The 57,671-nt window shown below is 38.3% G+C and carries 58 protein-coding genes and 1 riboswitch (1 of these 59 running past the window's edge); of the genes, 40 read left to right on the top strand and 18 right to left on the bottom strand.

Features of this window, described 5'->3' with window-relative positions:
- Together HWV02_RS12750 and HWV02_RS12745 are read right to left on the bottom strand one after the other, a co-directional pair.
- On the bottom strand, positions 1-105 hold the 5' portion of the coding sequence (locus HWV02_RS12750; protein ID WP_211688044.1) for a hypothetical protein. It extends 345 nt beyond the left edge of the window; the window shows 105 of its 450 coding nt (coding positions 1-105); it begins with the start codon at positions 103-105; its stop codon lies beyond the left edge, outside the window.
- Positions 102-344, bottom strand: a complete 243-nt coding sequence (locus HWV02_RS12745) for a hypothetical protein (protein WP_255550319.1) — start codon at positions 342-344, stop codon at positions 102-104. Before HWV02_RS12745 ends, HWV02_RS12750 begins: the two co-directional genes overlap by 4 nt.
- Positions 345-430: 86 nt before the next feature.
- On the opposite strand from HWV02_RS12745, the gene HWV02_RS12740 reads away from it, so the two are divergent.
- The 12 genes from HWV02_RS12740 (at position 431) to HWV02_RS12690 (ending at position 9,865) form a co-directional block, all read left to right on the top strand.
- Complete coding sequence (locus HWV02_RS12740) at positions 431-643, top strand: hypothetical protein (RefSeq protein ID WP_255550318.1); 213 nt, start codon at positions 431-433, stop codon at positions 641-643.
- Positions 616-909, top strand: coding sequence for a hypothetical protein (locus HWV02_RS22870; protein WP_255550317.1), 294 nt, complete (start codon positions 616-618; stop codon positions 907-909). Before HWV02_RS12740 ends, HWV02_RS22870 begins: the two co-directional genes overlap by 28 nt.
- 83 nt (positions 910-992) lie before the next feature.
- Positions 993-1,469, top strand: a complete 477-nt coding sequence (locus HWV02_RS22865; protein WP_255550316.1) for a hypothetical protein — start codon at positions 993-995, stop codon at positions 1,467-1,469.
- A 1-nt stretch (position 1,470) separates the two neighbouring features.
- Positions 1,471-1,668 (top strand): hypothetical protein, encoded by a 198-nt coding sequence (locus tag HWV02_RS12730; protein ID WP_211688042.1) that lies wholly within the window; start codon positions 1,471-1,473, stop codon positions 1,666-1,668.
- Between the two features lie 289 nt (positions 1,669-1,957).
- Complete coding sequence (locus HWV02_RS12725) at positions 1,958-2,422, top strand: hypothetical protein (protein ID WP_211688040.1); 465 nt, start codon at positions 1,958-1,960, stop codon at positions 2,420-2,422.
- On the top strand, positions 2,412-3,041 hold the full coding sequence (locus HWV02_RS12720) for a hypothetical protein (protein ID WP_211688038.1): 630 nt from the start codon (positions 2,412-2,414) through the stop codon (positions 3,039-3,041). Before HWV02_RS12725 ends, HWV02_RS12720 begins: the two co-directional genes overlap by 11 nt.
- A gap of 653 nt (positions 3,042-3,694) precedes the next feature.
- Positions 3,695-4,030: an STAS domain-containing protein gene (locus HWV02_RS12715; RefSeq protein WP_211676172.1), complete on the top strand. Its 336-nt coding sequence runs from the start codon at positions 3,695-3,697 to the stop codon at positions 4,028-4,030.
- Between the two features lie 22 nt (positions 4,031-4,052).
- Positions 4,053-5,186, top strand: coding sequence for a hypothetical protein (locus tag HWV02_RS12710; RefSeq protein ID WP_211688036.1), 1,134 nt, complete (start codon positions 4,053-4,055; stop codon positions 5,184-5,186).
- Positions 5,183-7,279 (top strand): SLBB domain-containing protein, encoded by a 2,097-nt coding sequence (locus tag HWV02_RS12705; RefSeq protein WP_211688034.1) that lies wholly within the window; start codon positions 5,183-5,185, stop codon positions 7,277-7,279. The genes HWV02_RS12710 and HWV02_RS12705 overlap by 4 nt, the downstream gene beginning before the upstream one ends.
- Complete coding sequence (locus tag HWV02_RS12700) at positions 7,276-7,995, top strand: cellulose synthase operon protein YhjQ/BcsQ (RefSeq protein ID WP_211676169.1); 720 nt, start codon at positions 7,276-7,278, stop codon at positions 7,993-7,995. The genes HWV02_RS12705 and HWV02_RS12700 overlap by 4 nt, the downstream gene beginning before the upstream one ends.
- Positions 7,995-9,485 (top strand): SpoIIE family protein phosphatase, encoded by a 1,491-nt coding sequence (locus tag HWV02_RS12695; RefSeq protein ID WP_211688032.1) that lies wholly within the window; start codon positions 7,995-7,997, stop codon positions 9,483-9,485. The genes HWV02_RS12700 and HWV02_RS12695 overlap by 1 nt, the downstream gene beginning before the upstream one ends.
- A gap of 35 nt (positions 9,486-9,520) precedes the next feature.
- Positions 9,521-9,865 (top strand): Hpt domain-containing protein, encoded by a 345-nt coding sequence (locus tag HWV02_RS12690; RefSeq protein ID WP_211688031.1) that lies wholly within the window; start codon positions 9,521-9,523, stop codon positions 9,863-9,865.
- Here HWV02_RS12690 and yvcK read toward each other — a convergent pair.
- The 4 genes from yvcK to narQ form a co-directional block, all read right to left on the bottom strand.
- Positions 9,837-10,748, bottom strand: coding sequence for a uridine diphosphate-N-acetylglucosamine-binding protein YvcK (yvcK, locus tag HWV02_RS12685; RefSeq protein ID WP_211688028.1), 912 nt, complete (start codon positions 10,746-10,748; stop codon positions 9,837-9,839). The two genes, HWV02_RS12690 and yvcK, sit on opposite strands and share 29 nt — an antisense overlap.
- Positions 10,749-10,905: 157 nt before the next feature.
- Positions 10,906-11,481, bottom strand: a complete 576-nt coding sequence (locus tag HWV02_RS12680) for an LON peptidase substrate-binding domain-containing protein (protein WP_211688026.1) — start codon at positions 11,479-11,481, stop codon at positions 10,906-10,908.
- Between the two features lie 124 nt (positions 11,482-11,605).
- Positions 11,606-12,253, bottom strand: coding sequence for a two-component system response regulator NarL (narL, locus tag HWV02_RS12675; protein WP_045110267.1), 648 nt, complete (start codon positions 12,251-12,253; stop codon positions 11,606-11,608).
- The gene (gene narQ, locus HWV02_RS12670; protein WP_211676164.1) at positions 12,246-13,964 is read right to left on the bottom strand and encodes a nitrate/nitrite two-component system sensor histidine kinase NarQ; all 1,719 of its coding nucleotides are present in this window, start codon (positions 13,962-13,964) and stop codon (positions 12,246-12,248) included. Before narQ ends, narL begins: the two co-directional genes overlap by 8 nt.
- Positions 13,965-14,120: 156 nt before the next feature.
- Positions 14,121-14,267, top strand: a riboswitch (molybdenum cofactor riboswitch).
- On the opposite strand from narQ, the gene moaA reads away from it, so the two are divergent.
- The 12 genes from moaA to moaE all read left to right on the top strand — a co-directional run bounded on the left by moaA (position 14,255) and on the right by moaE (position 22,756).
- A complete protein-coding gene (gene moaA / locus HWV02_RS12665; protein ID WP_211676163.1) occupies positions 14,255-15,232 on the top strand; it encodes a GTP 3',8-cyclase MoaA in 978 nt (325 codons plus the stop codon). (Overlaps the previous riboswitch by 13 nt.)
- A gap of 349 nt (positions 15,233-15,581) precedes the next feature.
- Complete coding sequence (gene napF / locus HWV02_RS12660) at positions 15,582-16,064, top strand: ferredoxin-type protein NapF (RefSeq protein WP_211676162.1); 483 nt, start codon at positions 15,582-15,584, stop codon at positions 16,062-16,064.
- A 46-nt stretch (positions 16,065-16,110) separates the two neighbouring features.
- The gene (locus HWV02_RS12655) at positions 16,111-16,383 is read left to right on the top strand and encodes a chaperone NapD (RefSeq protein ID WP_211676161.1); all 273 of its coding nucleotides are present in this window, start codon (positions 16,111-16,113) and stop codon (positions 16,381-16,383) included.
- On the top strand, positions 16,380-18,866 hold the full coding sequence (napA, locus tag HWV02_RS12650) for a periplasmic nitrate reductase subunit alpha (RefSeq protein ID WP_211676160.1): 2,487 nt from the start codon (positions 16,380-16,382) through the stop codon (positions 18,864-18,866). The genes HWV02_RS12655 and napA overlap by 4 nt, the downstream gene beginning before the upstream one ends.
- A gap of 89 nt (positions 18,867-18,955) precedes the next feature.
- The gene (locus tag HWV02_RS12645; RefSeq protein ID WP_211688024.1) at positions 18,956-19,423 is read left to right on the top strand and encodes a nitrate reductase cytochrome c-type subunit; all 468 of its coding nucleotides are present in this window, start codon (positions 18,956-18,958) and stop codon (positions 19,421-19,423) included.
- Between the two features lie 43 nt (positions 19,424-19,466).
- Positions 19,467-20,039, top strand: a complete 573-nt coding sequence (locus tag HWV02_RS12640) for a NapC/NirT family cytochrome c (RefSeq protein WP_211671821.1) — start codon at positions 19,467-19,469, stop codon at positions 20,037-20,039.
- 22 nt (positions 20,040-20,061) lie between these two features.
- The gene (locus HWV02_RS12635; RefSeq protein WP_211676158.1) at positions 20,062-20,196 is read left to right on the top strand and encodes a TIGR02808 family protein; all 135 of its coding nucleotides are present in this window, start codon (positions 20,062-20,064) and stop codon (positions 20,194-20,196) included.
- Between the two features lie 149 nt (positions 20,197-20,345).
- Entirely contained in the window at positions 20,346-20,864 is a 519-nt protein-coding gene (locus tag HWV02_RS12630; RefSeq protein ID WP_211676157.1) for an RNA methyltransferase, read from the top strand.
- A 159-nt stretch (positions 20,865-21,023) separates the two neighbouring features.
- Positions 21,024-21,530, top strand: coding sequence for a molybdenum cofactor biosynthesis protein B (gene moaB, locus HWV02_RS12625; RefSeq protein ID WP_211676156.1), 507 nt, complete (start codon positions 21,024-21,026; stop codon positions 21,528-21,530).
- Positions 21,531-21,560: 30 nt separating this feature from the next.
- On the top strand, positions 21,561-22,037 hold the full coding sequence (moaC, locus tag HWV02_RS12620) for a cyclic pyranopterin monophosphate synthase MoaC (RefSeq protein WP_211676155.1): 477 nt from the start codon (positions 21,561-21,563) through the stop codon (positions 22,035-22,037).
- Positions 22,038-22,054: 17 nt separating this feature from the next.
- A complete protein-coding gene (moaD, locus tag HWV02_RS12615) occupies positions 22,055-22,300 on the top strand; it encodes a molybdopterin synthase sulfur carrier subunit (RefSeq protein ID WP_043994418.1) in 246 nt (81 codons plus the stop codon).
- Positions 22,301-22,756, top strand: a complete 456-nt coding sequence (moaE, locus tag HWV02_RS12610) for a molybdopterin synthase catalytic subunit MoaE (protein WP_211671816.1) — start codon at positions 22,301-22,303, stop codon at positions 22,754-22,756.
- Positions 22,757-22,865: 109 nt separating this feature from the next.
- Here the strand turns inward: moaE and HWV02_RS12605 are convergent, their stop codons facing one another.
- On the bottom strand, positions 22,866-24,206 hold the full coding sequence (locus HWV02_RS12605; protein WP_211671815.1) for a DEAD/DEAH box helicase: 1,341 nt from the start codon (positions 24,204-24,206) through the stop codon (positions 22,866-22,868).
- Between the two features lie 208 nt (positions 24,207-24,414).
- Here HWV02_RS12605 and HWV02_RS12600 point away from each other — a divergent pair, with 208 nt between their 5' ends.
- From HWV02_RS12600 to HWV02_RS12590, 3 genes are all read left to right on the top strand, one after another.
- Positions 24,415-25,053 (top strand): deoxynucleoside kinase, encoded by a 639-nt coding sequence (locus HWV02_RS12600; RefSeq protein ID WP_211676154.1) that lies wholly within the window; start codon positions 24,415-24,417, stop codon positions 25,051-25,053.
- 186 nt (positions 25,054-25,239) lie between these two features.
- A complete protein-coding gene (locus tag HWV02_RS12595; protein WP_211676153.1) occupies positions 25,240-26,973 on the top strand; it encodes an autotransporter assembly complex family protein in 1,734 nt (577 codons plus the stop codon).
- A complete protein-coding gene (locus HWV02_RS12590; RefSeq protein WP_211688022.1) occupies positions 26,973-30,770 on the top strand; it encodes a translocation/assembly module TamB domain-containing protein in 3,798 nt (1,265 codons plus the stop codon). Before HWV02_RS12595 ends, HWV02_RS12590 begins: the two co-directional genes overlap by 1 nt.
- A 68-nt stretch (positions 30,771-30,838) precedes the next feature.
- On the opposite strand, the gene cspD is transcribed toward HWV02_RS12590, so the two are convergent.
- Positions 30,839-31,060 (bottom strand): cold shock domain-containing protein CspD, encoded by a 222-nt coding sequence (gene cspD / locus HWV02_RS12585; RefSeq protein WP_045110286.1) that lies wholly within the window; start codon positions 31,058-31,060, stop codon positions 30,839-30,841.
- Positions 31,061-31,323: 263 nt separating this feature from the next.
- On the opposite strand from cspD, the gene clpS reads away from it, so the two are divergent.
- The 3 genes from clpS (at position 31,324) to HWV02_RS12570 (ending at position 34,416) form a co-directional block, all read left to right on the top strand.
- Complete coding sequence (gene clpS / locus HWV02_RS12580; protein WP_019440075.1) at positions 31,324-31,638, top strand: ATP-dependent Clp protease adapter ClpS; 315 nt, start codon at positions 31,324-31,326, stop codon at positions 31,636-31,638.
- A 48-nt stretch (positions 31,639-31,686) separates the two neighbouring features.
- A complete protein-coding gene (gene clpA, locus HWV02_RS12575) occupies positions 31,687-33,963 on the top strand; it encodes an ATP-dependent Clp protease ATP-binding subunit ClpA (protein WP_211676151.1) in 2,277 nt (758 codons plus the stop codon).
- Positions 33,964-34,050: 87 nt separating this feature from the next.
- Positions 34,051-34,416 (top strand): hypothetical protein, encoded by a 366-nt coding sequence (locus HWV02_RS12570; RefSeq protein ID WP_211671810.1) that lies wholly within the window; start codon positions 34,051-34,053, stop codon positions 34,414-34,416.
- A 112-nt stretch (positions 34,417-34,528) separates the two neighbouring features.
- Here HWV02_RS12570 and HWV02_RS12565 read toward each other — a convergent pair whose 3' ends face one another.
- Positions 34,529-35,377: a S1 RNA-binding domain-containing protein gene (locus tag HWV02_RS12565; RefSeq protein WP_211671809.1), complete on the bottom strand. Its 849-nt coding sequence runs from the start codon at positions 35,375-35,377 to the stop codon at positions 34,529-34,531.
- Positions 35,378-35,638: 261 nt separating this feature from the next.
- On the opposite strand from HWV02_RS12565, the gene rluF reads away from it, so the two are divergent.
- Positions 35,639-36,835, top strand: a complete 1,197-nt coding sequence (gene rluF / locus HWV02_RS12560) for a 23S rRNA pseudouridine(2604) synthase RluF (RefSeq protein ID WP_211688021.1) — start codon at positions 35,639-35,641, stop codon at positions 36,833-36,835.
- Between the two features lie 8 nt (positions 36,836-36,843).
- Positions 36,844-37,500 carry a hypothetical protein gene (locus tag HWV02_RS12555; RefSeq protein ID WP_211688019.1) on the top strand — a complete coding sequence of 219 codons (657 nt, stop codon included), beginning with the start codon at positions 36,844-36,846 and terminating at the stop codon, positions 37,498-37,500.
- Between the two features lie 98 nt (positions 37,501-37,598).
- On the opposite strand, the gene HWV02_RS12550 is transcribed toward HWV02_RS12555, so the two are convergent.
- Positions 37,599-38,651 (bottom strand): hypothetical protein, encoded by a 1,053-nt coding sequence (locus HWV02_RS12550; protein ID WP_211688018.1) that lies wholly within the window; start codon positions 38,649-38,651, stop codon positions 37,599-37,601.
- A gap of 3 nt (positions 38,652-38,654) precedes the next feature.
- Positions 38,655-39,134 (bottom strand): hypothetical protein, encoded by a 480-nt coding sequence (locus tag HWV02_RS12545; protein ID WP_211676147.1) that lies wholly within the window; start codon positions 39,132-39,134, stop codon positions 38,655-38,657.
- 95 nt (positions 39,135-39,229) lie between these two features.
- On the opposite strand from HWV02_RS12545, the gene HWV02_RS12540 reads away from it, so the two are divergent.
- Entirely contained in the window at positions 39,230-41,899 is a 2,670-nt protein-coding gene (locus HWV02_RS12540) for an ATP-binding protein (RefSeq protein WP_211688016.1), read from the top strand.
- Between the two features lie 7 nt (positions 41,900-41,906).
- On the opposite strand, the gene HWV02_RS12535 is transcribed toward HWV02_RS12540, so the two are convergent.
- Positions 41,907-42,695 (bottom strand): potassium channel family protein, encoded by a 789-nt coding sequence (locus HWV02_RS12535; RefSeq protein WP_211688014.1) that lies wholly within the window; start codon positions 42,693-42,695, stop codon positions 41,907-41,909.
- A 119-nt stretch (positions 42,696-42,814) separates the two neighbouring features.
- On the opposite strand from HWV02_RS12535, the gene HWV02_RS12530 reads away from it, so the two are divergent.
- Positions 42,815-43,138, top strand: coding sequence for an NGG1p interacting factor NIF3 (locus tag HWV02_RS12530; protein ID WP_211676144.1), 324 nt, complete (start codon positions 42,815-42,817; stop codon positions 43,136-43,138).
- 19 nt (positions 43,139-43,157) lie between these two features.
- Here the strand turns inward: HWV02_RS12530 and HWV02_RS12525 are convergent, their stop codons facing one another.
- The 3 genes from HWV02_RS12525 to HWV02_RS12515 all read right to left on the bottom strand — a co-directional run bounded on the left by HWV02_RS12525 (position 43,158) and on the right by HWV02_RS12515 (position 46,051).
- On the bottom strand, positions 43,158-43,895 hold the full coding sequence (locus HWV02_RS12525) for a copper homeostasis protein CutC (RefSeq protein WP_211676143.1): 738 nt from the start codon (positions 43,893-43,895) through the stop codon (positions 43,158-43,160).
- 119 nt (positions 43,896-44,014) lie between these two features.
- Positions 44,015-45,826 carry a long-chain-acyl-CoA synthetase gene (locus HWV02_RS12520; protein ID WP_211676142.1) on the bottom strand — a complete coding sequence of 604 codons (1,812 nt, stop codon included), beginning with the start codon at positions 45,824-45,826 and terminating at the stop codon, positions 44,015-44,017.
- A 63-nt stretch (positions 45,827-45,889) separates the two neighbouring features.
- Positions 45,890-46,051 (bottom strand): hypothetical protein, encoded by a 162-nt coding sequence (locus HWV02_RS12515; RefSeq protein ID WP_211690643.1) that lies wholly within the window; start codon positions 46,049-46,051, stop codon positions 45,890-45,892.
- Between the two features lie 189 nt (positions 46,052-46,240).
- Here HWV02_RS12515 and HWV02_RS12510 point away from each other — a divergent pair, with 189 nt between their 5' ends.
- Positions 46,241-47,245 (top strand): AraC family transcriptional regulator, encoded by a 1,005-nt coding sequence (locus tag HWV02_RS12510; RefSeq protein WP_211676141.1) that lies wholly within the window; start codon positions 46,241-46,243, stop codon positions 47,243-47,245.
- Between the two features lie 77 nt (positions 47,246-47,322).
- On the opposite strand, the gene HWV02_RS12505 is transcribed toward HWV02_RS12510, so the two are convergent.
- A complete protein-coding gene (locus tag HWV02_RS12505; protein ID WP_211676140.1) occupies positions 47,323-48,738 on the bottom strand; it encodes a 3-oxoacyl-ACP reductase in 1,416 nt (471 codons plus the stop codon).
- Between the two features lie 275 nt (positions 48,739-49,013).
- On the opposite strand from HWV02_RS12505, the gene HWV02_RS12500 reads away from it, so the two are divergent.
- A complete protein-coding gene (locus tag HWV02_RS12500; RefSeq protein ID WP_211676139.1) occupies positions 49,014-50,009 on the top strand; it encodes a zinc-dependent alcohol dehydrogenase family protein in 996 nt (331 codons plus the stop codon).
- A 113-nt stretch (positions 50,010-50,122) separates the two neighbouring features.
- Here HWV02_RS12500 and HWV02_RS12495 read toward each other — a convergent pair whose 3' ends face one another.
- Positions 50,123-50,902, bottom strand: a complete 780-nt coding sequence (locus HWV02_RS12495) for a thioredoxin domain-containing protein (protein ID WP_211688012.1) — start codon at positions 50,900-50,902, stop codon at positions 50,123-50,125.
- 698 nt (positions 50,903-51,600) lie between these two features.
- Between HWV02_RS12495 and HWV02_RS12490 the strand changes: the two genes are divergently transcribed.
- The 4 genes from HWV02_RS12490 (at position 51,601) to HWV02_RS12475 (ending at position 55,936) form a co-directional block, all read left to right on the top strand.
- Complete coding sequence (locus tag HWV02_RS12490) at positions 51,601-52,962, top strand: adhesion domain-containing protein (RefSeq protein WP_211688010.1); 1,362 nt, start codon at positions 51,601-51,603, stop codon at positions 52,960-52,962.
- 251 nt (positions 52,963-53,213) lie between these two features.
- A complete protein-coding gene (locus HWV02_RS12485; protein WP_211676136.1) occupies positions 53,214-53,732 on the top strand; it encodes a GNAT family N-acetyltransferase in 519 nt (172 codons plus the stop codon).
- A gap of 139 nt (positions 53,733-53,871) precedes the next feature.
- Complete coding sequence (locus HWV02_RS12480) at positions 53,872-54,258, top strand: DUF1090 domain-containing protein (protein ID WP_211688008.1); 387 nt, start codon at positions 53,872-53,874, stop codon at positions 54,256-54,258.
- Between the two features lie 397 nt (positions 54,259-54,655).
- Complete coding sequence (locus HWV02_RS12475) at positions 54,656-55,936, top strand: acetyl-CoA C-acetyltransferase (RefSeq protein ID WP_211671782.1); 1,281 nt, start codon at positions 54,656-54,658, stop codon at positions 55,934-55,936.
- 107 nt (positions 55,937-56,043) lie between these two features.
- Here HWV02_RS12475 and HWV02_RS12470 read toward each other — a convergent pair whose 3' ends face one another.
- Positions 56,044-57,345: an anaerobic C4-dicarboxylate transporter gene (locus HWV02_RS12470; RefSeq protein ID WP_211688007.1), complete on the bottom strand. Its 1,302-nt coding sequence runs from the start codon at positions 57,343-57,345 to the stop codon at positions 56,044-56,046.
- Between the last annotated feature and the right edge of the window lie 326 nt (positions 57,346-57,671).

Below are 57,671 nucleotides of genomic sequence, written 5' to 3'. Positions count from 1 at the left end.
CGATGCCGCCATTTCTGCCGTAATACGTTTACGTTCTCGATAACTACCAGATAAATCCGCAATCGGTGCTGAAATAAAACTAAACAGTGAAGTAAGCCAACTCATGATTTGTTCCTCATAATAATATCCAAAAAGTGTTTCGGGTCTTTTGATACCGCTTTCGCCAGGGCATTAACCCCCGTTAAAAGATGCGGCGCTACATACGCGGCAATACCAATAATGCCAGTCTTCAATCCTTCATCTAATCCAAGCCAACGACAAAAGCTGTCCGCAATGTACGCAGACAAAATAGCCATCAACACCGACATGAAATAATGAAAAAAGGTAATTCGTGTACCAGACATATACATTTGCGTAGCGGCGGCCAATAACGACAACAAACACAGTTGCCCCCATTGCTTTATAAAAACAATCAGATGGCAAGATCTACGTGGGAAGTTGGCATGATTCAGGTTGGGCAAAATCGGTCATCACTGATTTTTCAGAACACCCAATTAAACCAATCAGCTCGAGTAAAGGTGAGCTAATTGCGATCCCTAAGTTACGTCCAGGACTAAAACTTAATGGCCGTTACCTTACCGAAGTGACATTAACAGGAAATAAGCAGGTTATCAGATGGTCAAAAACGCTATACGCCGCTTAGTATTACGTTACTTTCCTGAATTAGGACAACGTAAACACTTACCGCAATTGGCTCGAATAGAGAAAATTTATGATATGCCGGTTAATGGCGCCAGTGTCAGCAGCACATTTCGCGCCTATAAAGCGGCAGATATTCAATTATTAGATGCTGTGACAGGTAAGCCCTTAGCTGTTCCTGTCTTTGAGCAAGTAAGTATTGCGTCAGGGCAGGGGCATGAACATGGTTTGTTCGTTGAACCAACACCTGGCATGCAGTGCTTGATTTAATATATTGATGGCCTTGATTCATTGCCGGTGATCACGTCGCTTTACCCTGGCATACTTTGGTACCCGATCATCGTTCAACCGATGTGAGTCTGCAGCAATCGCATCGCAGTAAATTAGTTGGTAGTAATGGCGATTGGCAGCTGCAGACAGATGGTGAAATAAAACAGGCCAGTCAGAAATCAATTGTTGAAGCCCAAACTAGCGAACAAAGTTACTTTGAGCGCAGTACCAAAGTCGCTACGCACGACATGAATAAAATAGACGGTAACCAGGTAAATGAAATTATGGGGGCGTTAAAAATACTCGTCCGTGAAAAGGCGATTATTACTTCATTGGATAACCTGCTTTTAGGCAGTAACAAAGAAGTTAAAATACAAAGTGCAGAAGACATGCATCTCGACTGTGCCAAATCACTGATCATTAAAGCCAAGAATATTACCGAAGATGCAGACACCATTAAATTAAATGGCGGTTCTGGGATTTGCACTGGTGCAACAATGTGTCCATTTATGGGAAAACCACATGTAGACGTATCAACAAGAGTATTTGCGGGGAAATAATATGGCACTAAGTAAGAGATCATTAAAAGCAAAGTTGGAAACAGAGCTTAAAGCCCAAGGTTTTGTGCTTGATGGTGAGTTTGCAATGGCAGGTAAGTTTGCTGAAGCAATTGCTAATGCGGTTGTTGATGAGATCACTGCTAATGCGGAAGTTGGTGTGACTGGTGGTAGATCAGCTGGACAGTACAAGGTTGTATAAATACGAAGGTTTCTCGATATTACAGCCGGGGGGAGTTGAAGCATGATTGAAATAAGTCATACAGGCGTGTCTAAAATGCAAATTAGCTCTTTCTTATCCAATTAACCACCTATTCGATCTAACCCCTGCAGCCTTTTTGTCGCCATTATGTTTTAACAAAAAACTTCTGTTTGCTAATTATTATAACTATGTATAAATATAACGTACTCATTTAGTGCTGTTCGTGTGTAAGTTGTTGTTCAAAATGTTATTATTTGGAGGTGTGCAGTATAAATTGAGATGAATATAAATGATGAAAGTTGAAGATATTATAAAAATAATCAAGTCTATGAAGACTAGCCAGTGCAATTTAATTGGTGGGTCATTGATAGCTATTGGCGCCACGGGAGGAGCATCACCTTTTTGGTTTCCACTTGTTGACGAGATTGCTCGATCAAAATTAAATCTAACAAGTAATACAGAAGAGTATGTCGCAAACAATGCGATGATTTTATTCTCGATGTTCTTGGTCATTCTTGGCGTTGGTCTCATCATTTTAAATAGGATGTTGGAACATAAAGAAAATGTATTAACTAAGCCAAGTAATATAGTTGATTTCCCATCTCATGACGAACCTTGTGCTTTTGAAGCAATAACGGGGGGGAGCGTCGTTATAAATGGTGGCAAAGTAAAAGGTTATGAAAAGGTTGCAAAGGCCTCAACTGGTGGTGTTGTATCTATAAATGAGGCGATGGTGGTAAAAAATGATGAATAAGTACCATGTAAGCTGTTCAAACTGTGGTTTAAAGATAAGTATGATTTTAGCTACGAAGCCACATAAATGTCCGGAATGTAAAGAGCATTTTGGTTTCGATGTTATTGGTGGTAGTTCAGACCATCAGGGGGTTATGCTACAAGGTGCATTTGCATCAGGTTGTAATAAATATATACATGCGGAAGGTGATTGCCATATCAAAACCGACAATGACGTTGTCATGAATGTTAATACAGTAGTAACGGCACTTAATGGTGCTTCTGTGGAGATGAATAACCCAACGATTGATAAATCACCATTATTACCTTCGTCTGTTGAATTTGAAGGTATAAAGATTAGCTCTCCTAAAGTATTTATTTTACGTACTATCGTTCGAGATGTTATAGGTGTTGAAACTACGATATCGAGTAATGAAGATGAAATTATAAATTTCTTTCAAGTAGTGCATAATCGTATTCATAATGGACTTGTGGACGGGTTGAATGGTGGGGCTTTAACTGGAATCAGAACTCTATTTTCTGATGAGTGCAATGGTCTTGAAGTTATTGATATAAATAACAATATCACAATTGATGGAGTTAGGTTGTTGAAATTTGTGGCGAAAAAATTAATTGTGTAGTTGGTTAATACCTAATGACTTGAAGTACTGTAAGAACCTTGGGGGGAATTAAATTGTGTATCTTAACTAGGGTGTTATTTTAATTGAGATGACAAGTATTATTATGTCGCCATTCTGCCGACACTGTTTTTCTTTTGATACAGGCTAGAGTACTGATTATCCGCCCTATTTCCCGTTTGAGGCCGAGGGTACAGCGACCCCACAATAATAAAGCGGGGGGTTAATCGACCTCATGAATAAGAATATTTAACTCAAGCCCTATCAAACATAATTATAAATTGAAGCGATTAAAATAGCGCCAACTAGTAACTATAACACAACTGCATGGGGCTATATCCAAATAAGGGATAATTCAATAAATTATCCCAAATTATCTACAAAATAGGTAAGTACTTGTAAATAAAAAGACCTCAATGAGGTCTTTTTATTAGCTTATTAACGTACATGTGGTCGACATGTGGTCGCTTACAAATAATAAGTCATTATATTCAAGTACTTGAATGTAGTATAAAAACACCTTCGGGTGGTTTTTTTATTTGTGCATTTTCTACTTTCTGAGTCTATATTTTTAATATGAGGTAGAAAAATTAATGTTTTATTTACGTTAATATTATTCCTCAGGGTTAACTTTGTATTCTCTAGGAGTATTAATAATGGAAATGTCACGGCCTCATGATGGAATAATTGTTTTGCAGATAGTTCACGATCTCGACACCGAGCACGTTGTTAGTATTCAGCAGAAATTAGAAGCCTTAGTTGATGAATATACTGAAAATATTATTTTAGATTTTTCAAGTGTCCACTTTATCGATTCAACTGGCATAGGCGCAATTGTTTTTTTATTCAAAAGATTGACCTCACAACGACGAACTCTCTCTCTTCTTAAAGTTTCAGGCCAACCTTACAAGTTGATGACAATGTTACGTGTAGAAAATGCTATTCCCTTTATTGAAAATATAACTGAATGTGACGCAAGTCGCTCGGCATAAGTACAAGGCCGTAAGGTATTAAATGAATAAATTAATGCTATGGATATCTATATGCGTTTCTTTTTCTGCTTGTACAAATTGGCCACGAGAAGGCTATTTTGAAAATACCACTATACATACAGAGGAACGTGTCCAATTCAAAAAACATTATTCGTATTTAAATTTGCATTTTTCAGTAGCTAACCTACGGGGAGCCAAAAAGTGTACACCAGCCTATGTTAAATCGGTCGAAAATATTAACAGCCGTGTTGAAAAAGCAATTGCCGTGGAAGACCTGCAAGATATAAAAATTGAAATGGCTATCTTAGAGCGGCATATAACGGATTTAATTGTTAATCTTAATCGAGTTAGTGCTAATACTAATTGCGCACAACCGCCACGTTCATTGACTTCAAACTTTGTTCACCCTTTAACTTACCAACTTGATCTCTTATTGTATTGTGCCCCACAATTTGAAGTTGATAGCGCTGTTTTAACGGCGCTATATAAAGTGTGCCTTCGTCAGGTTAGCTTTTTACTGCTAGATAACCCCGATGTTGAGATTGAATATACTAAATACAAGTTGTTTGAAAGTAGGGGGAAGCCAATAGATGATGGTTCAAATGTCAATTACAATCAAGGTCTCGTTTTTCATGATGTTAGTACAATCGTCGATGTAAATAATGAGTTTAAATACACGTCAAATGATCGTGACGATGAAGATTATAATGACTTAATGCGTAAATATTTAATCTTTGATCAAGTACCAAGTGTGAGTGTTCAACAATTATCTAAATTAGAATTCAACATAGATCAAGAACATAGTCCTGTACTTGTCCATGAAATTCAATCCTCCAATGATGTTAATCATGATTCAAAATCTAATCCTGAAGTTGAATATGCAACAAATTTAGATGATGTTGCATTATTTAATTTACGTACAGATACAATTCTAAGCTATGTCACAGGTCTTACAGCGAATGAACAAAAAAACAATGTCATTTATGAAGAGCTCAGGATAGGTGTAACACCACCAACAGCCCCTGTGATCACAACACTTATGTGGCTATCCGAGAGCAATAAAAAGGTTAACCATAAGGTAAAAGATTGGCGTTTCTTGCTGACAGAAGGTGAACTTTTTAGTGATGCGAAATTGCCGAAAGGACTCGCTTTATGAAAATGGTATTATTTTGTTTTGCTTTATTATTCACATCCCCTATCGCTTTAGGTGAAAATGAATTCATTGATTCGGGTGATCAATTGTTTATTTTTATGCCAGGTGAGAAGGACTTTGAAAAACCATTTCAAGTTGACGCAAGTGGTTTTATTCAATTGCCTGAAATTGGGAAGTTACATGTAAAAGGCAAAACCTTGACTGTCGTGTTAGAAGAGATGAAGGTATTGCTTAGTGTCGTATTTCGCGATATATCAAAGTTATATATTGAGTTTAGAGCACGAGAAAAACTAGTCACGGTGTTAGGTTATGTGAATGATCCTCGTGAAGTCGTATTACCAGAACTTGGTAATGTACAGATGGCATTGAATAAAGCCGGGGGGATGCTGGCTGGCGCACAGCTCGATAATATGCAACTTCAACGAGGCGCTGAAGTTATCATATTTAACTTCAAGCGTTATTTAGAAACGGGTGATGAAAATGAACTTCCTGCATTGAAATCTGGCGATATTATATTTGTCCCATCATCACCATTGACCGGTAATGTGCAGATGACCTTTGATGCGAGGTCATTAAAACAAGGCGGAGACGCAAGCGACACTCAAAAAGCCGTGACGGTTTTCGGTGAGGTTAATGCGCCTGGTACATTTTCCTATGTACCGGGGATGACAATTATTGAAAGTTTAATGAAAGCGAATGGCGTTACGCGCTATGCCAATGTGGGTAAAATTAGAGTCATGGGGAGTAAGGCTCCACAAACGTTTGATTTAAAGTTATATCTTGATACAGGCGATATGGGTAAGTTACCTAAGATAAACCCCGGTACGACTATTTTTGTGCCTATTCAGGTTGAAGACATCAAAGTTGGCTTACAGGTCGTGTACGTGATGGGGCAAGTGAATAAACCGGGCGCTTTTGAAGGTCGTAAGGGGATAACCTTCATGGACATGTTAGCAAATGCTGGCGGGCCAAATAGATATGCTGATACTCAGCAAATTAGAGTACTTAAAGAAAATGGTGAAACATTCCGCTTTGATTTAAAAAAATATTCAGATGATCCTGAAAATAACCCATTTCCTGTTATTGAGGGGGGGGATGTGATTTTCTTACCTGAAAAAGCCGATATGGTTGAAAAATCATGGCTCGTTGAATCACACGATGAGGCAATAAAAATTATTGGTGCGGTCAAAAACCCAGGTCGTTATCAATGGGATGATGACATGACATTCCTTGATCTACTTGGCCATGCTGAGGGACCAACCGAGAAGGCTGATTTATCAAAAGTAATGATTGTTGGCAATGATGGTTTAGGCGAACGTCTGTTTTTCGATTTAGATAAATTTATGAAAGTTGGTGGTGATTATTTAATTCTACCGCAGTTATCTGCGGGTGATACAGTCATGTTTACGGAGCTACCGGATGATCCAACAGATAATAAATCAAAGTGGATAAAACAAGAATCTGAATCTTCTATATATATTCTTGGTGAAGTCGGTGCGCCAGGCCGGTATGCATTTAACAGTCAATTAGATTTCTTAGATTTATTATCTGCAGCTGATGGTCCGACTAATGATGCAGACATAAAGCACATTAAAGTAACACATCGTAATAAACGCTATGCAAAATCATCAACGCTGGATCTCGACATGTATTTTGAGACTGGAGACGAAAGTCTTTTACCACAAGTACTACCAGGAGATACCATTTATATTCCAGCTAAGAGTGAACAAGGGGAATTAAATAATACCGTTAATATTGTGCAGGTATTAGGTGCTGTGCATAACCCTGGCCGTTATAAATATGATTCTTCACTGGATGTTGTTGGTATCTTAACAATGGCTGGAGGACCTACCACAGAAGCTTATATTGATCGTATTATCATTTTGACTAAACGTGGAGAAATGAAGCATAGTGCACGTGTTTTTAATATGAAGCATTATCTTACTCAACCTGACTATAGAGATATCCCGATTATTCATGCTGGTGACACTATATATATCCCTAATGAAAAAGAGTCTAACTGGAGCCAATTATTGGATATATTAGGGAGTGCGTTAAGTGTCGTTACGCTCTTTATTGTTGGTTCTTCATTATGAATATCTTACCGGAAACGTTTGTCGAAATTGAGCAGATTTATCAGTTAATTGCGAACGAAAATATTAAGTCATTGGCAATAAATTGTTCTCAAGGAAAAGAAGGTGGAACTGAGTTAGTTCTAGCATTAGCTCGGCGTCATAAAGTGGCGGGGAGTAAGGTGCTGATTGTGGATCTTAATACATTTAAACCTGCAATTACCAATGAGTATATTAATGAAACAAAATCATGGTCTCTCGACGATATGGATTCACAAACGGCTTGTATAGCAAAGTTTACTGACATGATTGATATCTTACCTGCGCCAAAAAGTGAACAAGATCAAAACATTAGCTTTCGAGATGAAAAAAAGATAAAAAATTCTATCGAATATTGGTTGCAGCACTATAATTTTATTATATTTGATACATGTGCAATCACGCGAACTAATTTTTCCAATATACCAGGTGAAGTTATTGCTAGAGGATGTGATGCCAGTTTACTTGTTGTTGCTCCTGGTATCTCGCTTGAGAGTTCGGTTGTAAAAACAATAAAAATTTTTAAATATAATAATGTTAAATTGCTTGGCACTGTGATTAATGATGTCAAATGTCCACCATTGGATATGCAATTAAGAAATTCAGTGCGCAGACGATTACATGGTTTTCCGATATTCAAACAATGGTTACTCAACCGGATTTCAAACGTGGAATTATTAAAAGGTAAATTTGGCCGCTGATGAAAACACAACTGTTTGCAAAGCAATATCCATTAAAACTGGATTCAATTAGTGAGGTTCGGCGTCTCTTAACGACATTATGCCAACAGCTCGCTCTTGAGCAAGCTGAAATTGACCGTGTAACGTTAGTGTTAGCAGAATACCTTTCTAATCTCTATTTTCATAACCAAGGTACAGTTAACTGGTTCTGTATTGAGCTCGCTGGAATTAAAAATAATTGGTACTTTGAAATATCAGATAGTGGTGACAGTTTTGATCCCTACAAAGTTAATGTTCGCGATATTTTTAATGGTGAGCTATTAACGGGTGGTATGGGATTAGCTTTAATTCAGAAAAATAACCACAATGGTCATTACGAGAGTGAGAATGGAATTAATAAATTCACTTGCCCCTTAAAGGAGCAGAAAAAAAAGCTAAGCGTCGTTATTGTCGATGATGATCAAACCCTATTGTGGGCATATAAAGGCTATTTGCAACATGATTTTGTCGTGCATATTTTTTCAGCCGCGGTATTAGCACTTAAATATATTCAGCATGAAGGCTGCGATCTTATTATCGCCGATATTCACATGCCGGAAATGTCAGGATTTGAGTTTAGGCTGAAGGTGGAGTCTTTTGAGAAGGGAGCGTTGACACCGTTTGTATTCTTAACTGGCGATGATAATCTATCAGTGCAAGAACAAGCCGCGGAAGTTTCTATTGATGATTATTTAATTAAGCCGATAACTAAAACACCGTTACTTGCAGTTTGTAACCGTGTTATACGTCGTACAAATCAACTGGCATTGCATTATCAGCAACGTATTGTGGAGTCACTCTGTCGACCATTTAAACCGTCACTGCCACCAAAGTCTGGTGACTGGAATTTCTCACTTGCTCATACGCCAGCAAGTGAAGGGGGCGGTGATTTTGTTTTTTTTCATGATTATGGTGAAAGTAAATTACTCATTTTAGGCGATATTATGGGGCATGGGCCTGTCGCTAAATTTCATAGCTTTGCGATAATGGGCTATTTAGAGGGGTTAATCACATCTATACCTACCTGTCCAGGTGTACTATTAGCTGGCTTGTCTAGCAGGTTATACTTAAATCAGTTACTAGAGTCCAGTATGTTAACGTGTATTGTTATAAAGTTGACAGGAAGCAAATGTGAAATAGCCACAGCGGGGCATCCACAGCCTTATCTATTGAGTGACGTTGGATACAAAGCAATTGATTGTAAAGGCACTGTATTGGGACTCTTACCCGATGAAGGCTATGCAGCCGTCACAGTAGAGCTAAAAGAAGGAGAAAAACTTTTTTTCTATTCAGATGGCATTTTTGAGAATATAGATAGGAATTGTGATTGTATTGACAATATACTAGATGGAATTAAAGGAACGACAGCTCAATATGTATTAGATCAACTATGGTTACGCTTTGAATCACTTTTACCTGGAAAGTTACAGGATGATGCCACTGCAATTATCATTGATCTAAACAATAAATGAGTAATAAGTTCAAATTGAAGATATGAGGTAATGAAATGGAAAACACAGTTATTAATGAAACGGTATTCTCTCAGTTGTTGGTTGATGTAGGTGAAGATATGTTACCTGCGTTGGTCGCTGTTTTTAATGAAGAAACTACGGAACGTATTAATGACTTACAAGCATTAATGCTGGATATTGATAATAATAAAGTGGCACAAAGTTGTCATAGTATAAAAAGTAGTGCTGGCACATATGGGGCGTTATTAGTGCAGCAGCATGCTGAAGAGTTAGAGATTATGGCAAAATCGAATAATACCGAAGAAGTACAAGCGAAATTACCTTTACTAATACATAGTCTCGAAGATGCAATCAATGCGTTGGCGTTAAGATGTGATTAACAACCGATTCAATTGCTTCTTTTAATTTAACACGATCGTGATAGTGTTTATTAACGTCTTCACGTAAGTCATGGGTATAGGTAGGATAAGTCAGTTCTGACTGTTTATCTATATCCTCTATAACGGCACTAATGATTGGAAAACCAAGCTTTTTTTCACACCACTCTAAGCGTTCTTGCAGGGGGATTTTTGATGCTGGACCTATCTCTTGTTGTAAATTACCTAAGTAAATCACTTTTGCATTGCTTCTACGTAACGCTTTTTGTATATCTTTAAGCAACAGCGGAGGCATGATGCTGGTTAGAAACGACCCTGGGCCTAATAATATTAAATCAGCTTTCTCAATTGCCTGTACGGCTTCAAATGTTGCTGCAACATTTGGGTGTACAGTTAACTGATTTGGAAACTCATGCATTTTATCGACAGACACTTCACCATGTACATCGTTACCACAAGGTGTGACTGCGATTAAATCACTTGGTTGTTCTGACATTGGGACCAGTTGACATTCAATATGTAGCATATTACGAATAAGATTTACAGCGTCTAGTGGACGCACACAGAGGTTATCTAAAGCAACCAGCATTAGGTTGCCTAAGTTATGATTCTTTAGTTCACCTTCGTTCTTAAAGCGATATTCAAATAGCAAAGAACCTATATCAGGTTGGGTTACTAGCTGATTAATACAGTTACGAACATCTCCCCAAGCGATACAGTTTTCAGAACTTCTAAGTCGTCCTGTTGAGCCACCATTATCTGTTGTTGTTACTATGCCCGTTAATCTTGACCCTAAAAAAGAAAGGGAAGATAGCACTCGGCCTAGCCCATGACCGCCGCCGATTGCGACAACTTTATCGAGATCTGAAAGTGATTTTTGAAACATATTACAATACTAAACTAGAATGAATTACAGAATTTCATCATATCTTGAAATAAAATGTTTTAATAATTAACTTTACCCATTTGTTGCATTAATAAACAGTAATAAATAAGAATATAGTGATTTATAGATATGGCTCACAATAGGGTGTGAGCCATATCTATATTGGCATAAGTTCTTTTAAGACTTGTAATGTATGGGTGCAGTTAGCTTGTTGTAATAAAAATTGTTTTCGCTCAACTGGTATTGGTAATAGTTCTAACCAGCGTTGTGATATCCAACTTGCATTATCCATGTCTTTTGAGCAGTACAACTCATCCAGATCTGGATGTTGATTGAATATATCCGTTAGTTTGTCGGTTAAGTAGCGATCTTGTTCAGTGATGTTTTGATCTGGCCAATTAGATATGTAATGGATTTCGGCTATTTTTAATCCATCATCTTCGACGGCTATATCATCGATGATGAAACGATCGACACCTTCCACAATAATGCCAAGGTAACCATCATCGAGAGGGTAAAAATCAACAATTTTAACGTGTGTGCCGATAGGTGATATACGCCCAAATGGACCAGTCTGTTTAGAGTCAATCATAACGATACCAAACCCTATCATTGTCCTAGCGCTGTCTTTGATCATGCGTATATAGCGTTCTTCAATGATACGTAAAGGAAGTCGACCATTAGGGAGTATATGAGAGGGTAACGGGAATAATGCGAGTTGAGTTGATTGCAAAAGTGGACTCATTAGTCAGTGGATATATAACTAATAATAGTGCTGATTAAAAAGTTTGCATTTTTGATTGAAAATATAGAAGTAAAAATATAATAAGGCTTATATCTTTACTTCTATTATTTGATTACGCGCTAGTTTTATTAAATTCAAGATACATAACAGCAGCTTCAACACGTGAACTTGCTTCTAGTTTCTTCAATAAACTTTTAACGTGAACTTTTACAGTCCCTTCTGAAATATGCAGGTTACTTGCAACATGTTTGTTGCTGTAGCCTTTTGAGATTTCAAGTAAGATTTGGTTTTCGCGTTTAGTTAGCTTAGCTAGCTTTTCTTCAAAGTTATTATCTTCATGTAGGCAGTCTAAGTAGCCTAGTAAGCTTTCAGAAAGAGCCTGTTGACCAGATAATACGTCTTGTAATTGCTCTAGTAACAGATCCGGTTCCGAATCTTTTAATAAGTAGCCATCTGCACCCGCATTGATTAGTTTAATCACGTCTTGTTTGTTATCAGAAACTGTTAAAATAACAACGCGAGAGCTCAACTCTTCAGAGCGAAGCGCTTTTAACGTATCTAAGCCTGACATGCCTTTCATGTTCAGATCAAGTAGAACAAGATCCGGTTCATGCTGTTTAGCAAGCGTGATTGCTTCCACACCATCACTGGCTTCACCAATAACATTAAACTTTTCTTCTAATGTAAGAAGTTGAACTATCCCTTTACGCATTAGTGGATGATCATCAACAACTAAAATTGTGTAACTATTGTCAAGCATGTTTGTTTTCCCTGTCGAAGGTAAGTAATACCAAGGTGCCTTTTGTTATATTATTTTTAATTTCTAGTTTAGCACCTAGTTTTGAAGCGCGTTCACCCATTATGTTTAGCCCATAATGGTTGGATTTCGTTGGGTTAGCTGTAATGCCATCACCATTATCCGAAATAGATACTTTAATAGTACCATTTTTATTCGTGCCACAGTCAATCATTATTTCGTTTGAGTTCGCATGTTTGATTGAATTTAATACAGCTTCTCTAATTATTTGTAATATATGTATGTGTTGGTTGGGTTTGAATAAATGTTCTTCTAATTCGTAGCTTAGATGAATTTTGGATTTTGTGCGTTGACGCAGTTGTGTGAGCATGATCGAAATGGCTACAGAAAGGTTCGCGTCATCAAGCGTCAAACGAAAAGTATTTAATAATTCTCTTAGCTGTGTATAAGATAATTTTAGGTTAGTGTCGATTTCATCTACAATATCGTTGGTAGCCGATGTGATTTCTTGATTTTTTAAATGACGTTTCAATAACGCAACTTGTATTTTTAAATAAGAAAGCGCTTGTGCAAGTGAATCATGTAACTCACGCGCAATAACGGCGCGTTCTTCCATTAATAAGGAGCGTTGTGCTTCTAAGTTACTTTGAGAACGGTGCTGAGCACGAGAAATAATTCGACAGTAACTGCGTAAGTGCTCTTGATCATTTGCTTCACGTTTGAGAACAGTCAAGGTACCAAATGATTGCTCTTCGAGTTCTAATTTTAGATCAATAGTTTGCTCGCCATTATCAAAGCCTGAATTAAGGTAAATAGTTTCAACTTCAGATCCCGTTAATACAAGTTTGTAGAAATTAAGGCCATTGAGTTCGGATACACTTTGTAGTGTTTGTTCAAGCATATCGGCGTTAAGGTGTGTGACGTGTAATTTTTGTGATGTGGTATAAAGAAAGTTAATTTTATCTTTTGCTTCCTTCAACTGCTTGGTTTTGGCATCTACCTGTTGTTCTAACGTACTGTATAGTTTATTTAAATCTTGCGCCATGTGTGAAATATTACTCGCTAACGAGCCAATTTCATTTTCATAGAAAAAATCAAAGGAGACATCGAATTCACCTTTTCTAATTTGATTTGATGCGGCGAATATTTGCTGCAGTGGTTTTAATACCTGTACTTGCATTAAACGGATAGTGATAATACATACCGCAAAAATGAGGCCGATCCCGAGTCCTTTGATTAGCGTGATAATTTTAACTTTGTACTCAGAATGATCTTGTAAATGTTGTACAAAACTATCAATCTTTAATACAAAGCTGTCCACATTATCTAAGAATTGTTTGGGATTATTACTGTGTAATATATCTAATTGCGTTTGCCATCGATCATTAACATCCATAAATTCGGTTTTTAACTTTGATGTGATATCCCAGTTATCGACAATATTATTTTTAATGTGCGCAAGTGATTGATTGAAAGTATTAATATGCTGTTGACGTAATATTTCAGATTCGTCCCGGGATAAATTGTAAGCGATCTGGTAGCTTTGCATTCGCAGAGCCCCCGCTTTGTTAATCGATGATGCATCGGAAAGACTTAGCGATAATGCAACTAAGGAGATAAACGTTAGCATTGAGGCTAGTGCTAATATACTGAACATACCACGGCCGATTAAAATGATAATAGACTGGTGGGAGGGGATTATATTTTTTATCATGTTAACTTTACTGTTGATGAATTGAGCTGTTAATAGCCAATAATTTACATGGCAATTTAATTTCGATCAATGATTTATCATATTCCACTATAATAACGACTATATATCCTTTAAATTAATTTGAAAATCGTTTAAGTTTAAGAACTCTAAAATTTAATATAAATCAAACTCCGATCCTTAATGATCTAAATTTATCGTTATAAATATGATCTTAAGGACTCATAGCATTCATAATTGCTATAAGGGTTTAATCAGAAATGGTTAAGCCTCCCGTATTTGGAAAGGTGTTTATGCAACTTCAAGATCAATTTTCACGTAAATTTTATTATTTACGCTTATCAATTACAGATGTCTGTAATTTCAAATGTAACTATTGTCTACCAGATGGTTATAAAGCCGAAGGCAAGCCTGAGTTTTTAGCGCGAGATGAGCTAAGGCGCATAGTGACAGGTTTTGCTGAAATGGGCACTGAAAAAGTCCGTATCACAGGTGGTGAACCTTCATTAAGAAAAGATTTTACTGATATTATTTCAGATATATCGGCTATCCCCAAAATTAATAAAGTTGCGACGACAACAAATGGCTTCAACCTCGAAAAATATGCTCAAGAATGGCGTGATGCGGGGTTGGATGCATTAAATGTGAGTATTGATAGTTTAGATGCTCGCATGTTCCGTCAAATTACCGGTAAAAATATGCTCCATAAAGTAATGGGCGGACTTGATGCCGCTTTTACTGCTGGGTTTGAAACCGTAAAGGTGAATACGGTGTTAATGCGTAATTTAAATGATATTGAACTTGGTGATTTTTTAAATTGGATAAAAACTCGGCCTATTCAGTTACGGTTTATTGAATTAATGCAGACCGGGGATAATCAAGTATTGTTTGATAAACACCATGTTTCAGGTGTGAGTATTCGTGATAAATTAAAAATGCAAGGGTGGGTCAGTAAAGTGAGGGGCAAAGCTGACGGCCCTGCACAAGTTTTCGTGCACCCTGATTATGTCGGTGAAATTGGCTTGATTATGCCGTATGAAAAGAATTTTTGTTCAACGTGTAACCGTTTACGTGTTTCCACTAAAGGGCGTTTACATTTATGCTTGTTTGGTGAAGAAGGTGTTGAATTACGCGATTTACTACAAGAAGATAACCAACAATCGGAATTGATTGCGCGTGTTTTCGACCACATGTCTGATAAAAAATCGACTCATTTTCTTCAGCAAGGCATCACTGCAAATACACCCCACTTAGCTTCTATTGGCGGCTAATTCAGACTCATACAAGCTTAAATATTCAATCCCTTCTCTAAAAAATATAACGTAGTGAGTTGCTGCGTTATATTTAATCTCGCTTTAAATATGCGCATATTATTGCTGTTGTCTATAATATTAGAAATATTTGTCTATTGATTCAATAGGTAGGTTTAATCTAGTACAAACACAAAATGTGACATTCCTCACCTCTATTTATTGATCTAAAATAAGTTTTATCTACCTTACCCATTAGTGAGTATTTATAGCGGGTATTATATAGACCATTATAAATTAATGGTTTTTATAGAGTGATGTACACCTTAATTCTTTACATTAAAAATGTTACTTCAGTAAGGTAGTTTTGATGAGTATTAATCTAGGGCGACGTTCGTTATTTCGTCGTAAAGAACAAGACAACGTTGTACGTTTACCTTGGTTAAAAGCAGATTTAGAATTTACAGATAAATGCACACGATGTGGCGATTGCAGTGCCGCTTGCCCAGAGAAAATAATAATAGTCGGCGATGGTGGATTTCCTGAAATTGATTTTAGCGTATCAGAATGCAATTTTTGTAAAGAATGTGTAAATCACTGTAAAGAAGATTTATTCGATTTGAATCAAGCACAAGCATGGGCTAATAAAGCTGTTGTGTCAGATAGATGCTTGAATATTCAGTCTGTATATTGCCGAAGTTGTGCTGAATCGTGTGAGTCTGAAGCTTTAGTATTTAACTTTATTGATACAACGTTCGTGAGCCCGGATGTTGTATTTGATGATTGTAACGGCTGCGGTGCGTGTGTATCGATTTGCCCTGTAAGTGCTATCACGGTAAGCCCTGACTGTTAGGTTTAGCTATTAAGAATTCGTTTTATAATAATTATAAGGTCATAAAATGGCAGAACAAGAAGTTCATATATCGAGTCTAATTATTCACGTGAAACCAGAAGGTTTGGTAGACGTGAAGCATAAAATTTCAGCACTTCCTGATGCTGAAATTTACGGTGATAGTGAAGAGGGTAAAATTATCGTCGTATTAGAAACCAGTAATCAAAAATTTGTTACCGATATTATTGATAAAATTAATAATTTCGAACATGTCTTAAGTACTTCTCTTGTTTTTCACCAAATTGAAACTATCGATCCATCATGTGAGGATGATCTATGAAATTAACCAGACGTGCGTTTGTTAAAGCAAATGCTGCAGTCTCTGCAGCTGCAATTGCTGGCGTTACTCTTCCTGCGAGTGCAACAAACCTGATTGCAAGTCGTGATGAGACTAAAATTAAGTGGGATAAAGCCCCATGCCGATTCTGTGGTACAGGTTGCTCTGTATTAGTCGGTACACAGGGTGGCCGAGTTGTTGCTACTCAAGGCGATCCTGAAGCTCCTGTAAATAAAGGTCTTAACTGTGTTAAAGGCTATTTCTTATCTAAAATCATGTACGGGAAAGATCGTTTAACAACGCCTTTACTGCGTATGCGAGATGGTAAGTTTGCGAAAGACGGTGAATTTGCACCAATTTCATGGGATCAAGCGTTTGATATCATGGCTGAGAAATGGAAAGCATCACTAAAAGCAAACGGTCCAACATCAGTGGGTATGTTTGGTTCTGGTCAGTGGACCGTAATGGAAGGGTATGCAGCAGTTAAATTGATGAAAGCAGGCTTCCGTTCAAATAACATTGATCCGAATGCACGTCACTGTATGGCTTCTGCTGTTGGTGGTTTCATGCGTACCTTTGGTATTGATGAGCCAATGGGTTGTTATGATGATTTCGAAAATGCAGATTCGTTTGTACTTTGGGGTTCAAACATGGCGGAAATGCATCCTATTTTATGGACGCGTATTACTGATCACCGCTTAAGTAATCAGCATGTTAAAGTTAATGTATTATCCACTTATAAACATCGTTCTTTTGAATTAGCTGATATGGGGATTGTTTTCAACCCTCAATCCGATTTAGCAATGGCTAACTTTATTGCTAATTACATCATTCAAAACGATGCTGTAAACTGGGATTTCGTTAATAAGCATACACACTTTAAACGTACAGCAACGGATATCGGTTACGGCTTACGTGACGAACATCCAATGCAAGCTAAAGCCAAAAACCCTAACTCGGGCAAAATGACAGCAATGACATTTGAAGAGTATAAGGCGTCTGTTGCTGAGTATACGGTTGAGAAAGCATCTGAAATCTCAGGTGTATCAGAAGAAAAACTAATTACACTTGCTAAGCAATATGCAGATCCAAACATCAAAGTAATGTCGCTATGGACAATGGGTATGAATCAACATACTCGCGGTGTATGGATGAACAGCCTTGTTTACAACATCCATTTACTTGTTGGTAAAATATCACAACCGGGTAATGGTCCATTCTCGCTAACGGGCCAACCATCAGCATGTGGTACTGCACGTGAAGTGGGGGTATTCTCACACCGATTACCAGCAGATATGGTTGTTGCGAACCCGAAACATCGCGCAACTGCTGAAAAGATTTGGAAATTACCAGAAGGTACGATTCCACCGAAACCAGGTCTACATGCTGTTGCACAAAACCGTGCATTAAAAGACGGTACCTTAAATGCGTATTGGACTATGTGTAATAACAATATGCAAGCAGCACCAAACATGATGGAAGAGGGCTTACCAGGTTACCGCAACCCAGCTAACTTCATCGTTTGTTCTGACCCATACCCAACAGTAACGGCACAAGCATCTGATCTTATTTTACCAACTGCAATGTGGGTAGAGAAAGAGGGCGCATACGGTAACGCTGAGCGTCGTACACAAGCTTGGTATCAACAAGTTAAATCTGTTGAAGGTGCCAAATCAGATTTATGGCAGTTAATGGAATTCTCTAAGCGCTTTAAAATTGAAGAAGTGTGGGGCGAAGACCTGTTAGCTAAAATGCCAGAGCATCGTGGTAAGACGATGTACGATGTACTTTATCGTAACGGTCACGTTGATGCATTCCCATTAAGCGAAGCGCAAGAGCTAAATGATGATGCAAATGATCAAGGTTTCTATGTGCAAAAAGGTCTATTTGAAGAATATGCAAGTTTTGGTCGTGGTCATGGCCATGATCTAGCCCCTTATGATGTTTACCATACAGTGCGTGGTTTACGTTGGCCTGTTGTGAACGGTGTTGAAACAAAATGGCGTTTTGCAGAAGGCAGTGATCCATACGTAGGTAAAGGTAAAGGCTTTGAGTTCTATGGTAAGTCAGATGGTAAAGCAAACATTATCTTTGCACCGTACGAAGCGCCACCTGAAATGCCAAATGAAGAATATGATATGTGGTTATGTACTGGTCGTGTTCTTGAACATTGGCACTCAGGTACGATGACAGCACGTGTTCCTGAATTATATCGTGCAATGCCGGATGCACTTTGTTATATCCATCCCGATGATGCTAAAAAACGTAATGTACGTCGCGGTGATGAAGTTCTTATTGAATCTCTTCGTGGTGAAGTGCGCTGTCGTGTAGAAACACGTGGTCGTAACCGCCCTCCAGTAGGCTTAGTATTTGTACCTTGGTTTGATGCGCGAGTATTAATTAACAAAGTATGTCTAGATGCTACGGATCCGTTATCAAAACAAACGGATTATAAAAAATGTGCAATTAAAATTACTAAAGTGTAATTAAAAACTGCACATCTTACTGAACGAGTTTGCCAGTAAACGATACTGGTAAATAACGGATTTATTTGCCAATAGGCGGAGAACATTATATGAGAAAATTATTGGCTGTGCTGCTAGCTGCAGGGACGTTATTCTCTGTATCAGCACAAAGTACAGAAACTGCTGTAATTGAAAATGTAAATATCGGTGGCGTTGCATCATTACGTGGTATCACTGAGTTAGACACCACTCGTAAAGCGGATGAGTTGAAACGTGTGATAAAAGATCGTAGTCCAATTGATCGTGATTACGTATACCAACCACCACTGGTTCCGCATCAAACACGTCATTATGAAGTGTCTTTAAATGCGAACAAATGTCTGTCATGTCACAGCTGGAAATACGCAGGTGAAATGGGCGCGACTAAAATCAGTGTAACGCATTATCAATCACGTGAAGGCGAAGTATTATCTGATGTGTCGCCACGTCGTTACTTCTGCTTGCAGTGTCATGTTACACAAGCAGATGCATCACCGTTAATCGAAAATGATTTTAAACGTGTAGATTCATTGCGTTGATTTATCTAAATGGAAGTAGCCTAAACGAAAAAGAGGCGATAAAATGAAACTAATTTTAAATTTTTGGCGTAAATTAACGACACCAAGTAAAGCGGCCGTTGGTACTGTCTTGGCAATGGGTTTTCTTGGCGGTATTATTTTTTGGGGTGCCTTTAACATGGGGATGGAAGCGACAAACACAGAAGAATTTTGTTCTGCTTGTCATGCGCCGATTCTTAAAGAACTAAAAGAAACAATTCACTACTCTAATCGTTCTGGTGTACGCGCTATCTGTTCTGATTGCCACGTACCGCATAAATGGACTGATAAAATTGTACGTAAAGTGCAAGCGAGTAATGAAATTGTTGCATTCTTGATGGGTAAAATCTCTACTCAAGAAAAGTTTGAAGCACGTCGTAAGCATTTAGCTGTACGCGAATGGCAACGTATGAAAGAAAATGATTCACAGGAATGCCGTAATTGTCATAACTTTGAATTCATGGACTTTTCAGAACAAGGCCCGCGTAGTAGAAAGCAGCATTCTACGGCATTAGCGAGTGGTGAAAAAACATGTGTTGATTGCCATAAGGGTATTGCCCATCAGCTACCAGATATGTCAGACGTACCTGGTTGGTAGATAGATAAAAGGAAACACTATTATGAGTACGTTAGAATACGTTATTTGGCATATCCTAGGTTACACTGCGATACCGTTTATTTTCCTCGTTGGTTTTATTGGCGTGGCAGGGGTTTCAGTATGGGCATTGTCTTTTACTTCAGACAAAAAGAAATAATTACAACGTAAACTAGATTAATAATGTTAAGGCCGCATTACTGTAATGCGGCCTTTTTTATTCTCTCACTTACTACCTTGAGGTGGCTTTAATATCCCTGTATTATACCGCCACAATATCCGTTTATTATTGATAAAATAAAGCACTGAATGAAAAACAAAAATGTATCTATTGGTTTAACCAATCCTAAAAGTCCGACTAATGTTGGTGCTGTAATGCGCGCTGCTGGTTGTTATCAAGCGGATGCGGTTTATTACACTGGTCTAAGATATGACCGGGCCTCAGCCTTTCAAACCGACACCCAGAATATCGCGGCTAAAACACCATTAACGGGTGTTGATAATTGGCTTGATAGTATTCCAGAATCAACCAATATAGTGTGTGTTGAATTAGCTGAAGGCGCAATCCCACTACCCGCGTTTGAGCATCCTGATAATGTTATTTATATCTTTGGACCTGAAGACGGGACCATAGATCAAAAAGTAATTGATCGGGCATCTGCGGTTGTTTATGTGCCTACCGTTGGTTGTATGAATCTTGCAGCTACGGTGAATGTCCTACTGTATGATCGTCTGGCAAAGTCAACCGAAACTATTGCTAATGATGCGTTGATTCGTGAAAGTCGTGATAATAACAACAAAGTAAAAGTGGCTGTAAGTAGTAAATAATAATTAATAACGACGTGTAAATATCTTCTTAGCGTTGAGCTTGTTTAATTATGGTGCAGCTAGCACTTACGTTATTTACTAGCTGATCAAGATCAACGAACGATGAGCTCAATGTCTTATAATTGCTTAATTAACATGACTGAATTGAAAGGAAAGATAATGAGCCATGCTGAATCAGGGTTTAAAGCCGCAAAACTTGCCGTATTAACCGTATCCGATACCCGTAATGAAGAAACAGATACTTCAGGGCGCTTTCTTGCAGAAGCTCTTGTTGCTGACGGTCATATTTTAATGGATAAAAAGATCGTCATTGATGATAAATACAAGATCCGAGCTATTGTATCTCAATGGATTGCTGATGAAGATATTCAAGGTGTGCTAATTACCGGTGGCACTGGTTTTACTGCTCGCGATACAACGCCTGAAGCGGTTCAACCATTATTTGATAAAGCGATCGAAGGCTTTGGTGAATTATTCCGTGCTGTTTCATACGATGAGATCGGAACATCGACAATTCAGAGCCGTGCAGTGGGTGGTTTTGCAAATAAAACCGTTATTTTCTGTATGCCAGGCTCGACAGGCGCATGTAAAACTGGTTGGAATAAGATTTTACGTGAGCAGTTAAATAGTTCACATCGTCCATGCAATTTTATGCCACATATTTAAGTAATAGTATTTAAGCTATAGGAATTATTAATGTCTCAACAATTTACTCATGTAAATGCTTCTGGTGAAGCAAATATGGTTGATGTTACAGAAAAAACAGTAACACAACGTGAAGCAAGAGCTGAAGCTATTGTACGTATGTCAGCAGACACGCTTGCGCTAATTATGTCGGGCGATCATCATAAAGGTGATGTATTTGCGACAGCGCGTATTGCGGGAATTCAAGCTGCAAAGAAAACATCCGATATCATTCCGCTTTGTCATCCACTAATGTTGACCAAAGTAACGGTTGAATTAACGCCTGAGCCAGAAAACAACCTTGTACGTATCGAAACGTGTTGTAAGCTTTCGGGTAAAACCGGCGTTGAAATGGAAGCGTTAACAGCCGCATCCGTTGCGGCATTAACGATTTATGACATGTGTAAAGCCGTTCAAAAAGACATTATCATTGATGGTGTTAAGCTACTTGAGAAAACAGGTGGCAAGTCAGGTCATTTTAAAGTTTAGATTGCGCAGGTATGATGATGATTAAAGTATTATTTTTTGCACAAATTAGAGAATTGGTTGAATGCGCTGAATTAGAAGTGACTGGTCAGTTCGAGTCTGTGAATGCATTACGTGCTGAATTAGCAGGTAAAGGCGGGAAGTGGGCACTGGCGCTTGATTCTGATAAATTGCTGGTGGCTATTGACCAAGAAATTTGTAGTTTGGACTCGCCACTGAACGACGGCGTTGAGGTTGCATTTTTCCCACCCGTTACTGGAGGCTAAATGAATACAGATATGATTCAGATCCAAACTGAAGATTTTGACCTAGCAGCAGAATATGCGGCATTAGGTAAAAGTCACAGTACTGGTGCTGTTGTTACTTTTATCGGGAAGGTACGCGATTTTAACCAAGGTGATAATGTATCGGGTTTAACACTTGAGCATTATCCTGGCATGACTGAAAAGTCACTGGCTAAGATATTGGTTGAAGCTGAAACTCGCTGGTCTATCCAAGGTGTTAAAGTGATTCACCGTGTTGGCGAATTAGCATTAGGTGATCAGATTGTTTTTGTTGGTGTGGCAAGTATGCACCGTGGTGATGCGTTTCAAGCATGTGAGTTCATTATGGACTATTTAAAAACCCAAGCGCCATTCTGGAAAAAAGAAGCAACGGAAGCGGGTTCTCATTGGGTAGATGCTAGGGAAACTGATACTACAGCAGCAGACCGTTGGAAGTGATTGCAGATCATCAACAATGATTCTGTAAATACAACAAAGGCCCTATTAAACAAACCAAGTTGGTTATTTAATAGGGCCTTACTATTTTAACGAATAGCTAAGCTAATTGTTATTTTTGTTTTGGCGCTGCTACATTACCTTTACGGTGTAACTTAGCACTTGTTTTACGGTGCTTACCTTTACTTGCTTTTTTCGATGGCGCAGTTGTTTTTGGTTTATGCTCAACTTTTTCTTCACCAACCGCTTTGTTACGACGAGGCTGACGACGCTCATGCGAAGCACGACCACTAATGTCTGCAATTAGACGATCGCGGTTACTTACTTCATAGCCTTTAACAACTTGGCGTTCAATCTTATACCCGATCATAGCTTCAATATCAGCCAGACCGTGTTCTTCTTCACGCGATACAAATGATACAGCATTACCTGTTTCGCCTGCACGGCCTGTACGACCGATACGGTGAACATAATCTTCAGCTAGGAATGGTAAATCAAAGTTAACTACATACTTAAGACCTTGAACATCAAGACCACGAGCAGCAACATCTGTTGCAACTAGCGCGCGGATTTTACCTTCTTTAAACTCACCTAATGCACGACGACGTGCGCCTTGGCCTTTATCACCGTGACAAACGTCAGCTTTAATACCATCAAGTTTTAATTCCTTAACGATGTTATTAGCCGCTTCTTTAGTGTTAACAAAAACTAATACTTGTTTCCAGTTTTTAGTACCGATTAACTCAGATAAAAGCTCTTGTTTACGGCGTTGCTCAACAGGGTGAATAACGTGTTTAATTGTTGACGCTGTCGAGTTTTCTTTTGAAGCAGAAACAACCACTGGGCTAGACAGTAATTCATTTGCTAGGTGCTTCATTTGTTGAGATAACGTTGCAGAGAAAAGCATTGTTTGGAAATCATTCGATATAGACTCTAAGATCTTACGGATATCGGTGATGAAACCCATATCAAGCATACGATCTGCTTCGTCTAGTACTAAGTGTTCAACGTTAGCAAGGTTGGTGTTGTTGAGTTGTAGGTGTTCTAATAAACGACCTGGCGTTGCAACTAAAACATCAACACCTTGTTTAAGCTGTTTAGTTTGCGTTTCCATTTTAACGCCGCCGTATACACTCACAACGTTAAGTTCCATGAATTGGCTGTATGCTTGAATGTTGTCTGTTACTTGTGCTGCTAGCTCACGTGTCGGTACTAAGATTAGTGCGCGTACGCTGCCTGAGTGGATGTCTTTTGGCGTATCTGCGATTTGCTGCAAGATAGGTAAAGCAAACGCGGCTGTTTTACCAGTACCTGTTTGTGCGTTAGCTAGAATATCTTTACCGCGACCAGCTGCTGGAATAGCTTGCTGTTGTACAGGCGTCATTTGGTCATAATTACAAGCATCTAGCGCGCGTAAAATTTCGGGAGTAAAACTATATGATGAAAATTTCATTGGATATCCTAGCAATTGGGCAATATGCCTCATTAAGGCGGCATATTATACAGTAATAAATAACTTAGGTGAATGTATGATTTACGTTAACAGGTAAAAAAATCAGACTTAATTTATTAAACTGCTTATATTTTAAACGTGCTTGAGCTTGGATAGAATGGTCAATATGCTATAATATTCCGCTTGTATTGGCATGATAGGTTTTAAAATGAGTAATGAGCAAACGTTTAAGCTAGTCGCGATCGAAGGCAATATTGGTGTTGGCAAGTCAACATTATTACCCTTACTGGCTGAAAAATTAACTGAACATGATAATTCTGAGTGGCGATTAATTTTAGAAGACGTGGATTCAGATCCTGAATTTAAACGATTGTTACAAGCGTTTACGGTAGACTCGACACGCCGCATTGAATTTCAACGCTACATTACCAATAAAAGAGCGGATATCTGTAAAGATTTAGATCCTAAATTTAATTATATTATTGAACGTTCGTTGTTCTCTGATCTTGTTTTCTGTCAAGCCAACTTAGCAGAAGCGTGCCGTCCAGATGGTAAAGATCTTGATTATTATTATGATATTCAAACCAAATTAAAAGATTACCCGCGTGTGTCTGCCGTTGTTTATTTACGCTCTGACGCGGAAACTGCGTATACGCGTATGCTTTCACGTGCTCGTGATGCAGAGCAAGGTACATCTCGTGATTATCTACAATTAATATCTGATTGCCATGATACATTTTTACCACATATCTGCCGTAAATATGACACCGTTCTGTTAACGGAAAACTGGACACACTTTGGTTGTTCTAGCACATTAGCTAAACGTATCATTAGTGAAGGTATTTAGTTAATTTACCCAAACCATTTCAAGGTGTTGATTACGCAGCTTGAAGTAGTTTGGGTGTATACAATGGTGTGGTAAATATTGCGCCATTGAATTTATATTGTAATTAGACTAATCTGTTATTCATCATTTTCTTTTACATGGAAAGTACGATTCTATATTGAACTGTGCTAAGTAAGGTCTCAGTTAGTGAAACTATCAGTTTTATACGCATTTATTCTATTTTTATATTCTTCAGTTTTCTCTCCTTCCGCGTTTGCTGTTTCAAGTGTTGCTTTCGATATTAATGGTGTTTCAGGTGATATCAAAGATAACGTTAATTCTTACTTATCGACGATCTCTATTCCTAAAGGTAACAATTACAGTTATTTTGAATCTAAAGTACGTAAAAACCTTATCGAGTCGCTCCAAGTTTTTGGTTTTTATCGCCCCGAAATTACGGTCCACCTGACTGTTGATGATGATGAACTTCTCGTCTTTATTGATATTCAATTAGGGGAAAGGGTGACGTTATCCGTTGTTAATGTGGAAATTAATGGTGGTGCAAAAAATGATACGGCTTTTATTCATTTATTGAATGAAATACCATTGCACAGAGGTGACAATTTATCACATGCGGACTACGACAAATTTAAGGCGGATATCAGTAAACTTGCGCTAGCGCGGGGTTATTTTGATGGTAAATGGCTAAAAAGTGAAGTGCGCGTTAGTGTTAAAAAAAATAGCGCAGAAATCGATCTTATTTTTGATAGTAAGCAGCGTTATGTTTTCGGAGAGAGTGTTTTATCCAATCCAACCAAATCTGAATTTATAGTCACTGAACTAGCAACATTTGAGGAGGGACAAGCGTATGATTCTTATTTAGTCGCTGAATATAGTTTAGCATTATTTAATAGTCGGTATTTCCAGTCTGCATCTGTTGTGCCTAATATTAATGGCAGAGCAGATGGTAAAGTCCCAATGGTAATAACAGTCATAAATCATCCTAGCAACACGTATGAAGTTGGTATTGGCTATCTCAGTGATGTGGGTGTTAGAGGCACGTTAGGCTGGAAAAAACCTTGGATCAATAGTCGTGGTGATAGTGTTTCCGCAAAATTTGAATATTCAAAAGTACAGCAGGAGTTTACTGCTAACTATGATATTCCGATCGAAGATCCCATTACCAACATAGCTAAAATCCAATTAGGTTATCAGCGTAAAGATAGCAAGGATACAAAGAGTGATTTGTACACTTTACAGTTACAACGTCAATTTGAATTAGAATCTAAGTGGTTGCGTACTTGGTTTATAAAATTTGAGCAAGAAAATTTCACCCAGGCTAGCCAAAAAGGTAATACCATCATGGTATTACCTGGTGTTAGTTTTGCGAAAACAAATCAACGCGGCGGTGTTGATCCTTATTGGGGGAATCAGCAGCTTTTTAGTTTTGAGGTCGCGAGTCGTGGTTGGGGGGCTGACATTAATATGGCTAAAATACAGAGCCGGACAAAGTATTTACGCTCTATCGATAGAACTCACTTTTTCACAACGCGTTTTGATTTAGGCGCTATTTATGTCGATAAAATAGAGAGTGTGCCAGCATCAATGCGTTTTTTTGCTGGTGGTAGTCAAAGTATTCGAGGTTATCAATATGAAACGGTTACAGCTGTTGATGATAATAAAAAATATATAGGTGGTCGCTATTTAACGGTTGGCTCGTTTGAGTACGGTTATCAATTTGCTGAAAAATGGCGTGTTGGACTTTTTACCGATGCGGGTACATCAACCAATGATTTTTCTGAACCTATTAGTGTGGGTGTTGGGACTGGTCTCCGTTGGATGACTCCTATTGGCCCTGTCAAAGTTGACTTTGCTGTACCTGTTAATTCAGATACAGATACTAAGTATACTTTTCATTTGTATATTGGGCCTGAATTGTAATGCGGCTTATTCAATTGTTTTTTGTAAGTTTAATTCTGCTTGTTAGCAGCTTAACAGCCTTACTCGGCAGTCATGCCGGAAACCAGTTCATCATTAATCAATTAAATAACACAGAATTACCGCTACATCTGGTTCTGGAAGAAGGCACGGTTTTTAATCAAGCACATTGGAAAACAATTGATTGGCAAGGGGAACTATTTCAACTTTCAATTTCAGACTTAGCATATGACATTGATTTAAGTTGTTTATTTAGTGCAGAAGTCTGCATTAATAAACTGGATTCTAGCGCAGTATCTTTCAATATGCCTCTAACGGAAGAACCTAGTACACTTCTCGGTATTGATTTGAATGACACACTATCACGTATCGCTAAGCTCGATGATAGAATTGAAAATGATACTTGGCAATTAAATATCCCTATTTTAATCAGCGCTTCAAATATAGATATTCGAGATATTAATGTTATTGTTGCTAATACCAGTGTGACAGCTGATCGTCTTGAGGCTGTAGTTAATTTATCAGGGCGAGATATTGTTGTTACCAAATTGATAACACATAACGTAGATGTTCAAGTATCAACTGAATCAGCAGAAAATATGGTAACAAGTGGCGCTATAAGCTCGAAACCTACCACCTTGGTTGAAGAAACAAATAAACAATTAGATATCGTTACTGATCTATTAAATGAGTTCGAACTTTATCAGGTTTCAATTCCACTACGTGTAGATGTGCATGATGCAAAGCTTATTCAGTCTAAGCTGAAAGTAAATGATTTATCCCTATATTTCAACGCGATAGACTTAGCTGGTTATATTAACTCTGGTGAAGTGGGGATCGAAAAACTTATCGTTAGTATGCCGCAGGCTGATACCAGTATTAAAGGACAAATTGTATTACAAAAAGATTACCCCTTGTATGCGACGGTTAACACAACATTAAAGCAACCAGCGTTATTAAAACAACTTGCTGTCAATGTCAACGCGACGGGTAGCCTTGATAGTATGAATTTAGCTATCAATACATCAGGGCCGATTAATACGCATATCGATGCATTACTCGCGCCGTTACGTCCAGCCTTACCCTTTACTATCAATGCTAATTGGCAACAATTAAGCTGGCCATTACTGAAGCCGGCATATATCAAGTTAGCGGATGGGAAGTTGTCAATGCAAGGTAATCTTGATGACTACACTATAGCCGTTTCAGGACTGTTAGATATTGATAATGCACCGTTGTTGGATCTTGATGCAAAAGGTAAAGGGAGTCTACAAGATTTATCATTTTCTCAGATTAACGCTAAAACGCTGAGTGGACATGTTTCAGCATCTGGGCAACTAAAATGGACAGATGGTATTACGGTAAAAAGTAAAGTCGCAGCAGAAGGCATACGATTAGATCAATTTTGGCCAGATATAAAGTTACAGCCGCATGGAAGCGCTACGGTTAACTTTAACCTCAAACCCGAATTAGATAATGATTGGAAACTTGATATTGATGATATCGACGTCGTCGCCGATTTTAAAGGTTATCCACTCACTTTACAGGGAAGGATAGCACTCGATCAAGATCTGTATTGGAGTCTAGATGGTTTTTCACTTTCTCGTGGAGCAGACTCAATCAAACTAGACGGTACTATTAACGAGCAGTTTAAGATTGGAGGGGAAGTTGATATTGAATCTCTAACGGCTTATCTTCCAGAAAGTAAGGGGAGTGCGTTTGGTTATTTCACTATTATGGGTCAGAAGAGTCAGCCTTGGCTTAACTTTGATTTATTCACTGATAATGTTTTATTTGAAAATAATAAATTACAGCGAGCAGACCTTACTGGACGAATTAGCTTAACTGAAAGTCCGCTGGGAAACATATCGTTTACTGGTGAAAAGTTAATAATCGGCGAACAGGTCATTGATAAAATTGCTTTAGAATATATAGCGGGCCAAACTGACAGTAGTATTAGTTTAAGCCTGGATAATGAAAAAAATAATGCGCTATTAAAGCTAAGCGGTTTTTGGAAAGGTGATACCTTACAGGGAAAGGTGACTAAAGGGCGAGTTAATTCAGAATATGGTAATTGGGTCATTGACCCGAATGTTAATTTCACTTTCTCTAAAAAAGATTATTATCTTTCGATTGCGCAACACTGCTGGAATGAAAAGACAGCCACGCTGTGTCTAGGTTTTGACGGGAAAGTTGAAGGCGCAGGCAATTTTGAATTTAAACTGCAAGATTTCGATATAAATAAATTAGGTTTAGCAAGGGAAAAAAATATCAAGATCGAAGGTTTACTTAACATTATGAGTAAAGTAGCTTGGCGTAAGGACGAGTCATTGCAAATGACGTCTAAGATAGAGATCATTGATTCATCATTACTCATCTATAATGATGAAGAAAGTAGTATTGCTAATTTTGATAAGTTAGTAGCGGATGTAAGATTGGACGAATCGAATCTAACTACGAAGATTAATATCAACTCACATGAATTGGGTGGAATGACATCTGATATTCGTGTGGATGATATCTTTGGTAAGCGTGAATTGAGTGGTGATATCAATATCATCGATATGGAACTCGCCTTTATTGAGCCGCTTATTTATCAGGTAGATGTACTTAATGGTGTTGTATCCGGTGCTGGTATTGTAGATGGGACTTTAGACAAGCCTGAGTTCATCGGGCAGTTCAATGTCAACAATGGTTATTTAGCTGGAGATGAATTACCTGTCACGCTAGACAATTTTCAATTTAGTATAGAATCTAGTGGTCAAAAAGCGAGTATTACTGGTAGCGCTAATTCAGGTAAAGGGCTAGCTAAAATCGTCGGTAATATTACTTGGGGTCATGAATTTAACTATCAAATGCTTCTACAGGGTGACAACTTTGAGTTTGACGATAGTAAGGGGGTACATCTACATTTTAGTCCTAACATAAGCATTAAAGGCAACACTCTAGGGACTAAAATTAGCGGTGATATTGTAATACCGTATGCGCGAATTAAAGTAGAGAAATTGCCGCAAACCGCGATCCCAGTTTCTAATGATGTGGTTATTGTTGACGCTGATGACGTCAATGAAAAACAGAACTACCCACTCGATGTTGAAGTGAATATTAAATTATTAGACAATGTGAAAATAGATTCATTTGGTCTTAAATCTAATATTACTGGCGATGTAAATGTTATTCTTGATGGCGATGGTAATTTATTTTCTGATGGGATGCTTCAGTTTGAAAGTGGTCGTTACCGTTCGTTTGGTCAAGATCTCTATATTCGAAAAGGACAAATTGTATTTTCTGGCCCCATCGAAAACCCTTATATAAATGTAGAAGCTATTCGTAATTCAGAGGTGACAGAAGACAACGTTATTGTCGGTGTCCGATTAATAGGACCTGTTAAAAAACCGCTGTTTACGATATTTTCAGAGCCTGAAATGCCGCAAACCCGTATGATTTCCTATTTATTACGTGGACGTGATATAGACTCGGAAGATGAAACGAGTCAAGACGTTGTGATAAAGACAATGCTTGTTGGTTCGAGTCTTGGGCAAGGTAAAGACGTTATCAGTTTCTTGGGTGATACGCTGGGAGTTAAAGATTTTTCCATCGATACTAGTGGACAAGGTAATGATACTAGAGTCGAAGTGAGTGGGTATGTATTACCTGGTATACAAATTCGTTATGGTATTGGTTTATTCTCTGATCTAAGTGAGGTCATCGTACGATATGAGATTATTCCGAAGCTCTATATAGAATTAGTGTCTGGTGTAGATAAGGCGGTTGATTTATATTATAAATTTAGCCGTTAAGATCTTTAAATAATAGCCATAAAAAATAAAAGCAGCCAAGCTGCTTTTTATCAAAATAGGCCTACAAGCTATTTTATCTCGCTTGTTTCATGGGCTGAAATAGAAACAGCATGAGATCCTTTTGGGCCTTCATCTATTTCATAGTCAACGACTTGTCCTGCTTTTAATGTACGATATCCATCCATTTGTATAATAGAAAAATGAGCGAACACATCATCACCACCAGATTCAGGACAAATGAAGCCGAATCCTTTCGCGTTATTGAACCATTTAACCGTACCGGTTGCCATACCTCTGCATCCTTTCTGTAATTGCAAATTGTTTGATTACTGAACATACATCACCCATTTAACTCATGGGTTATAAGATGGTTATAATAATACATATCAAGGTAACTCAAATGTAAACTACTTTAACGCATCTTGTTAATAAATTTAGTTTATTCGCCACTATAGTCAAGTTAATATTCCTAAAAATGATTAAAATGAGGTAAACTTAGACGAAAGGTTGAAACTTATTAGCCCAAATCTGTGATAGGTACTAAGATAGAATTATGAGTAAGTTAGATGAACTGATTGATTTCAAAACAAGTATAGAAAGTGAGCAAGAACTAAAACCGCCTTCGTTTTACAAAGTGTTTTTGAATAATGATGACTATACTCCAATGGATTTCGTTGTAGATGTACTACAAAGGTTTTTTTCTATGGATATAGATAAGGCTAACCAAATCATGTTAACTGTTCATTATCGGGGCAGAGGTGTTTGTGGCGTATTTACGGCTGATATAGCCGAGACAAAAGTATCACAGGTAATGCAATATGCAAAAGACAACGAACAGTCCTTATTATGTACCATGGAACAAGCATAAACGTAATGCTGACAATATTACGCAACACGTAGTTATAGGGAGATGCCTATGTTAAGCAAAGATCTTGAAGTAACGCTAAATGAAGCGTTTAAAACTGCACGTGAAAATCGTCATGAATTTATGACGGTCGAACATTTGTTGGTTTCACTACTGAGCAATAAATCTGCTTGCGAAGCGATTAAAGGCTGTTCTGGTGATATCGATGCTATTCGCGATGAACTATTGCTTTTTTTAGAACAAACGACACCTATTTTACCTGAATCGGATGAAGAGAAAGAAACACAGCCTACGCTCGGCTTTCAACGTGTGTTACAGCGTGCTGTGTTCCATGTGCAATCTTCAGGAAATAATGAAGTGACAGGTTCGAATGTACTTGTTGCTATCTTCAGTGAGCAAGAATCACAAGCTGCTTATATATTGAAAAAAGCAGGTATGAGCCGATTAGATGTGATTAATTTCATTTCGCACGGGATTCGTAAAAATGATGAAGAACCGGGTGCTGAAGATAGTCATGACGCTTCGGAACAAGTCATTAATGATAGTGAAGATCAATCAACTCAACTTGAAAACTTCTCTACTAATCTCAATAAATCTGTTGTCGAAGGGCGAATTGACCCATTAATTGGACGTAATGAAGAACTAAATCGTACTATTCAAATATTATGTCGTCGTCGTAAAAATAACCCATTATTGGTTGGTGAAGCCGGTGTGGGCAAAACGGCGATTGCAGAAGGCCTTGCATACCGAATCGTCAATAAAGAAGTCCCTGATGTGATGAAAAATACGCAGGTATTCTCACTCGATTTAGGCGCTCTGCTTGCTGGTACCAAGTACCGAGGTGATTTTGAAAAACGTTTTAAATCATTATTGAAACAGTTACAAAAACACGATGATGCTATTTTATTTATTGATGAAATTCACACTATTGTTGGGGCCGGTGCCGCGTCAGGTGGTCAACTTGATGCCGCAAATTTAATTAAACCATTATTAAGTAATGGTACGTTACGTTGTATTGGTTCGACTACATATTCTGAGTACAGCCAAATCTTTGAGAAAGACAGTGCGTTAGCACGCCGTTTCCAAAAAGTGGATATTGTTGAACCCTCTATTGATGATACGGTTAAAATTCTGCAAGGTTTGAAGTCTCGCTACGAAGAACATCATGATGTACGCTATACGACTAAAGCGCTACGTGCAGCAACAGAGCTATCTGCGAAGTACATTAATGAACGTCAATTACCTGATAAGGCGATTGATGTGATGGATGAAGCGGGTGCTAAACAGCGCTTGTTACCGATAAATAAACGTAAGAAAACGATCGGTATTGGTGAAATTGAATCTATTATTGCAAAAATGGCTCGCATTCCAGAAAAATCAGTTTCTTCTAATGATCGTGATGTACTTCGAAACTTAGAACGTAACTTGAAAATGGTTGTGTTTGGGCAAGACCCTGCGATTGAAGTGTTAACCGATGCGATTCGTTTATCGCGTTCTGGTTTAGGCGCTGAAACAAAACCAATTGGCTCTTTCTTGTTTGCTGGTCCGACAGGTGTTGGTAAAACAGAAGTGACTCAACGCTTAGCTAAAATTATGGGTGTTGATCTGATCCGTTTTGATATGTCGGAATACATGGAGCGTCATACTGTATCTCGTTTGATTGGTGCGCCTCCTGGTTATGTTGGTTATGATCAAGGTGGTCTATTAACGGATGCGGTTATTAAACAACCACATGCTGTTGTGTTATTGGATGAAATTGAAAAAGCACATCCAGATGTATTTAACTTGTTATTACAAGTGATGGATAACGGTACATTAACGGACAACAATGGCCGTAAAGCTGATTTCCGTAATATTATTTTAGTGATGACAACTAACGCTGGTGCAACGGAAACCGTTCGTCAATCCATTGGTTTTAAAGAACAAGATAATAATAGTGATGCGCTTGGCGAAGTGAATAAACTGTTTGCACCTGAGTTCCGTAATCGTCTTGATAACATTATCTGGTTTAATCATCTTGATATGAATGTTATCCATATGGTTGTTGATAAATTCTTGGTTGAATTAGAAGCACAGTTAGATGACAAACAAGTTACCTTACATGTATCAAACGATGCTCGTAAATGGTTAGCTAATAAAGGTTACGATAAAACGATGGGCGCTAGACCAATGGCGCGTGTTATTCAAGATAAAATTAAACGTAATCTTGCCAATGAGATCTTGTTTGGTAAATTGTCAAATGGTGGCGCTGTTGATATTCAATTGAAGGGTGATGAGCTCGCGTTTACGTTTACGGATGTGAAAGTGACAGCGACAGAAACAGAATAAGTTAATTTTTGAATAGAACTAGAAGGTTGTTTTTTTTCGTATTAGTGTTACTTTGTATCTATGCTTGACTTAAAGAGGGAATGCAAAATGGATATTTCCGCATTAACTAGGGTCGAAATTAGTATCCCAGATGGGATTAGTTTTGACTCCTTAGGACTTGAACTTGATTATGATGGCAGTATTTCCTTTGACATTGAAACATTGGAAGCAGTGGCATTAGAAAGTGGTATTGATGTAGCTTTATTAGATGAAGACTATGTATTACAAGTATTACTTATCAGTTTTTATCAGTGGCACAGAGTACAGAATGGTGACGTCAACGCGGTCATGGAAGATATTATTGAACAAGCTAACGATTTATCTGCTTATTCTGACGATGAGTTAATTATGATGTTGGGCTCTGCTGAGATGGACAAACAAGCTAATGTTGCTATTTCGCAAATTGTTCATTAATTTAAAATGACTAAGCATAAAAAATGGAAGCCAATTGGCTTCCATTTTTATTACTATTAGTTTGATTACTCTTTATATCTTATTGTTCGTAATCAACGACTGATAGTATACATTATTCACTGTCTTTAACTTGTAAGCCAACGTTACCTGTCTTAACGATATCAATGATACCTTTCTTGAATAGTTGGCCTACAGCGCTTTTGAATGTCTTTTTACTCACACCAAATAAGCGAGAGATTGTTTCAGGGTCTGTTTTATCTGTAACCGCCATGAAACCACCATTTTTATTCAGTTCTGATAATAGTACTTGGCTAAAATCAGATACTTTTCCATGACCAGGTTCATTAAGTAAGATATCAATTTTACCGTCTTCACGTACTTTTTGAATGTATGCTTTTTGTTTTTCACCACGGTTTAATTTCTTAAACATTTCATTTTTGTAAACAACGCCCCAATGGCTATTATTTACAATTACTTTATACCCAAGATCAGTTGGATCAACAGGGGTGATCTCGACTTCTTCGTGTATTTTGTAACGCGCAGGCGTGTTGTCAACGTGACGATCTAGTTTTGTTGTTGCTGTAATACGTCCGTGAATGCGATCTAAGTAAATAGCGACAAGGTATTCACGACCCACTTGTAATGGAATGCGCTGTTCACTGTATGGAACTAAAAGATCTTTGTCTAAGCCCCAATCAAGGAATGCACCTACATTGTTTACTTGCTTTACTTTTAGCATGACGAATTCGCCGACAGCACCAAGTACTTTTTGTGTTGTTGCAATGATACGGTCTTCTGAATCAAGGTAGATAAATACCTCAAGCTCATCACCGATATCGATATCTAATGGTGAGTTTGTAAAAGGTAACAGTATTTCACCTAATACACCGCCGTCCAGGTAGAAACCCGATCCAGTTTCTTTGATAATTTCTAGGGTATTTAACTTACCTAATTCTGCCATAGTTCTTTGCTCTGTCTTGAAATAATGAGGGTTATTATAGATCACCCAATAATGCGGGCAATGTACCACGAAGCGTGAAAAAAACCCAATATTTGCGGATGAATTAGTATTAATTACTTGAAAGGTTAAATATATACACTAATATTGCTTGATAATAATGCCTTCTGTTATACTCCACACACATAATTGCGGTCTTTCTGAAGTATAAGTTCTCAAAACCTTTCGCAATTCCTAATTCCCTTAATATTAGTATAAATTATCATGACGCAACAAGACATCAAACTAACACGACTTAATAAATATATCAGTGACACGGGTTATTGCTCTCGCCGAGAGGCAGACCGCTTAATTGAACAAGGTCGCGTAACCATTAATGGTAAAATTCCAGAGATGGGAACGAAAGTGTCAGATGGCGATATGGTTTCTGTAAATGGAAAACCCGTTAAAGAAAAACAAAAACGTATCTATATTGCCCTAAACAAGCCGGAAGGTATTACCTGTACGACAGAACGTCACATTCAAGGTAACGTGATTGATTTGATTGATTACAGTACGCGAATATTCCCAATCGGTCGTCTTGATAAACCATCAGAAGGTCTTATCTTTCTAACCAATGATGGTGATATTGTTAATAAAATTCTACGTGCTGGTAACGCGCACGAAAAAGAATACATAGTTAAAGTTGATAGTACCGTTACTGACCGATTTTTAAAGGATATGGCGCGCGGTGTGCCAATTTTAGACACGATCACTAAACCCTGTAAAGTGACGCGCGAAGGTCGTTTTGAATTCAAAATAATTTTAACGCAGGGTCTAAATCAGCAGATTCGACGCATGTGTGAGCATTTTGGTTTCCAAGTGAAATCACTAACGCGTACACGTATTATGAATATTGATATGAAAGGTTTAGCAACGGGTCAATGGCGTTTACTGACTGATAAAGAAATGGCTGAAATCAATAGCATGGTTGAAGGTTCAAGCAGTACAGAAGAAGCGTCTGACTATGGTCAAGAAAAGCCAAAAACCAAAGGTGTACATTCAAAACGTGGTGTTAACAGTGCTGCACGTCAGAAGCGTTTCGGCTACGGTGACTACGCCGCAACACCTGGTCAAGTTTTGAATGAAGAAGCAAGTTCAAATGTTTGGAATAAAGATGAAACAACCGCTGATCTAGATAAGAACGATGAGCCGACATCTAATTTCTGGACGCAAAATGCAGCATCGTCTGATGCTGATATGTCTTCAGGGATAGCCCAGCAAGATAAACCAGTGTCTTATTCTGATGAACAAATTGCATCAAGAGCGCGTTTTGACTCTGCTGAAAAGAGAAAAGAACGAAAAAAACCTGTTACTCGTTTCAGTATTATTGCGGAACGTGAAAAAGCGAAACTGGCTAATGTAAAGGCTACGTCCGCTACACCTCGTGTTAAAGGCACCTTATCGTTGAAAAAGAAGTAATTAGATAAATGTCTGTCGATAAGTATCCTCAAATTGACATACCATTTGACGTTCGCTACACATGCTTGTTTTGTGGCGAACCATCAGATGCCACGATCAATATACCGTTCTCTGTGGATGATATAAATAAAGCGCCCCATGAGCCTTTATCTGTCCCAGCATGCGCAGAATGCCTGTCTTTTGTGAAAAAAGCCCGCAGCCAGTCTATCTATCAATATCGTAATGCCGTAAAAGCAGCACTAACACGGAAATATCAAAAAGCATTAAGTATTGGTTCAAATTGGACCGAGCAAGAGTTGCAAGAGTCTGAATTTGAAGGTGCTGCGTTTGAAGGTTTTAAGCGTAGTGCATGGATGATGTATACCATTGCAAAGGAAAGAATTAACTATTCTGGTTGGCCGTTATGTCTTGAGGGCGTCCCACTTGCTGCAGATGATGAGGCGGGTGGATTTACGTTTGATGGTACAGAGTTTGTCAGTGTTGAACACGCAATGGAACATTATATCAAAACCTTTCATCTTGACGATACGCTATTACCTGAACTTGTTAAACGATTAGGTACAGATAAGTTTGGTTATGCCATTCGCATTAGTCGTCTTTATTTAAATATATCGCCAGCAGAGCGAACGCAGATAATCGCTGATATAGTAGATAACCAGTCCTAATTTCTGATGTTAATAATTATAATAACTCAAAGCCGTGCTTGATTCCTTTTCATAACGACTTTGAGTTATTCAATTTTCTATTCAAATCACACCGTTTATCAGAAGATAAAATTAAGCATTATAGTATATAGTTGAGCATCAGTATCGCCATCGGCAGGACTTCTGATCAACTCACCATGACTCCCACCTTTTGCATTCGTGTATTTCCACTCTGTATTAAGTGATACAGTTGTCGTTAAATCATAACGTAGTCCGATTAACAGAGAGTTATTTTTTTGGCTGTGGTGTGATTCAGCATAGGTTACGTAAGGGGTAAATTTATCAATATTATAAGCTAAGCTTGAATACCAATTGAAATGCATCGTATCGATAAGTACTTCAGCCGTCAGTAGCCATTGGTCAAGTGAATATTCTGTGCCTAATGTGTAAATACTAATGTTGTCTGCAGGATGTTGCATAGTTCCTTGCGGTGTCGTTACATCGACTACATATTCGAAATACGCATAATTAAACATAATGCGATAATCAAATCCGCTTAATTCACTGTGCATACCTACAGTTTTCTCTATATTAAAAGCATATTGATTGTCACCTATGTCAACCACACCATTACTTTCTATACCAATATAGGGTGTTACCGCTAAATAACTCTCATCATTTATTTCGATATCCCAAGTCCCAGAAAGTCCATCATAAGACGTGAGCCCTAAGGTCGAGTTATATACCTCTTGTGGAGGTCTCGCTGACGTATATGCTTGTCCAACATAGTAGTATTCAGAGCTTAGAAACAAGGGTAACCGTAACCGCCCAACTTTTAAGTTAAAATCTGATACGCTATAACCTACGTAGGCCCATTCTAACCTCGGTGATGACCAGCTATCTTGAGGGCGTTTTACAATCTGAACCGAAGTATTGAAGTTATCATTAAAGCGGATATCACCTTGCAACCCTAAAGTTGTATCACAATCGTAACAAGTGTTATCTGTGATCTCTCGGTTGACATAGAGTGGTGTTGCATTGCTAGACTGGACTATGGAAGTCGAGCCAAAACCACTTAACGAAATGTTATCGGTAAGATTTAGTTTTGCATTTACTGCGAATGTACTGATTGATAGTGTTGTTGCTATAAAGCAAATCTTTGATATATGCATGCTTTATTCCTCCGGGTCTAAAACGAATAAAACATTAACATCTTTTGGTAATGACTTTATGGTGGCGTAAGCAATGCCGTTTGGGTTTTCTTCCAACCAATCGAGTATGGATGTAATATCATTATTTGATATGGTGACGGGTAGGTTCCCTTTTCCCGAAAATGCTAAACTGGCTCTATAACCATTCATCTGGGAGAGCGATTTACCAAGTAGCTTTTGATAAAAATAGGCCTTGTCATCGCTATCTTCTGTTAAATCAACAAGTTCAACATTTTCATTGTTAATACGTTTTACCTTTCCTTTATATATCATTCTTACCTTGCTTTTACTCAACTTAGGAAAAGAATTATTCAATGAAAATACGGCAAAACTTCGTCCTTCATCTTTTCCGATTTCTTCTTCAGCTGAGATATTAAATGGGGGCGAGAGTGAAAAAATGAGTAGTCCAACGCAAAAATTACGTAAGTTTAATCCTTTAAACATGTTTACCTGCTAATTTTAGTTCTGTTACCTATCATTCAAGTTAGTAAGAAAAAGAGTAAATAACAAATTAATTTTTACATGGAAGTCAAAAACTTATGCTTAATACGTTATCGATCAAAAAACGGCTAATAATTTTATTGTTATGTCCATTATTGTTACTTACGTTGTTGATTGGCGATCGAGTCAGTGAGTCTGTGTTTACATTAAACCAACTAAATAAGCTTCAATATAGAATTGAACTACTCACTGAGTCGTTACACTTAAATACACTACTGCATAGTATAAGAGTCAACAAACTTTCGAATGATACGGTAGCCAATGAAGATGAACTTACTTCATTCACGAACGCTGTCAATAAATTAAAAAAATTAGCACCTTTAGCCTTGCAAAAGAGTAACAACGCGATTGATTTATTATCCGATTTAGACGGTGCTGCTGAAGAGCTCACGAGCCTTAGCGCCGAAGATGTTAATGATTGGTCTAGCTGGATCTCGGATTCTACGAGTCAACTACTCCTTATATTAGAAAAAAACAACCTCGATTTTAACGATAAAGAAATAGAAAGTAATATTGAGGTCTTGTATCAATTACAGTGGCTTTATTTTTGGGCTAATGAAGAAAACTGGTACATAAACCTTATTTTTTCAGGTGCTAGTGTTGATGTTAAATCCTTATTGCCCGCCATCGTTGAAAGGCAACAGCTGTTTATTGAACGGTTTATTGCGATTAGTGCCGATAACAGTCAAATCTCTCTTTTGCAAAGTACATTTTCTGATAAGGCATTTTTAGACAGTTATGCATTACGTAATTTGATTCAAAATGAGCACTTCAAAACAAACGCAAGTAATTACGACATATCAGTGTTAGACAAACGTTTAACATTAATTAGACAAGTTGTGTCAAATGTAGGTGCGAACTTATCAATCAAGATTAAAACAAAAGTCGCTGAAGCTAAAATGCATGTGATGGCATCGAGCATTTTCATTACGGCATTATTACTCTGTGCGTCTTACTTAGGTTGGATGCTGATTCAACGTATTCTTGGCAACTTGAAAGAAATTATTGCTACGTTAACGCGTATTGAAGATACTCATGACTATTCACTAAAAGTGAAAATCGATGGTAATGATGAATTTAGTGCGTTCGCTAAAATGTTAAATAAGCTAATTGAAGAGCGCTACACAAACGAAAGTCAGATAATTCAGGCTAAGGAGTTAGCCGAACAGGCAAACGTTGCGAAAAGTTCATTTTTAGCGAATATGTCACATGAAATTAGAACCCCGTTGAATGGTGTCATTGGTATGTCCGATATCTTAGCTAGCACTAAGTTAACACCGTCACAGCAGGAGCATCTTGCGATTATTGAAAACTCCTCGCAAACATTACTTATATTAATTAATGATATTCTGGATTTTTCTAAAATTGAATCTGGTCACCTTACCATTTCTAATCATAGTTGTAATCTACGAGAAGTTATTTACGATACTGTGGCAATTGTTATCCCCGCTGCAGCATCCAAGAATTTAGATATTATCGTCAATATAACTCCAGAGCTACCGACAGAGTTATTATTAGATGAGCATAGATTACGCCAGGTCTTGATGAACTTATTATCTAATGCTGTTAAATTCACTAATCGTGGTCAAGTTAGTTTATCACTCAGTTGTAAATTACTCTCAAATAAGCGATGTGAGTTGTCGTTCTCTGTTGCTGATACTGGTACTGGTATTGAAGGCAATAAGCAACAGAAAATTTTTGAACCTTTCACTCAAGAAGATGGTTCAATTACACGAGAGTTCGGAGGGACTGGGTTAGGGCTAGCGATTAGTAGCCAATTAGTTGAATTAATGGGTGGGGAAGTCGATATTGATTCCGTAAAAGGTGAGGGGAGTAATTTCTATTTTACGATTTACGTAGATTCAGTTACCGGTATTCGTGCTCAGCAGATGGTACCAACAAATACGAAGGTAACGATTATTACTAATGAAATGGATTTTAGTCATGGTATTTGTGCGGAACTATCACGTAATAATTTTTCTGATATAACGACTGTGGCTTATACGCAAGATTTACCAAACAACGCGATGGATAAAGATATTAATCCGTTGCTCATTTATTGCCAAAATAGTGTTCCGCTAACGCTAAAAGACATAGATTTTTTAAGTAAACTAGCACTCAACTATACTTTTATTTTAGTACAGTCACATACAGATGAGAAATATGATTTTGATAATAGAATTGATGGTTTAGCTACCATACCATTACTTGGTAACCGATTACTTAAAACCATGAAATCAGCGCTGATGAACAAGGCTGAATCAGAGAAAAGCATAGCGCCGAGTTTGGATAATGAGGTAATGACTGAAGATATTGCAGTAGATAATATGCTTATCCTTATTGTGGAAGACAATTTGATTAATCAAAAAGTAGCCACCTTGCTATTAAAGCAGTGTGGTTATGATAGCCATATTGCTAATAACGGTGAAGAAGCAGTCGCAATAGTATCTTCTGGTAAACATAAGTATAAGGCTATATTAATGGATTGTATGATGCCTGTTATGGATGGGTTTACAGCGACAGAGCATATCCGGAAATGGGAAACGTCATTTTCGGTACCACAAACTCCCATTATTGCATTAACTGCAAGTGTGCTGGATGCTGATATCCAACGTTGTTTTGATGTGGGTATGAATGATTATGTACCGAAACCATTTAAAAAAGATCTACTTGTCGAGAAGATTGAGCGGCTAGCAAGCGCTGCTTAAGCAGATATTATCGCTCTTGTTTAGCCTCTGAAGTAGGACGTTGCTGACGTAATAACATTTTCAGCTCAGCAATATCCTGCTTTAACGCAATGACTTCTATATATAAGTTCTCTACATTGGGGGTTTGTTCTATTTTAGATTTTTTTCCACCATCAACAAACCACGAAGAAATAAATCCAGTAAATGTACCGAATAAACCAACACCGGCTGTCATGAGTAGTGCAGCGATAATACGCCCACCTGTTGTTACAGGATAATAATCACCATAACCAACCGTTGTTATGGTCACAAATGACCACCAAAGCGCATCCACACCATTGTTGATATTACTGCCTATTTGCGCTTGTTCTAGCAGTAAAATACCGACAGCACCAAAGGTTACAAGCACAAATGATATTGCAGACACTAAGGAAAACGTGGCTTTAAAGCGATGTTCAAAGATCATTTTAAGGACGAGCTTAGATGATCGAATATGCTGAATAGCCCGGAGGATCCGTGCAATACGAATGATACGTATAAATTGAAGTTGATCTACCATAGGAATACTAGATAATAAATCAATCCAGCCCCATTTCATAAATTGTAGCTTACTTTCTGCTTGATAAAAGCGAATGACAAAGTCGGTAAAAAAGAATAAACAAATGATATTATCCACACTGGTCAATATTTCGCTAACGTTACTAGACAGCGGGAATATAAGCTGAATAAGTGAGGAAGCAACAACATGCAGTGATAAGATGAGCATGAAAATTTGAAATGGATTCACATCATCATTAGTTTTAAGTTTTGTTTGCACAGGTTAGCAGCCTTGATTCATTGATTTTATTAATATAAACGTTACTGAGTAGTAAAACAAAATATTTTTATAATGCTTAGTAATCGGTGTGGTGACAGTGTAGCGTAGAGGTGTAAGTTATGTTTGTTATTATTTTTTATGTGCCACAAGAAAATGTGGAAGATGTTAAGCAAGCGCTGTTTAAAGCTGGCGCGGGTACTATAGGTGATTACGCACGTTGTGCCTGGCAATGTTTAGGTACAGGTCAATTTAAACCCTTACTTGGTAGCGAGCCACATATAGGCACGCTCAATGAGATAGAATTTGTCGATGAGTTTAGAGTCGAAATGGTTTGTAGTACGAGCAATGTAAGGGCTGCAATTAATGCATTGATTTCTGCCCACCCTTACGAAGAGCCTGCTTATCATATTTTACAAACACTCAATATTAATGATTTACCTTAGCGTAAATATAGAACCTATCTTAGTGATTGGCTGCACTGACAATATCGGAAATTATTTTTGCACAAGTTACAGTTATTAAACTGTCTGCATCTTGCTCTGTTCCCATTCTAACTGTTGAATGGGGCTTCATTGCACTTTTTCTTGTTGTCTTTCCCGATAAGTGTAATTCTTTTGCTTGCGTGATAGCGATGATATTTTCAGCATTTTGGGGGGTAACTCCTGCACCAGGCATGATACTAATTCTGCCATCAGCTTGAATGATTAATTCTTTGATCAGCTCGCAACCTTGTTCGGCGTCTGCTTGTTGGCCAGATGTTAAAACGCGTTCACAGCCTGCATTAATTAAGATTTCTAACGCTTGTTTAGGATCATTACATAAATCAAAAGCTCGATGGAAGGTTACGCTAATATCGCGAGAGGCCGCCATTAAACGTTTTAATGCGACCTCATCAATATCCCCCTCTGGTGTTAATGCACCGATGACTACACCTTCGATTCCCAGTAATTTCATGAATTTAATATCAGAAACCATGATATCAACTTCTTGTTCGCTATATATAAAATCACCTGCGCGAGGGCGGATTATTGTATAAAGGGGAATTGTTGCTAGATCGAGAGACTTTTGGACAAACCCTGCATTGGCGGTTAGTCCACCTAATGCCAAAGCTGAACACAATTCGATACGATCTGCACCAGCCTGCTGAGCCGTTTGAAGTGACTCTATATTATCGACACATACCTCTATTGTAATAGTCATAAACTTCCCTTTATTAAAAAAATAAAGTGATCATAGGCCGTTCTGCATTATATGAAAGTAAAAAAGACGACTAAGGTCGTCTAGATCAATCATTATGGTAAAAAACCACAATATTAGTGCTAGAAAGACAATTGTTTTTCATTAATCGCAGTTATCGTATTTTCGTCTAACGCCGTATAGCTATTTTGTTTAGGTTGCTTGATAAGAATTAGGTCTTCCGAAATGTTGGGGTAATATGATTCTTTTTTCAAATCTGTTTTCTTATATTTGAACGTACCTGTAATTTCCTGTTTTTCACGTAGACGTACAAATATAGGTTGTGCATAGCTTGGTAGTACAGATGTGACGTGTTGAAAGAAGTCAGCTGTTGAGAATTCATGTATTGGGCAATTCAAAGTAAGCGCAACCATGCCTGCTCGACCATCATGATGTGGCAGTTCGACACCGTAAGCAACAGTTTGGTCAACTTGATTAAACTCATTGAGTTGACCTTCGACTTGCGTAGTCGCCACATTTTCACCTTTCCAACGGAATGTATCACCTAATCTATCGACGAAAGAAATATGCCTGAATCCTTGATATTTAACGAGATCACCCGTATTGAAATAACAGTCGCCATCTTTTAGTACCGATTTGAATAGTTTTTTATTACTTTCTTTATCATCGGTATAACCATCAAAAGGGGATCGCTTGGTTATTCTTGTTAGCAGTAAACCCACAGCCCCCGTTTTTACTTTGATCATTTTCCCTTTTTCATTGTACAGGGGTTCGTCATTATCAATATCATATTCTACAACGGTAAAGGCAAGTGGCGTAATGCCTGCAGTGTGAGGTAAGTTCAATGCATTGGTAAAGACAAGGTTACATTCACTCGCCCCATAGAATTCGTTAATATGTTCGATACCAAAACGCTGTTGGAACTCGTCCCAAATCTCTGGGCGTAAACCATTGCCAATAATTTTTTTAATACCGTGTTGTTTATCCTTATCTTTTGTGGGTACATTCAGAAGGTATCGACATAGCTCGCCAATATAGGTAAATGCGGTTGCATTGTGGTCCCGTATTTCATCCCAAAATCGACTAGAGCTGAACTTTTCAGAAAGAGCAAGTGTGGCTGCATTACCAAACACTGCACTTAATGAAACAGTTAAGGCGTTGTTATGGTACAGAGGGAGTGATAGGTATAACACATCATCAGAAGTAAGGCGTAACGATGCCATCCCCATACCTGACATAGATTTAAACCAGCGATGGTGACTCATTTTTGCTGCTTTAGGTAATCCTGTTGTCCCTGATGTGAAGATATAAAATGCAGAATTTTTAAGTTGAATTTTAGGCGTTGTATCCGGATTTAACACCGAATAATTTGCGACCAATTTTGAGATGTCTTTAAACTTAATAGGGTGTTCTGCTGATTTCAATGCCGGGATATAAAAGATGTTTTTTTGTAACGCCGGCGATAAGTGTTCTTTAATGTCATTAATGGTCGAATGATAGATTTCATCTGCGATAATTAATTTTGTATCGACAACTGTTAGACTGTGTTCGAGGACCGCATTTTTCTGTGTTGTATTTATCATACAAGCAATTGCACCGAGCTTAACAACTGCAAGCGCGATAATAATTGTTTCAGGCCTATTATCGAGCATGATTGCCACTTTATCACTCTGGCTAATCCCATATTCATGTAAATAATTCGCATATTGATTTGCTTGATTGTTCAGCTCTTCGTAACTATAGCGTTGCTCTTTGAACTGGATTGCGATCAAACTAGAATTCTTAATAGCCTGCTCTTCAAGTAGTAAACCAATAGACATATAGCGTTCTGGTTTTGCTTTTTGTAAGTGCCATAGACCCTTTAAAATAGGCTTAGGTGTTTTTAGTATATTGATCGTGCTTTTGAATAATTGCTTACCGGTTATAACAGTCATAAGTTAATTCATTCTATTGAGTATAGGGAGTATGACGCCTGATAAATGGGTCACGCGTTGTTCTTAATTCATTAAATTAAAGGTAGCTTTTTGCTGTGATAATTTGACGTTCAAACACACTTTAGTAGGTAAATAGATAACATTTTTAAATTGAACATTAATACTAATGCGTTGAATATCAATAAGTGCTTCTAATTGTGCGAGGACACGCGCTTTTGTCGTCATGATAAATAAATCGTGTAATGATATGTTGCAGTTATGTTAATCTCTTTGTTTGGTTGTTGAATTGGCGAGTGTGTAATCGGTTAATGGCAGCTCGGTCAAATATTTGACCTAAATTGTGTAACTCAATCCTTTGATAGTGGTAGAGTTAGTGGTTCAAATAAAGATTTAAAGTTAATAAATGGAATAATTATGCAAGATGCGGGCGTATTATTACGTATTGCTTATACAGCAATGAAAGAGTTAGATATCGATGTACTCGAAGTTCTCTCTCGTTGCAACATTAGTGAAGACGTGCTGAATGATAAAGACTTACGTACACCTAATCAGGCGCAAACACATTTTTGGCAGGTCCTTGAGGACATAAGTAAAGATCCAAATATTGGCATTTCTCTTGGTGAACGTATGCCTGTTTTTACTGGTCAAGTTTTGCAGTATCTTTTTTTGAGTAGTCCTACGTTTGGTACTGGTTGGGAGCGAGCCGCAAAATACTTTAGGTTGATTAGTGACGCGGCAAGAGCTTCTATTCATATTAAAGATGATGTCGCGAGGCTATCCGTTAATTTAGACGGGATGACTGAAGATGCTAATCGGCACTTGAATGATTGTTTAGTGATAGGTGCATTTAAATTTTGCCAGCATGTTACTGACGGTGACTTTAAAGCAAATAGAATTGCCTTTGCTCATCAACAGCCTGAAGACTTAACTGCCTATGCTAATGTTTTTCCTTGTCCACTTGAGTTTTCAGCGGCAGATAATTTTATTTATTTTGATGCTGATTTGCTAGATCGACCTTCAACTCATGCCGAACCGGAGTTGTTTGCATTACATGAGCAGTTAGCAAGCCGAAAAATTGCAAAATTAGAACTTAAAGACATCGTGGATAAGGTACGTGGCGTTATTGCGCAGCAACTTGAGTCGGGTGTTGTGACATTAGAGAGTATTGCAACCGAGCTTGATATGAAACCACGTATGCTACGGGCTAAGTTGGCTGAGATTGATTATAATTTCAATCAAATTCTAGCAGATTTCCGTTGTGAGCTGTCTAAAAAACTGTTGGCGAATACGGATGAATCAATTGATCAGATTGTATATCTAACTGGGTTTTCAGAGCCAAGTACTTTTTATCGTGCATTTAAACGTTGGGTACAAATGACACCCATTGAATATCGCCGAAGTAAGCAGGTTGACGATTAACAAATCTAGAAGCATTTAACCTAAAAAGAAGTAGCTGCGAGCCATCAATGTCGCAGCTATTCTTGTGCTACGTATCTTTAAGCGCCAATTAATGATTGTCCGCAAATTCGAATTGTATTTCCTGTCACACCTGCTGCTTGTGGTTGCGCAAAAAATGCAATAGCCTCGGCTACGTCAATTGGTTTACCTCCCTGTTTTAACGAATTCATTCGGCGACCCGCTTCACGAACGGTAAAGGGGATCGCAGCGGTCATTTTCGTTTCGATAAAACCAGGTGCTACGGCATTAATGGTTATATTCTTTTCAGCAAGCGGTTTTTGCATTGCATCGACATAGCCAATAACGGCAGCCTTAGAGGTCGCGTAATTTGTTTGACCAAAGTTTCCTGCGATACCACTCATCGAAGATACGCAAATAATTCGACCATATTGACTCAATAAGTTTTCACTTAGTAGTCGCTCATTAATTCTTTCCATGGCCGAGAGATTAATATCCATAAGTACGTCCCAGTGATTATTAGTCATACGAGCGAGGGTTTTATCTTTTGTTACCCCTGCATTATGTACTACGATATCAAGTGATTTTTCACGTACAAATTCGGCAATGATAGCTGGCGTATCATCAGCAGTGATATCTGCTACTATGGTACTGCCTTTTAAGCGATGGGCAATTTTTTCAAGATCCTGCTCCAGTGCCGGTATGTCTAAACAAATTACATGAGCGCCATCACGAGCGAGTGTTTCAGCAATAGCTGCACCAATCCCACGAGATGCGCCAGTAACAAGCGCGGTTTTTCCTTGTAAAGGTTTACTCAGGTTAACCGTTCCGTGTATTGTCCCTGGTTTCACATTAATCACTTGTGCTGATATATAGGCCGATTTCGTAGAGGTCAGAAAACGGAGTGGGGCGTTAAGTAATGATTCACTGCCTGCTTGCACATACATAAGTTGGCATGTGCTGCCATTTTTACCGATTTCTTTTGCTAGGCTACGACAAAAGCCTTCTAAAGATCGCTGTACAGTTGCGTAGCTCACATCCTCAAGGTGCTCACTCGGACGACCTAACACGATAACTCTGCTACATTTTGATAGTTTTTTAATTACAGGTTGGAAAAAACGGTGTAATGCACTTAATTGTTGACTGGTTTTAATGCCTGATGCATCGAAGATAATACCGTTGAATTTATCTGATTTGCTTATCGTATTTAAGCTAATTGGTGTTGCACTGAGTGAGGTATTATTGAACAGGTGATTAAGGTCTGCTAACTCCTGCGTGCTATTCGGATAAGAGATCGCGATACTTGCATTGTTAAATGTTTCTATTACAGGCTTAATCAGGTCACTATTCGTCGCAGCCCCGATAAGTAAACGACCAGAAATAAGATCTGGACCGTGAGAAAAGCGCGTTAATGTAACGGGTTGTGGAAGATTAAGTTTTTTGAATAAGGCTGAGGTCCACTTACCATTGGCGATCTTTGCATACGTATCCGTCATTATTTAATCCTTGTTTTTATGAGCTGTATTAATCTAGCAATTGAGCATGTGTTAAAAGTTACTGTATGACTATGAGTTATTTGCCAAAGATTGGTAATAAATAGACCAGTTCATTGCAGTATAAATGGGTATAGTATAACTAAATAATACGCGGAGTTTGATTTTGTAATCATTATTCTGTTCACAACTAGATTTTAGTTCAATTCCTTATCCTGAGTTCAGGTTAATTAGGGGGGGAGCTAATTATTTCATCAATGGATTAAAGTGGTATCTCGATGAGCACAGACACATTAAACACGCGCGTTCAGCAACTTAGCTTTGGCCAGCCTAAAGAGTCCTTATTGTTGGATAGTATTGCCTTAGAGCCACTTCAGGAAAGTAAAGTTCGCGTTCGCATCGAAGCTACAAACATCAATCCTAGCGATCTATTATCGATTCACGGTGTGGGCCAATATCGTCGAACGCATGTTCCACCGCGAGTGCCGGGCTTTGAGGCGGTAGGTAGAGTTGTTGAGTTCAACGCTCCTAATCAGTCAGTACTTCAAATCGGACAGAAAGTTCTGGTGGCAACGAGTGGCACTTGGCAAACCTATGTCGATGTGTTGCCAGATAATTTATTCTATCTTCCTGAAGATCTTGATAATGGCTACGCTTGTCAGCTGTACATCAATGCCTTAACGGCTTGGGTGATCACAACCAAAATTACTCAGCTGGGCGAAGACGATGTGGTGATCATCAATGCGGGCTGCTCCGCTATAGGAAAGATCTTTGCACAGCTTTCTATGACTCTTGGTTTCACCTTAATTGCGGTAACGTCAAAACCACAGCGTTACCCGTATGGCTCTATTGCTGTTTTGGATGCTAAACAAGATTTAAACTCTCAGATTCAGTCACTTAAATTACGAACGCCGAGCGTAGCGTTTGATGCGATTGGTGGAAAGGAAGGCTTTGACCTCATCAATACATTGAGTAAAACTGGCACCTACATCAACTACGGTACACTCTCGCTAGGGCCTTATGAAACCGCATTTTTTGAAAGTATGAGGCGCAATAATATCGACTTCATGACGTTCTTTTTACGTTGTTGGGAAGAGTCGGTAGGTAAAGCGGCGAGAAAGGAAGTGTTCTATGAGATGCTAGCGCATTTTATTGAAAATGAGGTTTCACTTAATGTGGATCGTTATCTGCCTTTAGAAGATTTCCATACTGCGCTAGAGTTGGTTGAAATTGAATCCTCGTCGCTTCAAGGAAAAATAATTCTAACAATGTAAACGGTTTCATTGTAAATAGCGGCTTTCGGTACGATACCCAATCATTGGTTTTCCAACAACTGGGTGGATTTATTAGGCCTTAGCGTTATCTATAATAGAATTATCGTCGACAATTATTGTGTTATAGATGCTTTTACTTTTCTGATCGCATTTTTGATGCCTTCAGGGTCATAACCCGGTAGCATAACTACGTTATCTTGATTTGCTCCTTTGCTTGGCATTATAACCACAGCTGGTGTACCACGTAGCCCGAGTTTAGCAAATAACTGAAAGTTAGCTGTGTAACGCTCATTAGGTTTGAATTCATTAACGTTTACACCTGCTTTTTTAGCCGCTTTTTTAACGTCTTCTTTTGTTAATTTACCTTCGTCATGACCTGTTGCGAAGATTGCGTTATGGTAAGTTAAGTAAGCTTTACTGCCTTTTTCAGAAAAAACCCATTGTCCCATGTCAGCTGCGTAACCAGATACTTCCCAGCGTGTAGAAAAAATAGGTGTTTCTTTAAAAATGAATTTAGCATCAGGGTTTTCTTTTATTATGCTATCAAATTCAGGGCTCAATTTGGCACAGTATGCACATTGATAATCAAAGAATTCGATAATACTTACAGCTGCATCACTCGGGCCGATGAAAGGACTTTTTTTGTCTTTAAGTAGTGCATCTTGATTGTCTACGATTGCTTTAGCGCTTGCGGCTTGTTGTAATTTCATTTGTTTTAATTGCAGGTTTTTTGAAGCTTGTACCAAAATTTCTGGATGGTTTACTATGTATTCAGCTGCAATTTTCCCGATTTCATCTTCTTGTTCTTTATTAAATGTTGAATTCGAAGCCATGCAATTAAGGCTGATAAGTGTGCTCAAAGCAACTGCAATAGAAAGAGATGATTTTTTCATTTTAAAACTCATTTAATGTAAGTAGTGTGGTATGTGTAAGCATAATGAAAGAAAAGTTCATTAAAAGAGCATTAAAAGAGCATTAAAAGTTCATTAAAATTAAATTCGTACCATGAATTTTAAGCTTGTCGTCCTGCTCAAATCTTTCTTGTGGCACATCCTTGCTAAGCCCCCGCTTAAAATATTATGAGCTCTCGCGGATAGAAATGTCGCCTTTGGTGTCAATGTGATATATGAAACAACAAGTACACTTAATTAGATGTACCACTTATGGGAGGTCTGTATGACGTGTGTTATGTAAGATCTGAGTCTAGTAATGGTTCACTACGTATAAATAATATTATGTAATAAATTGATTTTACATTGGTTTATGCTTTTCCTTTCCCCTTTAGGATGATTTCAAAATGCAATACAAACTACGATTCTTGATTCCAGCAGCATTGACCTTGGTACTCAGTGCTTGTGGCGGGAGCGGGGGCACAGAAACACATTCGAAAAACCTGTCATCTTTGACCATATACCCGTCTCATTCGCAAACACCAGCTGAACAACTCGAGGTTCATCAGGGGATGTCTCAGGATCTAAGGACTATCGCACACTACACAGATCCGGAGTATTATCCTGATGAGGATGTAACCCAGCATGTTAAGTGGCTGCAATCCGCCCCCGAAAATTTCGAGCAGTCTCAGGGACACTTTTTGGCTAAAGCTTTTCCCGGAGCCGAAACTGATATTAACGTGGTTATGGATGGCGTATCCAGTCAACATGTACAGCTTTTGGTTATTCCTGGAACCCTGACAAAGCTTGAAGTGATTGCTGAAGACGCTAATGATGATTTGGTGGTTCCGAGAGGCCAATCAATTATACTTAGTGCTTTGGCTACGTTTGAAGGTGATGACGGTCAGAACCATGTTTATGATGTCAGCAGTGATGCACTGTGGACCCTAAGTAACCCTGAGGAGTTTGTTGTTGAGGGTAATACTTTTAGGGCGATAGGAAAAGCGGGTTCGGATATTAGTGCAAGCTTAGTAGGGAGCTACGATACATCAAGTGAAGCGAGGAAGTTGACAATCACGAATGGGGAATTAACAGGAATCCATATCAAACTGGAAGACAATCAGAGTCACACGGTTGCCAAGGGTTACAGTATCAGCTTGCACGTGTACGGTACCTTTAAAGGGTCAACTGCTTTAAGAAACTTCGAACAAGATATTACTGAAGAAAGCTATGTGAAATACTTGGGGGGCAATGGTAGTTTCTCCCATAACAGAAATGTGTACCACGCAAATGGTGAACCTGGCAGTGTCGAAACTATTTCTGTGAGAGCGCTTGATGAATATAGCTATCATGAATTCTCTGACGAGATTACTCTCACTGTGGGTAATCCCGTACTCGACGATTTGATTATTACTGAAAGACTCGAACTCGGAGATAGTATTCCACTTGCTCAATCTCGAGAATTTATAGCGACTGGGCATTTCGGTTCTGACTATGGGGAGGACTTCAATCAGCTGGTAACCGACGATGTATCATGGACTACGAATGAACCATTTGTATTAAGTCAGAAAGAAAACATATTCTTCGCTGAGACGACTGGACGAGCTGTGGTTACTGCTACTGACAATAATGCAAAAGTAAGCGCACATTATAATACGGAGGCGATAAAATTCAGCGACAGTGCAGAGAACAACGGTAATACATTTTTCCATCCAGTGACCAAAGAAGAGGCTGAGGTTGAAGGGATGGATGACGGTGTTTATAAACCAGTTCCGACAGTTGAATGGGCACTGTTGACTTGGTCTGATGCGAACATTTATTGTAGTCTAAAAGGCTTTAAACTAGCGACAGTCGATCAACTCATTAGTTTATCCCATGGTTATGACAAATATGAAAATATAAACTACGCCAATGGTTGGCCAATTTTAAAGCGTTATTGGACACATAATTTGGCTAATGGTAATCAACATTTTGCCTATAATATGGGCGGCAATGCGGATTATGACAAAGAAGACAATGATACTCCTCTGCTCGCGATTTGTATTCAGCACAGCGGGGATTAGTGAACAAAGAATCTTCAAAATACGATTATGGTAAGGCGTTTCAATATTCCTTACCATAAAGATAATCTGGCACTCGCTCACTCAAAATATAATTATTGTTTACGTATTTATTTTATTTAATGAATACTAAATTTTCTTATACCCATTTGTAATACATGACAATTTTGATATTGTTGAAGACACATTAATTAAAGTGTCTTCACATATACGTTTCAAGCTTAGCTTGGCGTTATCAAAATTAAGGGATAAGCGTGCAATTATCAGGTCAAAGAATAAAACTATCACCATTAGATGAAACGGATAAGCGTCTTTTTATTGAAATATCAATGTGTCCCAAAATGATGGAACATGTTTATCAAGCATTTACATATGAAGACGCTGCAGCCGCGTTCGCAGCTAAATCACAGCCTTGGACTATTGAAAGTGACGGATGGCTATCATTAGGCATATCTGAAACCGCAACCGGTGAAAAACTAGGGAATATTGGACTTAAAATTGTTAACCATGAAGCCAAAATTGCTGTGGTTGGCTATATGATTAAGCAGGGCGCTCAAGGAAAAGGGTTTGGAAGTGAAGCATTGAACTTGCTTAAAGACTATGCGCTCAATGGATTGGCACTTAATAAGCTAACAGCTACATGTTCAGTTCATAATATGGGTTCATTTAAACTGCTCGAAAAAATTGGCTTTATTCGTGAGGGCCGTTTACAGCAAAACTCTTTAATTAGTAACAAGTATGTAGATGATTATATCTATGGTTTGTGCAAATAGTTTTATAACAAATCGCTCTAAGCTGTTTTTATCCATTGTGATCCAGCCTTGGTCAGATTAGATGCTTATTCATATTCTATTTATGTAAATTCGTGATACTTAAAAATTCAACATTTTTCAATTTTCAAAAGGATATATAATGATAAATAAAATGATGTCTGTTGCTACTGTTTCATTTTTATTAGCTATATCATCAACTACCTATGCAGGGCAGTTGACAGGCTGCGCTGCAAAAAAGAATGAGTTAGAAACGCAAATAACGTATGCAAAAAAACATGATAATACCTATCGTATTCAGGGCTTAGAAAAAGCACTCAAGGAAATAAATGAAAACTGTACCGATGAATCATTGAAAACTAAACGAATGAAGAAAATAACAGAAAAAGAACAGAAGGTTGCAGAAAGAAAACACGACCTCAAAGAAGCAAAAGAAACTGGTAACCCAGATAAAATAAAAAAGAAAGAGCGGAAGTTAGAGACTGCTGTTAATGAACTATCTGAAGCTAAAAACGAGCTTTCACGTTAATTGTAGTCGCACAGCTTAATCTAACAACAAGTTAAATAACATAACCATTATGGTTAATGGGGAGAGGGTATTAGTTAGGCTCTCTCAATTAATATGTTCATATTAGTTTGCCATGTATTATTAAAATAATGGATAAGTAAAAAGTAAGATCTTCCCTCCGTTGGTTTGAGTTAAACACAGCCCTGGTTTTTCAGCCAATTCTGTCCAATTTCGGGTTAATCAAATCCTCATCGCATAAATATGCAACTACCTCAAATAGAGAGTGTTAAAATAGCGGTGAACAAACAACCACGTTAGAGTTTTTATTTTAAACTTGTTTCAACAATGTTACATTGATGTATCTAAAGCCTAATGTGCTGCGGGCATATATAAGTCATTTTAATTAAAGGAATAAACCATGACAGGTCAAACAATAAGAAGAGTTGCAATTATCGGCGGTAACCGTATCCCGTTTGCACGTTCAAACACAGCATATTCGAAACTAAGTAACCAAGACATGCTTACCGAAACGATCCGTGGTTTAGTGGTTAAATATGGTCTACGTGGAGAACAACTTGGTGAAGTTGTTGCGGGGGCGGTAATTAAACACTCTCGCGATTTTAACTTAACGCGTGAAGCGGTATTAAGTGCAGGCCTAGCACCTGAAACACCTTGTTATGATATTCAACAAGCATGTGGTACTGGTCTAGCTGCTGCCATTCAAGTAGCAAACAAGATTGCACTGGGTCAAATTGAAGCGGGTATTGCTGGTGGTTCTGATACAACATCTGACGCACCGATTGCAGTGAGTGAAGGTATGCGCAGTGTTTTACTTGAGTTGAACCGCGCTAAAACGGGTAAACAACGCTTAAGTGCACTTTCTCGTTTACGTCCTAAACATTTCGTGCCACTTACGCCAGCGAATAAAGAACCTCGTACAAAAATGGCGATGGGTGATCATTGTCAAGTGACAGCGAAAGAGTGGAATATCTCACGCGAAGCACAAGATGAATTAGCATGTGCAAGTCATCAGAAATTAGCGGCTGCATATACAGAAGGTTTCTTCGATACATTAGTATCGCCTATGGCTGGTCTAACTAAAGATAATGTATTACGTGCAGATACGACAGTTGAAAAACTAGCTAAATTAAAGCCTTGTTTTGATAAAGTAAATGGCACTATGACGGCGGGTAACAGTACTAACCTTACGGACGGTGCATCTGCTGTATTACTAGCAAGTGAAGAGTGGGCTGCTGAACACAACTTACCGGTTCAAGCTTATCTAACATTTGGTGAAACAGCGGCTGTTGACTTTGTTGATAAAAAAGAAGGTCTGTTAATGGCTCCCGCATATGCAGTGCCAAAAATGCTTAAGCGTGCAGGTCTAACATTACAAGATTTCGATTTCTATGAAATTCATGAAGCATTTGCAGCACAAGTATTATCAACGCTAGCTGCGTGGGAAGATGAGAAATTTTGTAAAGAGAAACTTGGTCTTGATGCACCGCTTGGTTCAATCGATTTAACTAAATTAAACGTGAAAGGTAGTAGTTTAGCAACGGGTCATCCTTTCGCAGCTACAGGTGGTCGTGTTATCGCAACACTGGCACAACTGCTTGATCAGAAAGGTTCAGGTCGTGGTTTAATCTCGATTTGTGCTGCTGGTGGTCAAGGTATTACCGCTATTTTAGAAAAATAAATACTTCGTTTATTCTTTATTAAATAAACGCCAATACTGCAGAGTATTGGCGTTTTTTTAATAACTAAGTGTACTAATGGATGCCATCATTTCAACCTCTAATTGGATTAGAGCACAGCGCCTCCAATTAGAAACCCAAGTGCTACGGATGTAGTGATTGTGACAACACCTGGAATGAAGAAAGGGTGGTTAAATACTAAATTACCAATGCGAGTTGAACCTGTGTCATCCATTTCTACTGCTGCAAGAAGTGTTGGGTAAGTTGGCAATACAAACAGCGCACTCACTGCAGCAAATGAAGCTATGGCCGTTATAGGGGCAACCCCAATGGCTAATGCGGCTGGCATCAAGGCTGTCGTGGTGGCACCTTGTGAGTAGAGCAGCGTTGAGGCAAAGAATAGAGTTACAGCAAGCATCCATGGGTATTGCTGAAGTATGTCCGCAGAAAAAGTTTTGATCTCTTCAATATGGCTTGATACGAAAGTATCACCGAGCCAGGCCACACCAAGAACGCAGATGCAGGCGCTCATGCCTGATTTGAATGTTGCTGCGTTCGCGATCTCTGATACATCAATCTTAGTGAAAGTTACAATTGCGGTAGCGGCAGAGAGCATAAATACCATAATGGCATCATTACGGCTTAACGCTGGGTTTTCAATGATATTTACCGCGTCTGAAATCAGGGTTGCATAGATGATCACCCCTATGATTGCAGTTACAAAGATACCGGTTGCTAATTTAGCGCTTGGCAATATCTCTCTTTGCGTCTTTCCTTTAAGTATGATCTGGCCTTTGGCTAACTTTTCTTGATAGATAGCATCATCTTTTAGTTCACACCCTAAAAAATTAGAAACGAATGCTCCAACCATACAAGCGGCAAATGTTGAAGGAATACAGATCGCTAGCAGTGTAAGATAGCCCACTCCGAGCGGTTCTAAAATTCCAGAGAAGAAGACTACCGCTGCAGATATTGGAGATGCTGTGATAGCGATTTGTGATGCGACAACCGAGATGCTTAATGGCCTTGACGGGCGTATTCCTTGCTCTTTAGCTACCTCAGCAATAACGGGTAATGTTGAAAATGCAGTGTGCCCAGTTCCTGCAAGTAGGGTCATAAAATAGGTAACCATTGGGGCGTAAAAGGTAATTCTCTTTGGATGTTTACGGAGGAAGTGTTCTGAGAGTTCAACTAGCCAGTCCAACCCTCCCGCTACTTGCATTGCTGCAATTGCAGAAATCACGGACATGATAATCAATATAACATCAATGGGAATATTCCCGGTGTCGACGCCTAGAAACAGGCTAAGAACCAATACACCGGCACCACCCGCAAGACCTATACCAATACCACCGATACGAGCGCCAAGATAGATAAAAGTAAGCACAATAATAAACTCTACAACAATCATAAGTTTTCCTTATTTGAGGTGTTGTGGTGTAAACGTCTGCCTTTTGGTTGAAATGGTAGTGCAAGGGACTGTGTAGATCGCCTTGCGTAGGGTTATATTACACCGGAGTGGTATGGGTAATGGAAGGGGGGGGGCGTTATTTTTTAAAGTTGAGAGGCGGTTCATGTATTGCTGGCTTCTATCCTGTGCCGATTCACAAAATCAGTTGTTTTCCATCAAGACTACATCTATCTTCTTGATTACAGAATGCCGTTTGCTTATCTCTGGGGGAACGTAACTAAATTGGAGAGGTTAAGGGCTTACTATATTGGGTGTAGTCTCGATTT

Source organism: Moritella sp. 28 (genome assembly GCF_018219435.1).
Classification (GTDB): Bacteria; Pseudomonadota; Gammaproteobacteria; order Enterobacterales; family Moritellaceae; genus Moritella.
Note: the sequence above shows the minus strand (reverse complement) of the source record. Positions and strands in the feature narration are given on the sequence as shown.

What these genes read in the sequence shown, in the direction of transcription:
- HWV02_RS12745 (WP_255550319.1), bottom strand. Translation starts at nt 344, where the DNA reads ATGTCTGGTACACGAATTACCTTTTTTCATTATTTCATGTCGGTGTTG.
- HWV02_RS22870 (WP_255550317.1), top strand. Translation starts at nt 616, where the DNA reads ATGGTCAAAAACGCTATACGCCGCTTAGTATTACGTTACTTTCCTGAA.
- HWV02_RS12730 (WP_211688042.1), top strand. Translation starts at nt 1,471, where the DNA reads ATGGCACTAAGTAAGAGATCATTAAAAGCAAAGTTGGAAACAGAGCTT.
- HWV02_RS12725 (WP_211688040.1), top strand. Translation starts at nt 1,958, where the DNA reads ATGATGAAAGTTGAAGATATTATAAAAATAATCAAGTCTATGAAGACT.
- HWV02_RS12720 (WP_211688038.1), top strand. Translation starts at nt 2,412, where the DNA reads ATGATGAATAAGTACCATGTAAGCTGTTCAAACTGTGGTTTAAAGATA.
- HWV02_RS12715 (WP_211676172.1), top strand. Translation starts at nt 3,695, where the DNA reads ATGGAAATGTCACGGCCTCATGATGGAATAATTGTTTTGCAGATAGTT.
- HWV02_RS12710 (WP_211688036.1), top strand. Translation starts at nt 4,053, where the DNA reads ATGAATAAATTAATGCTATGGATATCTATATGCGTTTCTTTTTCTGCT.
- HWV02_RS12705 (WP_211688034.1), top strand. Translation starts at nt 5,183, where the DNA reads ATGAAAATGGTATTATTTTGTTTTGCTTTATTATTCACATCCCCTATC.
- HWV02_RS12700 (WP_211676169.1), top strand. Translation starts at nt 7,276, where the DNA reads ATGAATATCTTACCGGAAACGTTTGTCGAAATTGAGCAGATTTATCAG.
- HWV02_RS12695 (WP_211688032.1), top strand. Translation starts at nt 7,995, where the DNA reads ATGAAAACACAACTGTTTGCAAAGCAATATCCATTAAAACTGGATTCA.
- HWV02_RS12690 (WP_211688031.1), top strand. Translation starts at nt 9,521, where the DNA reads ATGGAAAACACAGTTATTAATGAAACGGTATTCTCTCAGTTGTTGGTT.
- yvcK (WP_211688028.1), bottom strand. Translation starts at nt 10,748, where the DNA reads ATGTTTCAAAAATCACTTTCAGATCTCGATAAAGTTGTCGCAATCGGC.
- narL (WP_045110267.1), bottom strand. Translation starts at nt 12,253, where the DNA reads ATGCTTGACAATAGTTACACAATTTTAGTTGTTGATGATCATCCACTA.
- narQ (WP_211676164.1), bottom strand. Translation starts at nt 13,964, where the DNA reads ATGATAAAAAATATAATCCCCTCCCACCAGTCTATTATCATTTTAATC.
- moaA (WP_211676163.1), top strand. Translation starts at nt 14,255, where the DNA reads ATGCAACTTCAAGATCAATTTTCACGTAAATTTTATTATTTACGCTTA.
- napF (WP_211676162.1), top strand. Translation starts at nt 15,582, where the DNA reads ATGAGTATTAATCTAGGGCGACGTTCGTTATTTCGTCGTAAAGAACAA.
- HWV02_RS12655 (WP_211676161.1), top strand. Translation starts at nt 16,111, where the DNA reads ATGGCAGAACAAGAAGTTCATATATCGAGTCTAATTATTCACGTGAAA.
- napA (WP_211676160.1), top strand. Translation starts at nt 16,380, where the DNA reads ATGAAATTAACCAGACGTGCGTTTGTTAAAGCAAATGCTGCAGTCTCT.
- HWV02_RS12645 (WP_211688024.1), top strand. Translation starts at nt 18,956, where the DNA reads ATGAGAAAATTATTGGCTGTGCTGCTAGCTGCAGGGACGTTATTCTCT.
- HWV02_RS12640 (WP_211671821.1), top strand. Translation starts at nt 19,467, where the DNA reads ATGAAACTAATTTTAAATTTTTGGCGTAAATTAACGACACCAAGTAAA.
- HWV02_RS12635 (WP_211676158.1), top strand. Translation starts at nt 20,062, where the DNA reads ATGAGTACGTTAGAATACGTTATTTGGCATATCCTAGGTTACACTGCG.
- HWV02_RS12630 (WP_211676157.1), top strand. Translation starts at nt 20,346, where the DNA reads ATGAAAAACAAAAATGTATCTATTGGTTTAACCAATCCTAAAAGTCCG.
- moaB (WP_211676156.1), top strand. Translation starts at nt 21,024, where the DNA reads ATGAGCCATGCTGAATCAGGGTTTAAAGCCGCAAAACTTGCCGTATTA.
- moaC (WP_211676155.1), top strand. Translation starts at nt 21,561, where the DNA reads ATGTCTCAACAATTTACTCATGTAAATGCTTCTGGTGAAGCAAATATG.
- moaD (WP_043994418.1), top strand. Translation starts at nt 22,055, where the DNA reads ATGATTAAAGTATTATTTTTTGCACAAATTAGAGAATTGGTTGAATGC.
- moaE (WP_211671816.1), top strand. Translation starts at nt 22,301, where the DNA reads ATGAATACAGATATGATTCAGATCCAAACTGAAGATTTTGACCTAGCA.
- HWV02_RS12605 (WP_211671815.1), bottom strand. Translation starts at nt 24,206, where the DNA reads ATGAAATTTTCATCATATAGTTTTACTCCCGAAATTTTACGCGCGCTA.
- HWV02_RS12600 (WP_211676154.1), top strand. Translation starts at nt 24,415, where the DNA reads ATGAGTAATGAGCAAACGTTTAAGCTAGTCGCGATCGAAGGCAATATT.
- HWV02_RS12590 (WP_211688022.1), top strand. Translation starts at nt 26,973, where the DNA reads ATGCGGCTTATTCAATTGTTTTTTGTAAGTTTAATTCTGCTTGTTAGC.
- cspD (WP_045110286.1), bottom strand. Translation starts at nt 31,060, where the DNA reads ATGGCAACCGGTACGGTTAAATGGTTCAATAACGCGAAAGGATTCGGC.
- clpS (WP_019440075.1), top strand. Translation starts at nt 31,324, where the DNA reads ATGAGTAAGTTAGATGAACTGATTGATTTCAAAACAAGTATAGAAAGT.
- clpA (WP_211676151.1), top strand. Translation starts at nt 31,687, where the DNA reads ATGTTAAGCAAAGATCTTGAAGTAACGCTAAATGAAGCGTTTAAAACT.
- HWV02_RS12570 (WP_211671810.1), top strand. Translation starts at nt 34,051, where the DNA reads ATGGATATTTCCGCATTAACTAGGGTCGAAATTAGTATCCCAGATGGG.
- HWV02_RS12565 (WP_211671809.1), bottom strand. Translation starts at nt 35,377, where the DNA reads ATGGCAGAATTAGGTAAGTTAAATACCCTAGAAATTATCAAAGAAACT.
- rluF (WP_211688021.1), top strand. Translation starts at nt 35,639, where the DNA reads ATGACGCAACAAGACATCAAACTAACACGACTTAATAAATATATCAGT.
- HWV02_RS12555 (WP_211688019.1), top strand. Translation starts at nt 36,844, where the DNA reads ATGTCTGTCGATAAGTATCCTCAAATTGACATACCATTTGACGTTCGC.
- HWV02_RS12550 (WP_211688018.1), bottom strand. Translation starts at nt 38,651, where the DNA reads ATGCATATATCAAAGATTTGCTTTATAGCAACAACACTATCAATCAGT.
- HWV02_RS12545 (WP_211676147.1), bottom strand. Translation starts at nt 39,134, where the DNA reads ATGTTTAAAGGATTAAACTTACGTAATTTTTGCGTTGGACTACTCATT.
- HWV02_RS12540 (WP_211688016.1), top strand. Translation starts at nt 39,230, where the DNA reads ATGCTTAATACGTTATCGATCAAAAAACGGCTAATAATTTTATTGTTA.
- HWV02_RS12530 (WP_211676144.1), top strand. Translation starts at nt 42,815, where the DNA reads ATGTTTGTTATTATTTTTTATGTGCCACAAGAAAATGTGGAAGATGTT.
- HWV02_RS12525 (WP_211676143.1), bottom strand. Translation starts at nt 43,895, where the DNA reads ATGACTATTACAATAGAGGTATGTGTCGATAATATAGAGTCACTTCAA.
- HWV02_RS12520 (WP_211676142.1), bottom strand. Translation starts at nt 45,826, where the DNA reads ATGACTGTTATAACCGGTAAGCAATTATTCAAAAGCACGATCAATATA.
- HWV02_RS12515 (WP_211690643.1), bottom strand. Translation starts at nt 46,051, where the DNA reads ATGACGACAAAAGCGCGTGTCCTCGCACAATTAGAAGCACTTATTGAT.
- HWV02_RS12510 (WP_211676141.1), top strand. Translation starts at nt 46,241, where the DNA reads ATGCAAGATGCGGGCGTATTATTACGTATTGCTTATACAGCAATGAAA.
- HWV02_RS12505 (WP_211676140.1), bottom strand. Translation starts at nt 48,738, where the DNA reads ATGACGGATACGTATGCAAAGATCGCCAATGGTAAGTGGACCTCAGCC.
- HWV02_RS12500 (WP_211676139.1), top strand. Translation starts at nt 49,014, where the DNA reads ATGAGCACAGACACATTAAACACGCGCGTTCAGCAACTTAGCTTTGGC.
- HWV02_RS12495 (WP_211688012.1), bottom strand. Translation starts at nt 50,902, where the DNA reads ATGAAAAAATCATCTCTTTCTATTGCAGTTGCTTTGAGCACACTTATC.
- HWV02_RS12480 (WP_211688008.1), top strand. Translation starts at nt 53,872, where the DNA reads ATGATAAATAAAATGATGTCTGTTGCTACTGTTTCATTTTTATTAGCT.
- HWV02_RS12475 (WP_211671782.1), top strand. Translation starts at nt 54,656, where the DNA reads ATGACAGGTCAAACAATAAGAAGAGTTGCAATTATCGGCGGTAACCGT.
- HWV02_RS12470 (WP_211688007.1), bottom strand. Translation starts at nt 57,345, where the DNA reads ATGATTGTTGTAGAGTTTATTATTGTGCTTACTTTTATCTATCTTGGC.